Origin of the sequence: Pseudonocardia sp. N23 (assembly GCF_002583555.1) — a bacterium.
Classification (GTDB): Bacteria; Actinomycetota; Actinomycetes; order Mycobacteriales; family Pseudonocardiaceae; genus Pseudonocardia.
This window is the reverse complement of record NZ_BEGX01000128.1, coordinates 1-57,671: the sequence shown is the minus strand read 5'-3', so window position 1 is coordinate 57,671 and position 57,671 is coordinate 1. Positions and strand designations below refer to the sequence as shown.

Genomic DNA, 57,671 nt, shown 5'->3' with positions numbered 1-57,671 from the left:
CTTCCTGCTGCTGTTCGTCTATGTCTTCGGCGGTGCGATCTCCGGCAACACCACCGACTACCTGCAGTTCGCGCTGCCCGGCGTGCTGGTGCAGACCGTCGTGTTCGCCTCGGCGGGTACCGGCGTCGGCCTCGCGGAGGACCTGCACACCGGCATCTTCGACCGGTTCCGCAGCCTGCCGATCTCACGCTCGGCGCCGCTGGTCGGCGCGATCATGGCCGACCTGGTCCGCTACCTGACCTCCGGTGTGATCATGCTGGTGCTGGGCACGGTCCTCGGCTTCCGGATGCACACCAACCCGCTCAACGTGATCGCCGCGCTCGGCCTGGTCATGGTGTTCGCCTTCGCGCTCTGCTGGGTGTTCACCGCGCTGGCCATGCTCGTCCGCCAGCCCCGCTCGGTGCAGGGCATCGGCGCGATGATCATGCTGCCGCTCACCTTCGGCAGCAACGTGTTCGTCCCGTCGGACTCGATGCCCGGCTGGCTGCAGGCGTTCGTGAACGTCAACCCGGTCTCGAAGGTCGCCGACGCGGTCCGCGGCCTGCTCACCGGCGGTCCCATCGCGGGCCCGGCGACGACGTCGCTGATCGCCGCCGCCGTCATCGTCGTGGTGTTCGCGCCGATCGCGGTGACGCTCTACCGCAAGCGGGCCTGATCCCCGGATCGGACCGCGACATGGTCCCGGACGGCCGCGAGGCCCTCGGGACGGGGGAGGTCCCGGCCCCGCTGCACCGCCTCGGCGGCCGCGGCGGGGCCGAGGGCGTCCTCCACCCCGGCGACGGTGGCGACGACGTCGGGGTTGCCGTGGTCGAGCGTGCCCCGCTGCGCCAGCGCCACACCGAGCAGGAACCCGGCGCCCTCCGGATCGCCGTTCGCGAGCGCGAAGCCGGCGACGTGCTCGACCACGAGGGCCGAGACCGGGCCGTCGTGCCCGCGCTCGGCGGCGGCGAGTGCCTCTGTGAGGGCCTCGATGGCGGCGACCCGGTCACCGGCCGCGTCCTCCACGCCGTACCGGATCACGGCGACGAGGGCCTGGCGCTGCTCGAGGGCGAGGCCGTTGCCGAGATCCCGGTCGGCCATCGCGAGGTTGCGGCGCGCGGCGGGGAGGTTGCCGGACCGGCGCTCGATGTCGGCGAGGGTGCAGCGCACCATCGTCTGCACGCCGAACGGCCCGGAGGCGAGGTCGGCGGCGCTCTCGCACAGCTCCCGGGCCCGGCGGAGGTCGCCGCGACGGATCGCGAGGCGGGACTGCTGCAGCAGGAACTGCGGCAGGTCGTCGTCGTTGCCCAGCTCGGTGGCCAGCGCGACGGCCTCGTCGCAGGCCTTCGCGGCGGCGTCGGGGTTGCCCGCGAGGTCCTCCAGCTCGCCGAGCGACCCGAGCGTCATGCCGAGGCCGAACCGGTCGCCCGTCGCTGTGAACAGCTCGTGCGCCTGCCGGACGAGGGTGCGCTGCTCGTCGATGTGGCCGTCGTTCTCCGCGAGCTGGGCCAGGATCTGCGTTGCGAACGCGCGTACCCACGGGTCGGCCGAGGTCCGCGACAGCTCGACGAGCAGTGTCGGCTCGTCGCCGGAGAACGCCCGGCCGAGGGGCGCGATGAGCTGCAGCGCGGGATGGCGTGGCTCCGGCGCCGCCGCCGCGGCGTCGATCGCCGTTCCGAGCCGGGCCTGGGCGTCCTCGACCTCGCCGCGGGCGATGCAGCCCAGCACCTGGTAGGCGAGGTTGCGCGCGTCGACCGCCGGCACGCCAGACGGCGTCAGCGACGCGACCTGCTCCACCCACGTCACCGACTCCTCGTAGCGGCCGCGGATGAACCACGACCAGCCCATGGCGGCGACGATGCGGTGCGCGGTCGGGCCGTCCCGGCGCGTGGTGGCCCGGCGCAGCGCGACGGCGATGTTGTCGTTCTCGGCGCGTAGCTGCGCGAGCCAGCGCAGCTGGTCGGCGCCGCGCAGGTGCGGCTCGGCCTCCTCGGCGAGCTCGACGACCCACGCCGCGTGCGCGACGAGCACCGCGTCGGCCTCCCCGGCCTCGGCGAGGCGCTCGGTCGCGTAGTCACGGATCGTCTCCAGCAGCCGGTAGCGCGTCGGGCCCGAGTCGCCCGACGGGACCGCGACGACCAGGGACTTGTCGACGAGCGCCGCGAGCAGGTCGAACGCGTCGGCCCGGTCCGGCCCACCTGCGCCGGTGCACACCCGCTCGACCGTCGCCGCGGTCGCGCCGCCGGCGAACACACCCATGCGGCGCAACAGGATCCGCTCGGGCTCGCCGAGCAGGTCCCAGCTCCAGTCGACGACGGCGCGCAGCGTCTGGTGGCGAGGCAACGCCGTGCGGGCGCCGGAGGTCAGCAGCCGGAACCGGTCGTCGAGGCGGGTGGCGATCTCGGTGAGCGACAACGTCCGCAGCCGTGCCGCAGCCAGCTCCAGCGGCAACGGCTGGCCGTCGAGGCGGGTGCAGATCTCGGTGACGACCGGGGCGGTGCCCGCGTCGAGGACGAAACCCGGCGCGACGGCGGCGGCGCGGTCGGCGAACAGCCGCACGGCGGCCGCGGTGTCGAGCGGTTCGACCGGGTGCAGCACCTCGCCCGGGACGGCGAGCGGCTCGCGGCTGGTCGCGAGGACCCGCAGCCGCGACCCGGCCTCCAGGACGCGCTGGGTCAGCGCCGCCGCCTCGTCGACGAGGTGCTCGCAGTTGTCGAGGACGAGCACGATGTCGCGGTCCCCGAGCGCGGTCAGCAGCCGGGCGGTGGAGTCTGGCGCGCCGTCGTCGGACCTGCGGACCAGTAGTTCCGGCTCGCCGACGGCGGCGAGCACCGTGCCCGCGAGCTGTTCCGGGCCGGTCAGCGCCGCGAGCTCGGCGACGGGCGTCTCCGTGCGTCCGCCCAGTCCGGCGACGATCTCGCGTGCCAGCCGTGTCTTGCCCGCCCCGCCGGGGCCCAGCAGCGTCACCAGCCGGGCCGTGCCGAGCAGGCTGCGGACGCGCTCGACGTCGGCGTGGCGGCCCACGAAACTGGTCAGTGCGGCAGACCCGTTGCGGCGCACAGGTTCCGGTGTGGACAGTGGCGGCGGTGGCGCGGGGGCGGGCACCCCGCGCAGGACGTCGAGACGCGCCTTCGTCAGCTCCGGCCCGGGGTCGACGCCCAGCTCACCTGCCAGGCGCTCGCGGGTGCGGTCGAGGACGGCGAGCGCGTCGGCCTGCCGGCCCGTCGCGTGCAGCCCGCGGGCGAGCACGACCGCGGCGCTCTCCCGTAACGGCTGCGCCGCGAGCAGATCGGTGACGGCGTCGAGGCCCGCCGCGGGGTCGCCCATCGACAGGCCCAGCGTCGCCCGCGTCTCGATCGCCGCGGCCCGCTGCTCCTCCAGCCTGTTCACGACGGCGTCGGCGAACGGGAGCCGGCGCACGTCGGCCAGCGCGGGCCCACGCCACAGACCGAGCGCCTCGCCCATCGTCGACGCCGCGGCCGCGGGGTCGACCGCTGCCTTGGCGACGGTGAGCAGGCGCCCGAACCGGCCGGCGTCGACGGCGTCGGGGGCGATGTCCAGGAGGTACCCGCCGGAGACCGTCACGACGAGCTGCGACCCCAGTGCCCGGCGCAGCCGTGAGACGAGCGACTGCAGCGCGTTGCCCACCGTGTCCGGGGGCTCGTCGCCCCACAGGTCGTCGACGAGCGACTCGGTGGTGACGGGACGGCCCGCGTCCAGTGCGAGGCGGGCGAGCAGGCCGCGCAGCCGCAGCCCTGGCGGCGCCACGTCGGAGTGGTCGGACCCGGAGCCGTCGGTGGGCGCGGCGCCGTTCGCGGACGGCCATGCCGCCACGCTCCCGAGCACCCCGATCCGCACGGCGTCAGTCTGCCGTGTCGCGTCGGGCGGCTGCAGCGAACACCGCCCCTGGCTGGGCGTCACGGGTCGTGAGTGGCGAAAGTCGCCATGGCGACCATCGCCGCTCCCGGGTCACTCGGCGAGCGTCTGCAGGAAGTACGCCTCGGCGAGGACGCCGCGGGCGAACATGCCCAGGTGCAGGCTCTCGTCGATACCGTGCCAGCGGCTGGCGGGGTCGCCGACACCGGTCACCAGCACGGCCGCGCCGGGGAAGGTGCGGGCGAACTCGGCGATGAACGGGATCGAACCGCCGATGCCCATCTCGACGACGGAGTTGCCGTACGCGCGGGAGTACGCGGCGCGCGCGGCGTCGTAGGCCGACCCGGTGCTGCTCAACGCGAACGGCTCGGCGATGCCGGTGCCCGCCTCGACCGTGACGTGCGCGCCCCACGGGACGTGCGCGCGCAGGTGCTCGGCGAGCGCCTGCTGCGCGGCGAGCGCGTCCTCACCGGGCGCGAGCCGCATGCTCACCATCGCCCGCGCCCGCGGCAGCAGGACGTTCGACGCCTCCGCGACGCGGGGTGCGTCGATTCCGAGGACGGCGACGGCGGGCTTGAGGTTGGTGCGGTCCGGGATCGTGCCCGACCCGAGGAGCTCGACGCCGTCGAGCAGCCCGACGGTGGAGCGGAAGGTCTCCTCGTCCATGTCGGGGGCGTCGGACCCGGAGTGGACCAGCCCTGGGACCGCGACCTCGCCCTTGTCGTCGTGCAGCGAGCCCAGCGTCCGGCACAGCGCGGTCAGGGCGTCGCCGACGGGGCCGCCGAAGACACCGGAGTGCACCGGCTGGTCGAGCATGGACACCTCGACGACGACGTCGACCAGCCCGCGCAGCGTGGTCGTGAGCGCGGGGACGTCGACGGCCGGGTTGGCGGCGTCGGCGATGATGATCACATCGGCGGCCAGGAGGTCGCGGTGCTCGGCGAGCAGCGCGGTGAGCGTCGGCGAGCCCGACTCCTCCTCGCCCTCGACGAACAGCGTGACGCCGACGGGCGGCGTCCCGCCGAACGCGCGCAGCGCCGTCAGGTGTGTCATGACGCCGGCCTTGTCGTCGGCGGCGCCGCGCCCGTAGAGGCGGCCGGCGCGCTCGGTCGGCTCGAACGGCGGGCTCGTCCAGTGCTCGTCGCCACCGGTGGGCTGCACGTCGTGGTGGGCGTAGAGCAGCACGGTCGGGGTGCCGGGCGGGCCGGGGAACCGGGCGACGACGGCGGGCGCGCCACCTTCCGCCTGCAGGATCTGTACGTCGGCGGCACCGGCTCCGCGGGCGAGCTCGGCGACGACGTCGGCGCTGCGGCGGGTGTCGTCGGCATGGGCGGGGTCCGCCCAGATGCTCGGGATGCGGACGAGCCGTTCCAGGTCGGCGCGGGCTGCGGGGAGCTCGGCGTCGACGGCGGCGGCGAGCGCGGTGTCGCTGGACAGCTGATCGGCCACGGAGCCGGATGGTACGCGTAGGTCGTAGTCTCGGAGGCATGTCGCGGTTCCTCCAGATGTTGACGGACAGCGCGGGCCGGTCCGCCAAGGGAATGATCACCGGGGAACCCAAGGAGCCGGTGCGCACCACGTGGCGTGACGTGCACGAGAAGGCGCGCAGGCTGGCCGGGGCACTCGTCGCCGGCGACGGCGCGGTGCCCGGCGTCGAGCGCGGCGCCGCGGTCGCGGTCCTGGCCGCCGAGCCCGCCCAGATCGCGCCCGCCGCGCAGGCGGTGTGGCTGGCGGGAGGCAGCGTCACGATGCTGCACCAGCCGACGGCCCGCACCGACCTCGCCGTCTGGGCCGCCGACACCGTCACGGTCCTCGGGATGATCGACGCGAAGCTCGTCCTGCTGGGCGCCCCGTTCGACGCGCTCGCCCCGGTGCTCGACGAGAAGGGCATCGCCTACCGGCTGCTCACCGATCTCGACACCGCCGTGGCGACGCCGCTGCCGGTCGACGTGGACGTCGCCGACGAGGACGCCACCGCGCTGCTGCAGCTCACGAGCGGGTCGACGGCGGAGCCGAAGGCCGTCCGGATCACCCACCGCAACCTGTTCGCCAACATCGGCGGCATGGTCACCGCGGCGCAGCTCGACACCGAGCGCGACGTGATGGTGTCGTGGCTGCCGCTGTTCCACGACATGGGGATGGTCGGGTTCATGACCGTCCCCATGGTCACCGGCCTGGAGCTGGTCACGGTCACGCCCGTCGACTTCCTGACCCGGCCGCTGCTGTGGGCCGAGCTGATCTCGACGTACCGCGGCACCGTCACCGCCGCCCCGAACTTCGCCTACGCGGTACTGGCCCGCCAGCTCGCCCGGGCCGACGCCGACTCGCTCGACCTGTCGTCGATGCGGTTCGCGCTCAACGGTGCCGAGCCGATCGACCCCGACGCGGTACAGGCCCTCACCGATGCCGGTGCCCGGTTCGGGCTCGGCGCCGACTCGGTCGTCTGCGCGTACGGCATGGCCGAGACCGCGCTCGGGGTGTCGTTCGCGCCGTGCGACACCGGCATGGTGATCGACCACGTCGACGCCGAGTGGATCGAGGAGAAGCGCGTCGCCCGGCCCGCCCTCTACGGGCCGACGCGGCGCTTCCCCCGGCTCGGCCCGCCGCTGCCCGGCATCGAGGTGCGCGTCGTCGGCGACGACGGGACCGTCCTCGGCGAGCGGGAGGTCGGGGTGCTGCAGCTGCGCGGGGACTCCGTGACACCCGGTTACCTGACCGTCGACGGGCCGCGTCCGGCGCAGGACGCCGACGGCTGGCTCGACACCGGCGACGAGGGCTACCTCGCCGGGGTGGAGGTCGTCGTCTGCGGGCGGCGCAAGGACGTGATCATCATGGGTGGGCGCAACATCTACCCGACCGACATCGAGCGGGCCGCCGCGCTGGCCTCCGACGTTCGGGCGGGCAACGTCGTCGCCGTCCGGCTGGAGGCGGGGCAGGGCCGCCACCGTGAGTCGTTCATCGTGGCGGTGGAGTCGCGCAAGGCAGGGGACCCGGCCGCGGAGGACGTCATCCGCAAGGACGTCACGTCGAAGGTCGTCGCGGCCTGCGGGGTGCGGCCCGCCGACGTCGTGGTGCTCGGGCCGGGGACGCTGCCGAAGACGCCGTCGGGCAAGCTGCGCCGCTCGGCCACGGGCGACCTCATCGCCGCCCGCGCCTGAGCTCTGCTGCCCCGGGGCCTCCCGAACTGCAGGAACGGCACGTTCCCGCAACCCGGTTGCGGGAACGTGCCGTTCCTGCGCAAAGGGGGCCGCTCAGCCCGACAGCGCGTGGAACCGGTTCTGCGTCGGCTCCAGGCCGTCGGAGAGCAGGGCCTCGGCGGCGTCGGCGGCCAGGTCGACCGCGAACTCCAGCTCCTTGTGCTCGGCTCCGGAGAACCGTTTGAGCACGAAGTCGGCCGGGTCCTGCCGGCCGGGCGGGCGGCCGATGCCGAACCGCACCCGCAGGTAGTCGCGGGTGCCGGCCGACTGGCTGATCGAGCGCAGCCCGTTGTGCCCGCCCTCGCCACCGCCCTGCTTGAGCCGGATGACGCCGAACCCGAGGTCGAGGTCGTCGTGGACGACCACCAGCTCGGTGGCCGGGACCGAGAAGTAGCGCAGCAGCCCGGCGACCGGTCCGCCCGAGACGTTCATGTACGTCCGGGGCTTCGCGAGCACGACCTTGCGGCCGGCGAGCCGGCCCTCCAGCACGTCGGCGTTGCTCTTGTGCTTCGAGAACCGGCCACCGCCGGCCCGCGCCGCCAACAGCTCGACGACGCGGAAGCCGACGTTGTGCCGGGTCTCGGCGTACTCGGACCCGGGGTTGCCGAGCCCGACCACCAGGGCGGGGCCCGGCACGGCCGTCAGCCCTCGGTCGACTCGGCCTCGGCGGAGGCGTTGTCGGAGGACTCGGACTCGGGCTCGTCGCGGACGACGCCGGCACCCTCGGTGTCGATCTCGGCCTCGAGGTCGGCCTCGGTCGGCGCGGCGATGACGTTGACGACCAGCGCCTCGGGGTCGGTGCGCAGCTCGACGCCCTCGGGCAGGACGACCGAGGCGGCCAGGATCTGGGTGCCGATCTTCACGCCCTCGACCGACAGCTCGATCGACTCGGGGATGTTCAGGACGTCGGCCTCGACCTCGATGGTGTTGAGGTCCTGGGCGATCATGCTGCCCGGAGCGGCGTCGCCGGTGACGACGACCTGGACGTCGACGACGACCTTCTCGCCACGCTTGATGACCAGCAGGTCGACGTGCTCGATGTACGGGCGGATGGGGTGCACGACGACCGTCTTGGTCAGCGCCAGCTGCGGGGTGCCGCTGATGTTGATCTCGAGCACCGCGTTGCGGCCCTGGTCGCGGACGACGCGGGCGAACTCCAGCGACGGGAGCGCGAGGTGCTGCGGGTCGGTGCCGTGCCCGTAGAGGACGGCGGGGATCTTGCCGGCACGACGGGTGCGGCGGGCTGCGCCCTTGCCGAACTCGGTGCGGGTCTCGGCGTCGATGCGGGCCTGGGCCACGGGAATACTCCTCGATGCGAACGCGGTCAGTGTGTGAGCGCGCGGCGAGGAGCCGGGGCGAACCGGCCCTGCGTCGATCACGGCGGGCTCACTGACCGCCCGCCCTCGCCGCGGAACTGCCGAGAAGAGTACGCCCGGACCCCACGGCCTCCTCGCGCGGGTCGGCGCCCCGGGCGCACCCGGCGACGGGCGTGTCACCAGGGTGTGCGAGGCGCTCCCACGACACGCCGGGCGAGGAGCAGACTGCCTGCATGCGGTACGTCCGTGAGTTCTCCGAGATCGGCCGCGGCGACGTCGACGTCGCCGGCGGCAAGGGCGCCAACCTGGGCGAGCTGACGCGCGCCGGCTTCCCGGTCCCGCCCGGTTTCGTGCTGGGCACCGATGCGTACCGGGTGTTCGTCGACACCTCGGGGATCGGGTCACGGGTCCTCGATCTCGCCACCACGAGGGACGAGCAGGCCATCCGGGCCCTGTTCACCGGTGTCGACGTGCCCGCCGCGATGGCCGAGGAGGTCCGCGGGGCGTACCGGGGGATCGGTGGCGGTCCCGTCGCCGTCCGGTCGTCGGCCACCGCCGAGGACCTCGAGGGCGCGAGCTTCGCCGGCCAGCAGGACACCTACCTCGACGTCCGTGGCGACGACGCGCTGCTCGCCGCCGTCCGCGACTGCTGGGCGTCGCTGTGGACGGCCCGCGCCATGGCCTACCGGGAACGCCAGGGCATCGCCCCCGCCGACGTGGCGCTCGCCGTCGTCGTGCAGCAGATGGTCGTCGCCGACGCGGCCGGCGTCATGTTCACCGCGAACCCGACCACCGGCCGCCGCGACGAGACCGCCGTCTCCGCGGCGTGGGGGCTGGGGGAGTCCGTGGTCAGCGGCGCGGTCACCACCGACGACGTCGTCGTCTCCCGTGGGGCCGTCACCGCGCGGACCACGGCCGACAAGGCCGTCATGACCGTCCCCACCGGCGAGGACACGGTGGAGCGGCCGGTCGCCGGCGCGGACCGCCGCCGCGCCGTCCTCACCGACGCCGAGGCCGTCGCCCTCGCGGCGCTCGGCGCGCGCATCCAGGACCACTACGGCGCGCCGCAGGACATCGAGTGGGCCCGCGCCGCCGACGGGTTCGCGATCGTGCAGGCCCGCCCGGTCACCGCGCTCCCCGAGCCGGAGACGGCACCGCCGACGGACTGGACCGTCGCCAAGGGCGGGCTCTACGCCCGCGCGAGCATCGTCGAACAGCTCCCCGACCCGCTCACCCCACTGTTCGCGCAGCTCATCGACCCTGCCGTCACCCGCTCGCTGATCGCGCTCATGCGGGAGTACCTGGGCACCGACGTCCTCGCCGACGACGACATCGGCCTGCCGACCGTCAACGGCTACGCCTACTACCGCTACAGCCGCTCGGCGATGTGGCGGGTGAGCGCGCGCACGCCGGCGGCGTTGCGGATGCTCGGGGGGCGCGGCGAGAACGGCGCGCAGGCCCGCTGGCGCGACCGAGCCCACCCCGCCTATGTCGCCGCCGTCCAGGCCTGGCGGGGTCGCGACCTCGGGGCGCTCTCCACCGCCGAGCTGCTCGACGGCGTCGTCGCCCTCCTCGACGCCGGCGCCGTCTACTACACCTCGGTGCAGACGATCATCCCGATCGCAGCGTCCAGCGAGGTGCTCCTGACCCGCTTCTACGAGACGTTCGTCCGCCGCGCCGGCGACCCGCCCGCCGCGACCCTGCTTCTCGGTTTCGACAGCGAACCGATCCGGGCGGAACGGTCCCTGCACGACCTGGGCACCTGGGCCCGCGGGTACGACACCCTCGCAGCGACGCTGCTCAGCGCCCCCGCCGACGACCTGCTCGAGCCTTCCGCGCCGCCCGCGGGCGTCGGCGCAGACGTGTGGCGGGACTGGTGCACCCGCTTCCGCGGCCACCTCGACACCTACGGGCACACCGTCTACAACCTGGACTTCGTCCACGCCGTCCCGGCCGACGACCCCGCCCCGCTCGTCGACGCGCTGCGCTTCCACCTCCGCGGCGAGGGCGCCGACCCGGTCGAGCGGCAGCAGCGGTCGGCACGGCGTCGCGACGACCTCACCGCCACGGTCCGGGCCCGGCTCGACCCGGCCCGCCGCGCGGTGTTCGACCGGCTGCTGCGCTGGGCCCAGTCGGCGGCGCCGCTGCGCGAGGACGCCCTCGCCGACGTCGGCCTGGCGTGGCCGCAGCTGCGGCGGCTGCTGCACGAGATCGGTGACCGGCTCGTCGCCGCCGGGGCGGTCGATGTCCGCGACGACGTGTTCTGGCTGCTCCGCGAGGAGATCCTCGGACCGCCGCAGGACCGGTCGGCGGTCGTCGCCGGGCGGAAGGAGCTGTGGCGCGGCCGCCGCCGCGCGACCCCGCCGGGCCTGCTGCCGCAGGGGACGAGCTGGGACCTGATGGAACGGTTCATGCCGACGGCCACCACCGAGCAGACCGGCCCCGTCATCCGGGGTGTCGGGGCGAGCGCCGGGCAGGTGACCGCACCGGCACGGGTGCTGGCCGGGCCCGCCGACTTCGGCCGCATGCAGCCCGGCGACGTGCTCGTCGCGAGCATCACCACGCCCGCGTGGACGTCGCTGTTCGCGATGGCGGCGGCCGTGGTCACCGACGTCGGCGGGCCGCTGAGCCACAGCTCGATCGTCGCCCGCGAGTACGGCATCCCGGCGGTGCTGGGCACCGCCGTCGCGACGCGGCGGATCACCGACGGCGAGCGGCTGCTCGTGGACGGCGACGCGGGGACGGTCACGCTGCTCGACGCGCCGGACGCGCCCGAGGACGGCGTCACGGAGCCCGGGCGGAGCCCGGCGTGGCCGGGCCTCGCGATCGGCGGTGCGGCGGTCGCTGCCGTCACCGCAGCGGTCGTGGCCCTGCGCCGCCGACGGAACCGCAGGTGATCGCCACTCACCGGGGCTCGGGTGACGGGTTCAGGGGCGGCGGAGGCGCGCCGCCAGGATCGTCGCGCCCAGCAGGACCAGCGCGCCGAGGGCCTCGGCGACGAGCGTCGTCGGTACGAGCTCGGCCGAGATCTGCTCCCGCACACCCAGGAACCCGCCGGGCAGCACCAGCGACAGCACCAGCGCCAGCAGCGTGCCCGCCGTGAACAGCAGGCTCAGCAGGCTCGCGATCGTGAGCAGCCGGTCCGGGACCGCGATCATCGCCACGGCCAGCAGCAGCGCACCGATCGCATTGACGACGAACAGCGTGCCGACGAGCCCGTCGAACCCGCTGAACAGCACCAGGTAGAGATGGATCCCGCCCATCACCAGCAGCAGGATCGCCGATGCCCACCGCCAGGCGGGCAGCGACCGCGTCCTGCTGCTCGTGGTGGAGTCCCCGGTCCGCGATGACATGTCGACCTCCCCGGCACAGCCGGGCACCGGCCGATCCGGTGCCCCTGACCGTCAGACGGACCCCGGCGTCGAACGGTTCAACGCGGAACCAGACCGTTCGGGCGAACCGTACAGCCGGATCCCTCGGGGGAGAGCCGTTCAGGCGTTGCCGTCGAACAGGCTGGTGACCGAGCCGTCCTCGAAGACCTGGTGGATGGCCTCGGCGAGCAGCGGCGCGATCGACAGCACCGTCATCCCGGGGAAGCGCTTGTCCTCCGGGATCGGCAGCGTGTCGGTGAAGATCACCTCGGATGCCCCGCACGTCGACAGCCGGTCGACCGCCGGTCCCGACAGCACGCCGTGCGTCGCGGCGATGACGACGTCGCGGGCGCCGTCGCGCAGGAGGACCTCAGCCGTCTTCGCGACCGTGCCACCGGTGTCGATCATGTCGTCGATGACGACGCACGTGAGCCCCTCGACGTCACCGACGACGCGGTTGGCCACGGCCTCGTTGGGCTTGCGGGGGTCGCGGGTCTTGTGGATGAACGCGAGCGGCGTGCCACCCAGGGTCTCCGCCCACCGCTCGGCGAGGCGCACCCGGCCGGAGTCGGGGGAGACGACGGCGAGGTCGCGACCGGCGTACTTCTGCTTGATGTGCTCGGCCAGCACGGGCAGCGCGAACAGGTGGTCGACCGGGCCGTCGAAGAAGCCCTGGATCTGGGCGGTGTGCAGGTCGACCGTCATGATCCGGTCGGCGCCTGCGACGAGGAACATGTCGGCGATCAGGCGGGCCGAGATCGGCTCACGGCCGCGGTGCTTCTTGTCCTGGCGGGCGTAGCCCCAGAACGGCATGACCACGGTGATCCGCTTGGCCGAGGCGCGCTTGAGCGCGTCGACCATGATCAGCTGCTCCATGACGGCGTCGTTGATCGGCGCCGAGTGCGACTGCAGGACGAACGCGTCGCACCCGCGCACCGACTCCTCGAATCGGACGAAGATCTCGCCGTTCGCGAAGGTGTACGCCGACTGCGGCGTGATCGAGACGTCGAGCTCCTTGGCGACCTGATCGGCCAGTTCCGGGTGGGCGCGCCCGGAGAAGAGCATCAGGTTCTTCTTCGGGGTCGCGAAGATCGCGCTCACCGGCGTGTGCCTCCTCGGCCGGGGTGACCGGCGTCGTCCGTCGCGGGCGCGGCGGTGGCCGCTCCGTCGAGCTGGGCCGCGGCCGCCTCGGCGCGCTCCGCGGCGTCGGCCGCGGGCGTTCCGGGGCGCTTGCGCCGGACCCATCCGTCGATGGTGCGCTGTGACCCGGCCGACACGGCCAGCGCCCCCGGCGGGACGTCGTCGCGCAGGACCGTGCCCGCCCCGGTGTACGCACCGTCCCCGACCTGCACCGGAGCGATGAACATCGTGTCGGACCCGGTCCGCACGTGTGACCCGACGACGGTGCGCCGCTTGGTCACGCCGTCGTAGTTCACGAACACCGACGAGGCGCCGATGTTGCTCATCTCACCGATGGTTGCGTCGCCGACGTAGGTCAGGTGCGGGACCTTGCTGCCCGCGCCGATGTCGGCGTTCTTGACCTCGACGAACGTGCCGATCTTGCCGCGCTCACCCAGGTTGGCACCCGGGCGCAGGAACGCGAACGGCCCCACCGACGCACCCGCGCCGATCACCGCGCCGCTGCCGTGGGTGCGCACGACGCTCGCGCCCGCCCCGATCTCGACGTCGGTCAGGGTGGTGTCGGGGCCGACCTCGGCACCGCCGGCGACGGACGTCGTGCCGTGCAGCTGGGTGCCGGGGTGGACGGTGACGTCGGCCTCGAGGCGGACCTGGACGTCGATCCACGTCGTCGCCGGGTCGACGACGGTCACGCCGTCGAGCATCCAGCCGTGCACGACCCGGCGGTTGAGCTCCGCGCGGGCCTCGGCGAGCTGCGCCCGGTCGTTGACCCCACGGGCGGGCCACGCGTCGGCGGAGACGAGGGCCGCGACCCCCGTGCCGTCGGCGGCCGCGATCGCGAGCAGGTCCGTCAGGTACAGCTCGCCCTGCGCGTTGTCGGTGGTGAGCCGGCCGATCGCGGCGAGCAGGAACGCCGCGTCGAACGCGTACACGCCCGAGTTGACCTCGCCGATCGCCAGCTGGTCGGCCGTCGCGTCGCGCTGCTCGACGATCCCGGTGACCGTGCCGGCGGCGTCGCGCACGATGCGGCCGTAGCCGGTCGGGTCGGTGAGCACGGTGGTGAGGACGGTGACCGCAGCGCCGCGGGAGACGTGCTCGGCCTGCAGCGCGGACAGCGTGGCGGAGTCGAGGAGCGGGACGTCGCCGTAGGTGACCAGCACGGTGCCGGTGAGGCCGCCGGGCAGCACCGCGAGCCCCGATCGGACCGCGTCACCGGTGCCGTTCTGCTGCTCCTGTACCGCCGTCGCGACGGGACGGGCCAGCTCGTCGGCCATCGTGGCGACGGCCTCGGCGACCTGCTCGCGGGCGTGTCCGACGACGACCACCAGGTGCTCCGGCTCCAGCGCCGCCACCGCGTGGACGGCGTGCCCGAGCAGGCTCCGGCCGCCGATCGTGTGCAGGACCTTCGGCGTCGTCGACCGCATCCGGGTGCCTTCACCGGCCGCGAGGACGACGGCGGCCGTGGGCCGGGCGAGCGCTGTGGATGGGGCGTCCCCGTCGGGCCGGTCTGGCCCGTCGGAACGATCGGGCATGAGCCGCACTCCTCGGTCGTCGCTCTCGTCTGTCGCGTCGGCGGGGCCGGCGGTCCGGAGCGGTTGGTGCCGGCGTTCCCGCAGGGCCCACGCCCGGACCGCCGAATCGTACGGGGTGGCGGCGGGCACGCCCGGTGCGCATCGGCTCGTCCGGTTCCGTCACCGTGCGTCCCGTTCCGTCACCGTGGACCGGTTCGTAACCCTCGGGAGGAACGGTCGTTGCACCACTCGGTCGGGTGATGGGGGCCGAGGGCCCCTGCGGCCCCGGCCGGCGAGGCAGGAGTACGGGCGTGGGCAGGCACAGTGCGTCGTCGACCGCGGGTTCGAACCTCCTCGGCCGGAGGGCGCGGGCGGTCGTCGCCGCGGGCCTGACCGGGCTCGGCGCGCTCGGGGGCACAGGCGTCGCGCACGCCGAGCCGCTGCGCCCGGTCGAGGCACCGCTCGTCGACGGCACGCCCTGCACCGTCGCCGCCCGCGCGTGCGTGTCGATCGACGGCAAGCAGGCCTGGCTGATCGACGACGGCGCCGTCGTCCACGGGCCCGTCCCGATCAGCTCCGGCGGTGCCGGCAAGGAGACCCCGCGCGGCGCCTTCGGCGTCGAGTGGAAGAACCGCGACCACCGCAGCGCCGAGTTCAACAACGCGCCCATGCCGTTCGCGGTCTTCTTCGCGCCGGGGGGCATCGCGTTCCACGAGGGCAACGTGGAGACCACGTCGGCGGGATGCGTGCGGCTCACCCGGGCCGAGGCCGCGCACTTCTACGAGTATCTGCAGGTCGGCGACCGCGTCGAGATCGTCTGAGTGCACCGCGGCGGCACTGCGCGGCTGCTCCGCCGCCAGGATTCGAACCTGAACCATCGGAACCAAAATCCGAGGTGCTGCCATTACACCACGGCGGACAGGCCTCCATCCTGGCACGAGGCCTCCGGCCGCCCCGCCCGGGCGGACCCCGTTCACCGGGGCGTGTCGCGGCGGGCGAGGCGTCGTCGCCCGTTGGCGCCGGATTCACGGAGTTCGTTCCGTCTCGACGTCCGGTGGACGCAACGCATTCGTTACTCTCGGGCGCAACGGTCGTCGCCGACCGCTCCCGACCCGAGAGGTGACGCATGACCGCAGAGGCCGCCGACGCGCGTCCCACGGACGCTCCCCCCGCACCGCAGGAAGCGGCGGCCCCGGCGCGGCCGGGTGTCGCCCAGCCGATCACGGGCGTGACCCGCAGCGGCTGGCAGCAGATGCTGGTGTGGCTGTTCGTCGTGGGACCGATGCTCGCCCTGCTGGCCACCGTCCCGGTCGTCTGGGGCTGGGGCCTGGGCTGGCACGACGTCGTCATCGGGGCGGTGTTCTACACCGTCGGGATCCTGGGTGTGACCGTCGGCTACCACCGCCACTTCACCCACGGCTCGTTCAAGGCGAAGCCGTGGCTGCGGGTGGTGCTGGCCATCGGTGGTGGCCTGGCGGTGCAGGGCTCGGTGATGGCCTGGGTGGCCGACCACCGGCGTCACCACGCGTTCTCCGACAAGGAGGGCGACCCGCACTCGCCGTGGCGGTTCGGGACGTCGGTCGCGGCCGTGGCGCGCGGCTTCTTCTGGGCGCACACCGGCTGGCTGTTCGACCGGCGCAAGACCAACTACCAGCGCTTCATCCCCGACCTGCTGGCCGACCGCGCGATCCGCACCGTCAGCAAGCTGTTCGGCGTGTGGGTGCTGGTCAGCCTGGCGCTGCCGGCGCTGATCGGTGGCCTGGTCACGTGGTCGTGGACGGGCGCGCTGACCGGGTTCTTCTGGGGCGGGCTGGTGCGCATGGCCGTGTCGCACCACGTGACGTGGTCGATCAACTCGATCTGCCACATGTTCGGGGAACGGCCGTTCAGGTCGCGCGACAAGTCCCGCAACTTCTGGCCGCTGGCGATCCTGTCGATGGGCGAGTCGTGGCACAACCTGCACCACGCCGACCCGACGTGCGCGCGGCACGGCGTGCTGCCCGGCCAGATCGACATCTCGGCCCGGCTCATCTGGTTCTTCGAGAAGTTCGGCTGGGCCTCCGACGTGCGCTGGCCGACGCCTCGCCGCCTGGAGAAGCTGAAGGCCGGCTGACACCCGTGGTCGCGCCGTCGGCGCCACCTGACCGGGCGACGACGGCTCACCCGGACGCGACGCGCCGTGATCACGCCCTGTGCGCGGGTGCGGCGGAGTCGTCCGTGGAAGACTGATCGGGCGCTGGTCCTCCCGTCCCGAAGCTCGAGGTGGCCCGAGGTGTCCGCGCCGTTCCCGCGCCCCCGGGTCGGTGCGTGTCGCCCGGTCGGTCACCGGAGAGGTGGCCCCTCATGCTGAGCCTGCTCCCGGAGCGTCTGGACCGGATGCTGCTGCTCGGTGTCCACTGCAACGAGATCGCGATCGGGGCGGGCGGGGCGCTGCTCGAACTGTGCCGTGCCCACCCGGGCGTGCAGGTGAACGCGCTGGTCCTGACCGGTGGCGGGTCGCTGCGCGAGGAGGAGGAGCGGGCGGCGCTGGCCGCGTTCTGCCCGGGCGCGAAGCTGGAGGTCACGGTCCTGGACCTGCCCGACGGCCGGCTGACGACGCGGTGGGACCGCGCGAAGCAGGCCGTCGAGGACATGGGCGCGCACGGCGAACCGGACCTGGTCTTCGCGCCGTCGCCGCTCGACACCGATCCCGACCTGCGAACCCTCGCCGACATCGTGCCGACGGTGTTCCGCGATCACCTGACGTTCTGCTACGAGATCGTGAAGTGGGAGAACGACCTGACGGTGCCGTCGGTGTACCTGCCGCTTGCGGAGCCGGTACTGCGGGAGAAGGTCGCGAAGCTGCACGAGCACTACGGGTCGCAGCGCGACCGGGCCTGGTTCGACGCGGAGACGTTCGGCGGGCTCGCCCGCATCCGGGGTGTGCAGTGCCGGGCGCGCTACGCCGAGGCGTTCCACGTGCCGCGGATCGTGCTGGCCGTGGCCCCGCTGACCGGGGGCGACCCGGTTCTGCAGTGACCCCGGGAAGCTGCGTGACCCGGCGCGGTGGAGCGAGGATCATCGGCCGCATGTGCCGCAACATCCGGACCCTGCACAACTTCGAACCGCCCGCGACCTCCGACGAGGTGCACGACGCCGCACTGCAGTACGTGCGCAAGATCAGTGGCACGGCGAAGCCGTCGAAGGCCAACGAGGAGGCGTTCGCCGAGGCCGTCGCCGCCGTCGAGCACGCCACCCGGCACCTGCTCGACGCGCTGGTCACGACCGCGCCGCCGCGCGACCGCGAGGTCGAGGCGACCAAGGCCCGCGCCCGCGCGGCCGCCCGCTACGGGACCTGACGCGCTGACTACCGTCTGCGTGTGCCTCGCAGCTACCTCCGGTTTCCCCATCTGCACCGTGACACGCTGGTCTTCACGGCCGAGGACGACGTGTGGACGGCACCGCTCGCGGGCGGCCGGGCCTACCGGCTGACCGCCGACGACGTTCCCGTGTCGCGGCCCCGGCTCTAGCCGGACGGGAACCGGGTGGCGTGGACGTCGGCCCGCGAGGGCGCGTCCGAGGTGTTCGTGACCGACCTCGACGGCGGTGGCGCCAGCAGGCTCACGTGGCTGGGCGGGGCGCGCACCCTCGGCTGGCGCGGTACCGGCGAGGGCGCGGAGGTCCTCGCGGTGAGCGCGGCCGGCCAGGCGTCGGCCCGCCGGACCTGGGCGTATGCGGTCCCGGCCGCGGGCGGGGCGCCGCGGCGGCTCGACTACGGCCCGGTGTCGGACGTCGCGACCTCGCCCGACGGCCCCGCGGTCCTGCTGGGCACGACGATGTCGCGCGAGATGGCCTGGTGGAAGCGCTACCGCGGCGGCACGGCCGGGAAGCTGTGGTGGGACGCCACCGGCACGGGCGAGTTCGCCCGGCTCGCCGCCGAGCTCGACGGCCAGCTCGACTCGCCCATGCTCGTCGGCGACCGGATCGCGTTCCTGTCCGACCACGAGGGCTGGGGCAATGTCTACTCGCTGCCCCTCGACGGCGCCATCGGCGGGCTGCGCCGGCACACCGACCACGGCGCCGACGGCTCACCGGCGTTCTACGCCCGGCACGCCGCGACCGACGGCACCCGGGTGGTGTTCGAGTCGGCGGGGGAGCTGTTCCTGCTCGACGACCTGGCCGCCGACTCGCGACCCCGGCGCATCGACGTGGCCCTCGCCGGCCCCCGCACGGCCCGCGAGCCGTTCCGGGTGCACGCGGGCGGCTGGCTCGACGTCGTCTCGCCGGACCGGACGGGCCGGGCGAGCATCGCGCAGGTCCGTGGCACGGTGCACCGGCTCACCCACCGCGACGGTCCCGCGCGGACGTTGATGGCGGAGCCGGGGGTGCGGGCGCGGCTTGCACAGCCACTGGGCGACGACCGCGCCGTGTGGATCGACGACGCCGCGGGAGAGGACGCCGTCGTCGTCGCGCCGCTCGACCCACGGGCCGAGGGGGCCGGGGCACTGGTCCGGCACGGTGCAGGTGGGATCGGTCGGGTGCTGGAGCTGGAGGCGGCGCCCGACGCGTCGACCGTCGCGCTCGCCACCCACGACGGCCGGCTGCTCGTCATGGACACCGCGACCGGTGCGCTGCGCGAGCTGGCCCGGGGTGCCGACGGCGAGGTGTCGGGCGTGTCGTACTCGCCCGACAGCGCCTGGCTGACGTTCGCCGACCCCGTCGAGACGGGGCTGTCGCGCATCATGATCGCCCGCCTCGCCGACGACACCCTGGTCGAGGTGACCCCGCCGCGGTTCGTCGACCGGCACCCGGTGTTCACCACCGACGGCAAGTACCTGGCGTTCCTGTCGCTGCGCACCTTCGACCCGATCTACGACGAGCACTCGTTCGACCTGACGTTCCCGGCGTCGTGGCGGCCGTTCCTGGTGCCGCTGGCGGCGCGCACGCCGTCGCCGTTCGGGGCCTCGCCCGACGGCCGCCCGACGACCAGCGCCGACGAGGGCCCCGACGACCTGCCGGCCACCGACACCGAGGGCGGCGACGCGGAGGTCGAACCCGCGGACGGCACCGAGGACGCGGCGACCACCGACGGGGAGACCGGGACCGACGAGGCCGACGAGGACGCCGTCGTCGTCGACGTCGAGGGGCTGGCCGCGCGGGTGGTGCCGATCCCGGTCGCCGAGGGCCGCCTCGGCGGGCTCGGCGCCGCCAAGGACTGCCTGCTGTGGTTCCGCCGCCCCGTCTCGGGCGTGCTGGGCGAGGGCCGCGAGCTCACCGGTGACCGCGGCCCGCGCCCGGTGCTGGAGCGCTACGACCTGATCCGCCGCCGCGTCGACGTGATCGCCGACCCCGCCTCCTCCTACGCGGTGAGCGGCGACGGCAACCGGCTGGTCGTGCGCGACGGGCCGACCGTGCGGGTGCTGCGGTCGGACCGCTCGGGGTCGTCGGCACCGTCGGAGAACGACGCCGACGAGTTCGACATCGACCTCTCCCGGATCACGGTGACCGTCGACCCGGCCGCGGAGTGGCGGCAGATGTTCGACGAGGCGGGCCGGCTGATGCGCGACCACTTCTGGGTCGAGGACATGGCCGACGTCGACTGGGCGGGCGAGCTGGCCCGCTACCGGCCGCTGGTCGAGGCCGTCGGCAGCAAGAACGACCTGGTCGACCTGCTGTGGGAGCTGCAGGGCGAGCTGGGGTCGTCGCACGCGTACGTGATCGGGGGCGACGGCGGCGGCGACTGGACGGGCCGCCCCGGCCTGCTCGGTGCCGACCTGGAGCGCACCGGCGACGGCTGGCGCGTCGCCCGGGTGCTGCCGCCGGAGACGTCGGCGACGCGGGCACGCAGCCCGCTGGCCGACCCGGGTGTCGACGTCCGCGAGGGCGACGTGCTGCTGGAGGTCGCCGGCCGGCCGGTCGACCTCGAGCTGGGCCCGGCACCGCTGCTCGTCGGGACCGGCGACCAGCTCGTCGAGCTCACCGTCCGTACCGGCGCGGGCGAGGTGCGCCGCGTCGTCGTCCGGCCGCTGGAGGACGACCTGCCGCTGCGCTACCAGGACTGGGTCGCCACGAAGCGGGCGTTCGTCGCCGAGCGGTCGGGCGGGCGGCTGGGGTACCTGCACGTCCCGGACATGGTGGCCAACGGCTGGGCGCAGCTGCACCGCGACCTCGGCCGGGAGACCAGCCGCGACGGGCTCGTCGTCGACGTGCGCGGCAACAGCGGCGGGCACACGTCGCAGCTGGTGATCGAGAAGCTGGCGCGCAAGGTGATCGGCTGGGACGTGGTGCGGCACCGCCAGCCCCAGACCTACCCGGGCGACGCACCCCGGGGCCCGCTGGTCGCGCTGGCCGACGAGCACTCCGGCTCCGACGGCGACATCGTGACGGCGGCGTTCAAGCGGCTGCAGCTGGGCCCGGTCGTCGGGACCCGGACGTGGGGCGGGGTGATCGGCATCGACAGCCGCTACGGGCTCGTCGACCGCACCAGGGTGACGCAGCCGCGGTACTCGTTCTGGTTCGACGACGTGGCGTGGGACGTGGAGAACCACGGGGTCGAGCCGGACGTCGAGGTGGTGATCACGCCGCAGGACTGGGCCGCGGGCCGCGACCCGCAGCTGGAGACGGCCGTGCGGCTCGCCCTGGAGGCGCTGGAGCGGACCCCGGCGGTGCGCCCGCCGGACCCGGCGACGCGCCCGTCCCGGCGCCGCCCGGAGCTGCCGCCGCGCTGAGCCGCCGTCAGGCCGTGTCGTCGTCGGCGGTGGTCCAGCCCATCGACCAGACGGCACGGGCGAACCCGTCCCCGGCGGCGCCGCTGAGGGCCTCCAGTGCGGGGGCGAGCCCGGCCCGCGCGGTGGGCGCCATCCGCGACAGCAGCCGGTCGATGGTGGTCCGCCGGGTGCGCATGACCTCGTCGACGAGCTGGGTGCCGGCGTCGGTGAGCCGCAGGACGAGCTGGCGGCGGTCGGCGGGGTCGTCGGTGCGGCCGAGCAGCCCGGCGACGACGAGCCGGTCGACGGCACGGCTCGCGTTGGAGGGATGGACGCCGAGCCCGTCGGCCACCGCGGCCAGCCGCAGCGGACCGCGGCTGGCCACCATCACCAGCACCCGCAGCTGGGGCAGGGTCACCCGGTCCTCGACGACGGCGAACGACTGCGCAGAGACTCCGACGAGCACCCGGGCCGCCCGCATGACGGACTCGATCTCGGCCTCGGTCGGGCCGGTCGCCGCTGCGTCGCTCACGAGGGCATCGTCGCGCGTCGTCCGAGCAGGCGCATCGGCCGCTCCCGGTGGTGTTCCTCGGTGAGGTCGCGCAGCCGCCCGTCCAGGAGCTGTTCGACCGTCACGATCCCGGCGAGACGGGACGGGTCGTCGCGGTCGACGACGGGCGCGGCACCGACGGCCGTCTCCGCGAACCGGGACGCGACCGCACGCAGCGTGTCGTCGGCGCGGACGACGAGCGGATCGGCGACGAGCAGGTCGGCGACGGTCCGGGCGCTGCCGGGCGGGTCGGTCAGGGCGCGCCGGGGCACGACGCCCGCGAGGGCGCCGTCGCCGTCGACGACCGGGAACAGCCGCTGCCGGGGTGGGTCGTCGCAGGGACGGCCCCGCCGTGGGACGCCGGCGGTCAGCACCGCCGCGGGAACGGGCAGCGGGTCCGTGGTCCGCAGGGTCGCCGGGTCGGCGTGCATGACCTCGTCGACCATGAGCACCTCCAACGGGTCCACCTCGTACTCACGGGTGAGGTGGTAGCCGCGCCTGGCGATCTTCTCCGTCAGCACGGATCGGCGCAGCACGAGGGCCGAGGTGCCGTAGGCGGCGGTGGCCGCGATCATCAGCGGGAACAGCGCGGCCCAGGCGTGGGTCAGCTCGAGGGTGAACACGATACCGGTGATCGGTGACCGCATCACCCCACCGACGACCGCGGCCAGGCCGACGACGGCCCAGAACCCGGGGGCGGTGTGCGGGAACACCATGCCCTCGAGGGCTCCGAGTGCGGCACCGATCATGAACACGGGCGCGAGTACCCCGCCCGAGGTGCCGGAGCCGAGCGACAGGCCCCAGATCAGGCTCTTCACCACGAGGATCCCGACGATCAGCGACATCGTGGCGCGCCCGGTGAGCAGCTCGTCGATCACGTCGTAGCCGACGCCGAGCGCCCGCGGCTCGACGAGGCCACCCAGGCCGATGACGAGGCCGCCGATGGCGGGCCACCACATCCAGTGCAGCGGGAGCCGGGCGAACGTGTCCTCGGAGACGTACACGAGTGCGGTGACGGCGACGGCGAGCAGCCCGCCGATGACGCCGGCGGCGACGCACAGGACGTCGACGGGTGCGGACGGGGTGAAGGTGCCGAGGTCGACGGGGAAGATCGGGGCGGCGCCGAGCAGCGGGACCCGCGCGATCGTCGCGACGGAGACGGCGGCGACGACGGGCAGGAAGCTGCGTGGGCGCCACTCGAACAGCAGCAGCTCGACGGCCAGCAGCACCGACGCGAAGGGTGAGTTGAACGTCGCGGCCATGCCGGCCGCGGCGCCGGAGACCATGAGCGCCTTGCGTTCGTCGGCCGACAGGTGCAGGTGCTGGGCGAGGATGGAGCCGATCGCGCCGCCGGTCATGATGATCGGTCCCTCGGCGCCGAACGGGCCGCCGGTACCGATGCTCACCGCGGCCGAGATCGGTTTGAGGACGGCCACCCGCGGCTCGACGGTGCTGCGCCGCATCAGGATCGCCTCGATGGCCTCGGGCATGCCGTGGCCGCGGATCTTCTCGGACCCGAAGCGTGCCATCAGGCCGATCACGAGCCCGCCCGCGACGGGCGCGAGCATGACCAGCCAGGCCGGGTGCGGCTCGGCGCCGGGCGCGATCAGCGTGGTGTCGACCCGTCCGTCGAAGACGAGGTTGGTGATCAGGCCGATCAGCCGCAGCAGCGCCCAGGCGGCGACGGCGCCGAGCGCCCCGATGGGCAGCGCCCAGCCGATGGTGACGAGCACCCGCGGGGTGAGCGTGAAGTCGCCGAGGTGGCGGCCGCGGTCGCGGACGGGCGGGGAGGGGCGCTGGGGCACGACCGGGATGATGCACGGCGCGCAACGATTGCGCACCTGCACAGAGTGAATCGGCCGGGGTCGGCCCTGACCCGACCCAGGGATGACCCGGTGTTCCCACCGGCGGATCCGCGATGGAATGGTGCGAACCGACCAGGAGGACGTCCATGATCGAGGTGAGAGGTCTCACCAAGCGCTACCGCACCACGCTCGCGGTCGACGACCTGAGCTTCCAGGTGCGGCCCGGGGTCGTCACCGGTTTCCTGGGGCCGAACGGCGCCGGCAAGTCGACGACGATGCGGATGATCCTCGACCTGGACCGCCCCGACGCGGGCGAGGTCCGGATCGGCGGTCGCCGCTACCGCGACATCGCGCGTCCGATGTGCACGGTCGGGGCGTTGCTCGACGCCAAGTGGGTGCACCCCAACCGGTCCGCGCGCCGGCACCTGCAGTGGATGGCCGCGGCGAGTGGCCTGCCCGCGACGCGCGCCGACGAGGTGCTCGAGCTGGTCGGCCTGACCGCGGTCGCGGGCAAGCGGGCGGGCACGTTCTCGCTCGGCATGTCGCAGCGGCTCGGCATCGCGGGCGCGCTGCTCGGCGACCCGCCGGTGCTGATGTTCGACGAACCCGTCAACGGCCTCGACCCCGAGGGCATCCACTGGATCCGCACCCTCATGCAGGGGCTCGCCGCCGAGGGTCGCACCGTCTTCGTGTCCAGCCATCTGTTGTCGGAGATGGCGTTGACGGCGACGGAGCTCGTCGTCATCGGGCGCGGCCGGCTGATCTCGCACGGCCGGACGTCGGCGTTCGTCGACGGCGCGTCCGGGGCGTCGGTGCTGGTGCGCAGCCCCGCGATCGGTGACCTCGTCCCGGCCATGCAGGCCGCCGGCTACGGCGTCGCGACCGACCCGTCGGGCGGGGCGCGCGTCACCGGGGCCACGACCGAACAGATCGGCGAGCTGGCCGCGGCCGCCGGGTTCGTGCTGCACGAGCTGACGCAGGTCCGCGGCTCGCTGGAGGAGGCGTTCATGCAGATCACCGGCCGCGACGTCGAGTTCACGGCAGGCGGTCCGCCGGTTCCGGCCGGTCCGGTGGGCAAGCACCGGTCGGAGGTCCAGTCGTGAGCGCCGTCGCCGCCGAGCGCATCAAGCTGATGTCCACCCGCTCGCCGTGGTGGACCAGTGCGGTCGCGGTCGTGATCGTCATCGGGATGACCGCGGTCGTCGTGGCCACCTGGGACACCGCCGACGGCCCGCTCCCCTTCGCCGTCAGCGGCTACTTCGCGACGTTCGGCATGGTCGTCGTCATGGTGATGGCGGCCGTCGCGGTGACGTCGGAGTACCGCTTCGGGACGATCCGCACCACCTTCCAGGCCGTCCCGCACCGGACGACGGCGCTGCTGGCCAAGGCCGCCGTCGTGGTGCCGCTGGCGGTGGTCGTCGGGCTGGTCGCGGGCTTCGGCGCCTGGGCCGTGGCGTGGCTGATCTCCCCCGCCGGCATGAGTCTGTCGACGGACGCGGAGTGGCGGGTCGTCGCGGGCACCGCGCTGGTGTGGGCGGTCGGCGCGGTGATCGCGCTGGCCGTCGGGATCCTGGTCCGCCAGACCGCGGGCGCGGTGACGCTGCTGCTGGTGTGGGTCCTGCTGGTCGAGAACCTGATCGGGCTGATCCCGCGGGTCGGCGCCGACATCCAGGGCTGGCTGCCGTTCGTGAACGCGACGAACTTCCTCACCGGCGGGGGCGGCGACGCGGGCGGTCCGCCGTCCACATCGGCGATGGCCTTCGGCCCGTGGGGCTCGCTCGCCTGGTTCGCGGCGATCGCGGTCGTGCTGATGGGGATCGCGCTGGCGGTCGTGAACCGCCGCGACGCCTGACCCGCACAGGGTCCGACCGCTGCGACGTGCGAGGGAGCGGCGCGTAGGCTGGTGCCAGGCCCCGACCCGGGCGCACGACACGGGGAGGGGTCTGTCTCGCGTGCTCTGATGCCCTCTTCGAGGAGTTGCCCGACGTGTTCGCGGCCCCACTGTCCGGCCTGCTCACCGCCACCGTCCCCGCACTGGCCGGAGTCCTCGACTCCGCCGCCGCGATCGACCTCCGCACCGCCGCCACCCCGGCCCTGAGGGTCGAGGGCCCGGCAGCGCTGCGCCCGTTCCTCGCCTCGGCCGTCGCCGTGGGCGGGCGGACCGTACTCGCGGTGACCGCCACCGACCGGGAGGCCGAGGACCTCGCGGCCGCAGCGTCGGACCTCCTGGGCGCCGACGCCGTCGCGGTGCTGCCGTCGTGGGAGACGTTGCCCCACGAGCGGCTCTCGCCGCGCCCCGACACCGTCGGGCGGCGGCTGACGATCTTCCGGGCGCTGGCCGACGGTGACTCCCCGGTACGGCTGGTCGCGGCGGCAGCCCGCAGCCTGATCCAGCCGATCGCGCCCGGGCTGGGCACGCTCGACCCGGTCCGGCTGCGCGTCGGCACCGAGTACGGGTTCGACGACCTGCTGGAGCGGCTCGTCGAGCTGGCCTACACCCGCGTGGAGATGGTCACCGAGCGCGGCGAGTTCGCGGTGCGCGGCGGCATCGTCGACCTCTTCGTGCCGACGGCCGAGCACCCCGTGCGCATCGAGTTCTGGGGCGACGAGGTCAGCGAGATCCGGGCGTTCGCCGTCGCCGACCAGCGTTCGGTCGGTGGTGACGCGGAGGTCCGTGAGGTCGTCGCGCCGTCCTGCCGGGAGCTGCTGCTCACCGCGCCGGTGCGCGAGCGCGCGGCGGCACTGGCCCACGTGCACGAGAACACCCCGCAGCTGCGTGAGCTGCTGGAGAAGCTGGCCGAGGGCATCCCGGCCGAGGGCATGGAGTCGCTGATCCCGGCCCTGGTGGGCGACGAGATGCAGCTGCTCACCGACCTGCTGCCGGCGGGCTCGCTGGTGCTCGTCGCCGACCCGGAGCGCATCCGCACCCGCGCCCACGACCTCGTCCGCACCGGCCAGGAGTTCCTGGAGGCGTCGTGGCTCGCGGCGTCGCTGGGCACCGACGACGTCGCCGCGGGCGCCGCCGCGCCCATCGACCTCGGGGCGTCGGCCTACCGCGACCTCGCCGAGGTGCTGGCGCACTCGACGACGTCGGGGCGGCCCGTCGTCACGCTGTCGCCGCTGCTCTCGGGCACCGACGACGCGCTGGTGCCGGGCGTGCACGAGGTCGAGTCCTACCGAGGTGACACCGACCGGGCGCTGGTCGACCTGCGCGCCCACGTCGCCACCGGCGGTGCCGCGGTGCTCGTCGTCCCCGGGCAGGGCACCGCGCAGCGCTCGCTGGAGCAGCTGCGCGAGGCGGAGGTCCCGGCGTCGCTGGTCGAGGAGCTCACCGACGAGCCGGAGAAGGGCCTGGTCACGGTCACGTGCGGGCGCGTCGCCGACGGCTTCATCGCCGCGGCGATCGGGCTCGTCGTGCTCTCCGAGGCCGACCTCACCGGCAGCCGCGCCGGTCTGGAGGCCACGGCTCGCAAGATGCCCGCGCGGCGGCGCAACGCCGTCGACCTCGCGGTGCTGCAGCCGGGCGACTTCGTCGTGCACAACCAGCACGGCATCGGGAAGTTCGTCGAGATGCGTGAGCGGACCGTGCAGGGCGCCACCCGCGAGTACCTGGTGCTGGAGTACGCGTCGTCCAAGCGCGGGCAGCCCGCCGACCGCCTGTTCGTGCCGACCGACGCACTCGACGAGATCAGCCGCTACGTCGGCGGTGAGCAGCCGACGCTGAACAAGCTCGGCGGCGCCGACTGGTCGAAGACGAAGAGCCGGGCCCGCAAGGCCGTCCGCGACATCGCGGCCGGGCTGGTGCAGCTCTACGCCGCCCGCCAGGCGTCGCCGGGGCACGCGTTCGCCAAGGACAGCCCGTGGCAGCGCGAGCTCGAGGACGCGTTCCCGTTCACCGAGACCCCCGATCAGCTCGCCGCGATCGACGAGGTCAAGTCCGACATGGAGCGGGCGGTCCCGATGGACCGCGTCATCTCCGGCGACGTCGGCTTCGGCAAGACCGAGATCGCGGTCCGGGCGGCGTTCAAGGCGGTGCAGGACGGCAAGCAGGTCGCCGTCCTCGTCCCGACGACGCTGCTCGCCACCCAGCACCTGTCGACGTTCGCCGACCGCATGCGCGCCTTCCCCGTCACGGTGAAGGGGCTGTCGCGGTTCACCGACAACGCCGAGGCCAAGGAGACGATCACCGGGCTCGCCGAGGGCACCGTCGACGTCGTCGTCGGCACGCACCGGCTGCTGCAGAACGGCGTCCGCTGGAAGGACCTCGGGCTGGTGATCGTCGACGAGGAGCAGCGCTTCGGCGTCGAGCACAAGGAGCACATCACCGCGCTGCGGGCGCACGTCGACGTCCTGACGCTGTCGGCGACGCCGATCCCGCGCACCCTGGAGATGAGCCTCGCCGGCATCCGTGAGATGTCGACGATCACCACCCCGCCGGAGTCGCGGCACCCCACGCTGACCTACGTCGGCGCCTACGACCCCAAGCAGGTCGGCGCCGCGATCCGCCGCGAGCTGCTGCGCGACGGGCAGGTCTTCTACGTCCACAACCGGGTGTCGACGATCGACCGGGCGGCCAGGACGATCCAGGACCTCGTGCCCGAGGCGCGCATCGCCGTCGCGCACGGCCAGATGAACGAGGAGGTGCTGGAGCGCACCGTCAACGGCTTCTGGCACCGCGAGTACGACGTCCTGGTGTGCACGACGATCGTCGAGAACGGCCTGGACATCTCCAACGCCAACACCCTGATCGTCGAGCGTTCCGACACCCTCGGGCTGTCGCAGCTGCACCAGCTGCGCGGCCGGGTAGGGCGTGGCCGCGAGCGCGGCTACGCCTACTTCCTCTACCCGCCGGAGAACCCGCTCACCGAGACCGCGCACGACCGGCTGGCGACGATCGCCCAGCACTCGGGCCTCGGCTCGGGCGCGGCCGTCGCGATGAAGGACCTGGAGATCCGCGGCGCCGGCAACATCCTGGGCGCGGAGCAGTCCGGCCACATCGCGGGCGTCGGCTTCGACCTCTACATCCGGCTCGTCGGGGAGGCCGTCGCAGCCTTCCGCAAGCAGGCCGGGTCCGGCGGCGCGGACGAGCCGGAGGCGCTGGCCGAGGTGCGCGTCGACCTGCCGATCGACGCCCACGTCCCGCACGACTACGTGACGGGCGAGCGGCTGCGCCTGGAGGTGTACCGCAAGATCGCGGAGTCGGCCGACCGGGCGGCGCTCGACGCGATCGTCGACGAGCTGACCGACCGCTACGGGGAGCCGCCGGAGGCGGTGCGCAACCTGCTGGCCGTCGCGGCGTTCCGGCAGACCTGCCGCGAGCACGGGATCGGCGAGGTCGCGGGGGCGGGCAACGTGCTGCGGGTCGGCCCGGTCGACCTGGCCGACTCGGCGCAGATGCGGCTGCGGCGGCTGTACCCGAAGGCCGTCTACAAGCCGGCGGCCCGGCTGGTGACGGTGCCGCGGCCCGTCGAGGGCGACCGGATCGGTGCGGCCCCGCTGCGCGACGTCGCGCTGCTGGAGTGGGCGACACGGCTGCTCACCGACCTGACGGGGACCCCGGCGCCGGTGGGTTGAGCAGCCGGGTCCGGTGTCACGACAGCGGGGTCTGCGACACGGTGGTCGTCCGCGCCGAGCAGCGGTCGGGGCTCCTCACGTGTGGCCCTCGGCGGGGTGTCGAGGGCCACGTGAGAGGGTGGGCCCGTGCGTAGCAGGGTGATCCGGGCCATCGCCGTCACGTCGATCCTCGGCGCGGTCGTCGCGGGATGCGGTAGCGGACCGAGCCAGGTCGGGTCGGCGGTCATCGTCGGCGACTCGTCGGTGGGGCTGTCGAGCGTCGAGTCGCAGCTCGGCACGCTGTTGGCCGCCCCGAGGCTCAAGGACCTGATGACGCAGTCGGGGGTCACCCCCGATCTCGTCGCCCGCGAGCTGGTGAGCCGCTCGGTCCTGCACGACCTGATCCGCGCCGAGGCGGCCGAGACGGGCCTGACGGTCACCGACGCGGAGATCGACGAGGTCATCGCCGCCGACGACCGCACCACCGACGACAACCAGCCCGCCGCCCCGGCCCTGGAGTCGCCGATCGCGCAGTACGGCGACCCGGCGCTGCGCCGCGAGGCCGTCCGCGACGACCTGCTGATGGTCAAGCTGGCCCAGCGCGAGATCGACACGCTCGACGTCGCCGTGCAGGTCGGCCAGACCTCGTCGGAGGCCGACGCGCAGGCCAAGGCCAGGATCGCACTCGCGGGCGGTCCGGCGGCCGACCAGTTCTTCGGCGGCCCCGCGCGCGCGGTCCCCGCGTCGCAGATCGTCCCCGGTTTCGCCCAGGCCCCGCCGTACGCGTGGTCGCTGCTGGGCACCCCGCAGGGCGGGGTGATCATCGTGAAGCCGCAGCAGGGCGACACCACCTGGACCGTCGCCAAGGTGCAGTCGCGCACCACGGTCACGCCCCCGCCGCCCGCGCGCGGCCAGGACGCCGAGCAGCCGGCCGACCAGGTCGACCGCGCCCTGCTGCTGACGTTCGGCACGCACCTGCTGCAGCCGCGTGCGATGCGCACCGACATCCGCGTCAACCCGCGCTACGGCGTGTGGGACCCGCTGTCGATGGGGGTCCTCCTGGCCGACCAGGTGCCGGGCAGCGTTCTCGCGCCGCCCACGCCCTGACCGGCGACCTGGCCGTGACGACCGTCGTCCTGCTGTCCGCCCGCCTCGGCGCCGTCCTGCCCGCCGCGGCCCTGGGTCCGCTGCGCGCGGCGAGCGCGGTCGTCGCCACGCCTGACGTCGCCGACCCCGCGGCGTGGGGTGCCGAGCCGCTCGACGGTGAACCGCCCGCGGGTGCCGTCGTGCTCACCACCGATCCCGCGCATCCCGTCGTCGCGGCGGCGGGCACCGTGATCTCGACGCCCGAGCCCCCCGGCGCGGCCCTGCTCGACGCGGTCGCCGTCATGGACCGGCTGCGCTCGCCGGGTGGCTGCCCGTGGGACGCCGAGCAGACCCACGACTCGCTGCTGCAGTACCTCGTCGAGGAGGCCTACGAGCTCTACGAGGCCATCGAGGACGGCGACCGCGCCGCGATGCGCGAGGAGCTCGGCGACGTGCTCCTGCAGGTGCTCTTCCACGCCCGGGTCGCCACCGAGGACGCCGACCCGTTCGACGTCGACGCCGTCGCCGGCGATCTCGTCGCCAAGCTGGTGGGGCGGCACCCCCACGTCTTCGCGGGCTCCGAGACGGTCGACACCGCGGAGCGCCAGGAGCACCGCTGGGACGAGCTCAAGCGCGCCGAGAAGCAGCGTGAGTCCAGTGTGGACGGGGTGCCGATGGGGCAGCCCGCGGTCGCGCTGGCGGCCAAGCTGACCAGCCGCACCGCCCGCGCGGGCTTCCCGGCCGAGCTGCTGCCGTCCGGACCCGGGGTGGGGGAGGAGCTCTTCGCCCTCGCCGCCCGCGCCAAGCTCGCCGGGGTCGACCCGGAGGCCGAGCTGCGCACCGCGGCGCGCCGGTTCGCCGACCGGGTGCGCAGCGCCCAGCGCGCGGCTGCGGCTGCGGGTGCGGACGCACACGCCCTCGACGACGACGCCTGGCGCGAGGCCTGGGAGAACGCCGACAGGGCGAGCGCCGGTCAGGCGAACAGCGCGCTGCCCCAGTAGTCGGAGCCGGCCAGCCCGGGCGGGCAGGCGAACATGGCCGACCCGGTGTGCTGCAGGTACTCCATCATCGGGTCCTGCTGGGCGAGCACGCGCTGCATCGGCACGAACTGCTTCTGCGGGTCGCGCACGAACGCGATGAAGAACAGCCCGGCGTCGAGGCGGCCGCGGCCGTCGGTGCCGTCGACGAAGTTGTAGCCGCGGCGCAGGATCCGCACCCCGTTCAGCTCGTCGGCCGAGGCGAGCCGGATGTGGGCGTCCTGGGCGATCAGCGGCTTGCCGTCGGGTCCGCGCGCGGCGAGGTCGGCGAGGTCGAACTCGCCCGCCTTCCCGAACGCGTTGCCCTCGCCCTTGGTGCGCCCGACGATCTGCTCCTGCTCCTGCAGCGACGTCCGGTCCCAGGTCTCGATGTGCATCCGGATGCGCCGGGCGACGAGGTAGGTGCCGCCGGTCATCCAGTCCGGGCCGTCGCCGGGCTGGACCCAGACGTGCTCGTCGAGCTGGGCGGGCTCCTCGGCCTTGACGTTGTTGGTGCCGTCCTTGAAGCCGAACAGGTTGCGCGGGGTCGCCTGCGCGGTCGACGTCGACGAGGTGCGTCCGAACCCGAGCTGCGACCACCGCACCGACACCGTGCCGAAGCCCGTGCGGGCCAGGTTGCGCACGGCGTGCACCGCGACCTGGGGGTCGTCGGAGCAGGCCTGGACGCAGATGTCGCCGCCGGAGCGGGCCGGGTCGAGGGCGTCACCGCGGAAGGGTGGCAGGTCGGCGAGCGCGAGCGGGCGGCGGTCGGGGATGCCGAGCTTGTCGAAGAACGAGCCGCCGAACCCGACCGTGATCGTCAGCGACGCGGCGGGCAGCCCGAGGGCCTCGCCGGTGTCGGCGGGCGGGGCGAGCGGGTTGCCGCCGACGGCACCGTTCGCGGCGGTCTCGTCACCGGCCGTCATCCGCTCGGCGGCGGTGGCCCAGCGGGCGAGCAGCCGGGCCACGGCGACGCGGTCGGTCGTCGTCAGGTCGAACGAGGCGAAGTGCAGCCGGTCCTGCGCCGGGGTGGCGACCCCGGCCTGGTGGACGTCGCGGAACGGCACGACCCCGGGCCGCGCGGTCTCCCCGGCCGACCTGCCGACCGCCCATCCGGCGGCGGCCCCGCCGCCGGCGAGGGCCACCCCGGCACCGGCCAGACCGAACAGTGTCCGGCGGGAGAGCCCGCCCGCGTCGCTGGGCGCCTCGTCGTCGGGGCCCCTCGTGGGCGGCGGTGCGACGGGGCGTTCGGTCCGGCTGGTGTCGGTCACGTGTCTCCGCTCAGCTGGTCACGACGACGGCGACCTGGCTGATCGGCTCGGCCAGGGCGTTGACGACGTCGGACATCTTCTTCGTGTCCTCGGGGGTCAGCTCGGTGTAGAGCTTGTACCCGTCACCGACGCGGTACTGCTCGAGCAGGGTGTCGACGGCGGCGAAGCGCTGGTCGAGCAGCGGGCCGAGGGCCTTGTCCTTCTCGTCGATCACCGGGCGCAGCGCGGCGACGGCGGCCTGCGAGCCCTCGACGTTGGCCTTGAAGTCCCACAGGTCGGTGTGCGAGTAGCGGTCCTCCTCACCGGTGATCTTGCCGGTGGCGACCTCGTCGAGCAGCTCCTTGGCGCCGTTCGCGAGCTGGACCGGGGTCAGCTCCAGGGTCGCGACGCGGGTCTGCAGGTCCTTCATGTCGGCGACGAGCGCGTCGGCCATCGCGGGCGAGTCGGACTGCAGGCCGGTCTCCCAGAGGTCCTTCTCCAGGCGGTGGTAGCCGGTGAACGCCACGCCGGGCTCGCCGTCGTCACGGCCGTCGACCTTGGGGTCGATGTCGCTGAACGACTCCGCGACGGGCTCGATGCGCTCCCAGTAGGTGCGCGACACCGGGAACAGGGCCTTGGCCCTGGCGACGTCGCCTGCCTTGACGGCGGCGGCGAACTCCTCGGTCTTGGGGACGAGGGCCTCGATCTGGGAGTTGACGTAGCGCTTGTAGCCGGCGGTGGCCTCGGCGAGGCGGGTGTTCTGGTCGACCGAGCGGGCGGCGTTGCCGGTGACGGTGAACGCGGCACGGATGCCGTCGCCGACCATGCCGGGCTTGCAGGCGGTGGTGTAGGTACCGCCGTCGGGGACCTCGACGATCAGGTCGCGCGTCAGGCCGGGCCCGATGTTCTCGACCTCGCCCATGATCCGGTCACCGGTGGCGTAGAGGTAGAACTCGGTGACCTTGCTGCCGGTGTTGGTGACGGTGAAGGAGATCGTGCCCGCGGGGGCCTCCTTGGTCGTCACGTCGCACGACGAGTCGGCGGCCGCGACCTTGATCGGCCCGCCTGCGCCGCCGGAGACATTCTCCGCCGGCGGGGCGGTGCTGGTGCATCCGGCGAGCACGGCGGCCGCCGCGGCTGCGGCGAGCACGGTTGCCGCGGTCCTGCGTGGCATGGTTCTCCTCGAGTTTCAGCGCGGTGATTCTCAGGTGGTGGCGACAGCGGCGCGGCGTCGGCTGGGGAGCAGGAAGAGCGTGAGGACCACGGCGACATAGGCGACCCAGACGGTCGCCTCGAGCACGGTGGTCTGCGGGGAGAAGTTGAAGATCCCCTTGAGCAAGGTGCCGTACCAGGAGTCGGCCGGGATTGCGGCGCTGACGTCGAACGCGAGGTTGTCCAGGCCCGGGAGGATCGCCGCCTCCTGGAGGTCGTGCACGCCGTAGGCGAGGATCCCGGCGGCGACGAAGACCAGCAGCAGGCCGGTGACGGTGAAGAACCTGCCGAGGTTGATCGTCACGGCGCCGCGGTAGATCAGGTAGGCGAGCGCGATCGCGATCGCGATGCCGATGAGGAACCCGACCAGCGGCTGCAGCGTCTGCCCGGCGGCCTGCGCGGCGGAGAAGAAGAACACCGCGGTCTCGAGGCCCTCGCGGCCGACGGCGAGTGCGGCCACGACGACGACGGCGACCGGCCCGATGTGCAGGGCGTCCTCGAGCTTGCCCTGCAGCTCACTGGACAGCGCCCGCGCATTGCGCCGCATCCAGAAGATCATCCAGGTGACGAATGCGACGGCGACGATCGACAACGTGCCGCCGAGCGTCTCCTGGGCCTGGAACGTCAGGGCCTGCTCGGTGAGGGTCAGGGCGAGGGTGACCCCGACCGAGACGGTGACCGCGATGCCGACGCCGAGCCAGACCTTGGGCAGCTCCGAGCGACGGTCGGTGCGCACGAGGAAGGCCACCAGGATGCTCACGACGAGCGCGGCCTCCAGGCCTTCCCGTAGTCCGATCAGAGAGTTGCCGAGCACGTTCGGAGGTCTCCAGTCCGGTTCGTCCCGCGTCATTAGGTGAGGCTGCACAGATGCGCTGCGAGGCTAGCCTCTGTCCCGCCCGGGGCGGTAGTGCCGTTTCGTCGTCGGGTGCCGGTAGATCCTCCCCGAGGCGTCCGTCACCTTCGCGAATCGGATGTATCGGGCACGAGGTGCAGATGATCGGACGTGTCGTCCGCGACGGACGAAAAGCGTTCGAACAGGATCGACCGCCCATTCGGGGGCTCATCACGGACGAGCGTGTCGACAATTCCCGAAATGGATTACGGGTGCAATTCGCGTCGGTTATCCGAGCCTATTGACAGGCAATCGCAGCAATACCTAACTTCGATTCGCCCGGTCGCGCGAAGGCAGCGGAGCCGGTGTCACGGAAGGAAGGTTCCGGGTGCTCGCCACCTTCATCATCGGACTGCGCGAGGGACTCGAGGCCTCGTTGATCGTCGGCATCATCGCGAGTTTCCTCGTCGCCCGCGCCCGTCGCGACGCACTCCGCTCGGTCTGGATCGGCGTGGGCGTCGGCATCGCGATATGCGTCGCCGTCGGTGTCGCCCTCGAAATCGTCACCGTCGACCTCCCGCAGGCCGCACAGGAGGGTCTCGAGACCGTCATCGGACTGCTCGCCGTGGCGATGGTCACCTACATGGTCGTCTGGATGCGCACCCATGCCCGCGACATGCGCGCGTCGCTGGAGACGTCCGCGGGCGCCGCGCTGGCCGCCGGGTCCACCACGGCGCTCGTCGCCATGGCCTTCCTCGCCGTGCTCCGGGAGGGCTTCGAGACCGCGGTGTTCCTGCTCGCCGCGTTCCAGGCCTCGACCTCCCCACTGCTCGCCGGACTCGGCGCGCTGCTCGGCGTGCTCGTCGCCGTCGCGCTCGGCTACGGCATCTACCGCGGCGGCGTGAAGCTCGACATTGCGCGGCTCTTCCGGATCACCGGCGTCGTGCTCGTCATCGTGGCCGGAGGACTGCTGACGACGGCCGCGCACACCGCCCACGAGGCCGGCTGGATCAACGTCGGGCAGGCCCGCGCGCTGGACCTGTCCTGGCTGGTCCTGCCCGGAACCCCCGTGTCGTCGCTGCTCACCGGCGTCCTCGGCGTCCAGCCCTACCCGGTGGTCCTCGAGGTCGTCGTCTGGCTGGTCTACGTCGTCCCGCTCCTGGTCTACGTGCTCGCTCCCGCCACGAAGCGGCGCAACCCGGCGCCCGCGCCGGCCGCCTGAGCCATCCCGTTCCGGCACACCGTTCGGAGAACCGAGGAGTGCGACCTGTGACCCCCACCCGATTCCGCCTCGCCTGCGGCGCCGCCGCCCTGGTGTCGGCAGGACTGCTCGCCGCGGGCTGTTCGGACAGCTCCCAGCAGGCCTCGCCAGGCGATCCGGCCCCCGCCGCCGTGACGATCGAGATCAGCGACTCGGGGTGCGGCCCGAGGCCGGCCATCGTCCCGAGCGGGCCCGTGAACTTCGCGGTCACCAACGCCGCGTCGGTCAAGGTCACCGAGGCCGAGATCCAGAGCGGCGGGAAGATCTTGGGCGAGAAGGAGAACATCACCGCCGGCCTCGACGGCGCGTTCTCGCTGCGCATGGAGCCCGGCACCTACAGCGTGTACTGCCCTGGCGCGGCCAAGGACACGTGGACGTTCACCGTCGACGGCACCGGCGGCGCAGCCCCCACCGCCACCGCCGAGACCTCGCTGACCGCCGCGACCCAGGGCTACCACGACTACGTCGTCTCCGAGGTCGCCCAGCTGCAGACGGCCACCAGGACGTTCACCGACGCCGTCCGCGCCGGGAACGCCGACGCCGCGAAGAAGGCGTTCGCACCCGCCCGCGTCCACTACGAGAGCATCGAGCCCGTCGCCGAGAGCTTCGGCGACCTCGACCCGGCCATCGACGCCCGCATCGACGACGTCGCCGACCCGGCGCAGTGGACCGGCTTCCACCGCATCGAGAAGGCGCTCTGGGCCGACAACTCGCTGGCGGGCATGGTGCCGATCGCCGACAAGCTCGACGCCGACGTCGCGACGGTCAAGGACAAGGCCGGGACCGACACCTACCAGCCCGCCGAGCTCGCCAACGGCGCGTCCGACCTGCTCACCGAGGTCTCCACCAGCAAGGTCACCGGCGAGGAGGACCGCTACTCCCACACCGACCTCTGGGACTTCGCCGCCAACATCGACGGCGCCCGCAAGGCCTTCGAGCTGCTCCGGCCCGCGCTCGCCGCCAAGGACCCCGACCTCGCCCAGCAGCTCGAGGCCCGGTTCACCGACGTCACCCAGGGTCTCGCGAAGTACCGGACCACCGACGGCGGCTACCAGGACTACAGCGCCGTGACCGACACCGACAAGCGCTCGCTCGCCGACTCCGTCAACGCGCTCGCCGAGCCGCTGTCCCAGATCGCCGGAAAGGTGGTCTGACGCACCCATGGAACTGTCCCGGCGCCGGCTCCTGCAGGGCATCGCGGGAGCCGGCGCCGCCGGCGCGGGACTGGCCCTCGCCGGCTGTGCCCCGTCGGCGGCCGCAGCGAGCGACATCGTCGACTTCCACGGCCCGCACCAGGCCGGCATCGCCACCCCGGTGCAGGACCGGCTGGCGTTCACCGCCTTCGACGTCGCCTCGACCGCGCGGCGCGAGGACCTCGTCGCCATGCTCACGACCTGGACCGCCGCCGCCGAGGCCATGACCCGCGGCGCGCCCGTCCCCGGGGCCACCCCGTCGGACGCGCTGCCGCCCGCCGACACCGGCGAGGCCGACGGCCTTCCTGCCGGCCGGCTCACCATCACCGTCGGGTTCGGGCCCGGCCTGTTCACCGCTGCCGACGGCACCGACCGATTCGGCCTCGCCTCCCGCCGCCCCGCCGCCTTCGCGCCGCTGCCCGCCCTGCCCGGCGAACTGCTCGATGACGCCCGCAGCGGCGGTGACATCGCCGTCCAGGCCTGCTCCGACGACCCCACCGTCGCGTTCCACGCTGTCCGCAACCTCACCCGGCTGGGCCGCGGCACCGTCGTCGCCCGGTGGGCGGAGCTGGGGTTCGGCAAGACGTCGTCGACCGGGAGCGCCGGCGGCACCCCGCGCAACCTGATGGGGTTCAAGGACGGCACCCGCAACATCCAGGGCACCGACGACGCCGCCCTCGGACAGCACGTCTGGGTCGCCGACGGCGACGGGGCGGGGTGGCTCGGCGGCGGCAGCTACCTCGTCGCCCGGCGTATCCGCATGTTCATCGAGCCCTGGGACCGCGACCGGCTGTCCGACCAGGAAGCCGTCTTCGGCCGGTTCAAGGCCTCCGGGGCGCCGCTGACCGGCAAGGACGAGTTCGACACGCCCGACTTCACCGCAGTCGACGCGAGCGGCCCCGTCATCGCCGACCACGCCCACGTCCGGCTCGCGGCGGCGGAGAACAACGGTGGTCTGCGGATCCTGCGCCGCGGCTATTCCTACACCGACGGCATCGACGCCCGCACCGGCACGCTCGACGCCGGGCTGTTCTTCCTGGCCTACATGCGCGACCCGGCCCAGTTCGTGACGTTGCAGCGCAAGCTCGGCAGCGGCGACGCGCTCAACGAGTACATCCGCCACGTCGGGTCGGGGCTCTACGCCTGCCCGCCGGGCACCGCGGGACCCGACGACTGGTGGGGCCGGACCCTCTTCCTGTGAGTGAGGTCGCCGGTGACACGCTCGGCCCACGGCCGGCGGGGCACACGGGCGGGACTACGCGGGCTCGGCGCGGTGCAGGGCGACGCGGGCCCGCAGCTCGCCGAGAGCTTCCTGGTACTGCGGCCGCGGGTCCATCGCGGCGGCCATCTTCAGCTGCGCCAGAGCCTCCGACAGCCGCGTCTGGCGCTGCAACGTCTTGCCGAGCGCGAAGCGCGCGTAGTGGTCGGAGGGATCGAGCTCCACGACCCGGGTGAACGCCGCCTCCGCGCGGGACAGCTGCGCCGAGTCGAAGTAGGCGCGCCCCGCGAGCAGCTGCACGGAGGCGTCGTCGGGCGCGCACTCCAGGACCGGGGCCAGGGCCGCCAGGGAGTCCAGCGGCCGGTTCTCGCCCAGGAGCAGCTCGGCACGCCGGAACGCCCCGACCACGTCAGGACCACCCTCGGGGCGATCGTCGGGGGGCTCCTCTGCGTGTGATCCCTGGGGTGCACTCATGGTCGTTCCACGGTAGGGGCCCGGCGGCGGAATCGCGAGGCTTGACAGCACGCACGGACAGGGGGCCGATGCGGGTGACGGCTGCGACACCTGACGGCGCGGTGCACGGCTGGGGGAGCGGCGGCGGATAGGCTGGCTCACCGGGTCCAGTACTCGAATCCGGAACAGGAGCTGTGGTGGCGGTCATCGAGCAGGTCGGCGCACGCGAGATCCTCGACTCGCGAGGGAACCCGACGGTCGAGGTGGAGGTCGCCCTCGACGACGGGACGCTGGCCAGGGCCGCGGTCCCGTCCGGCGCCTCCACCGGCGAGCACGAGGCGGTCGAGCTGCGCGACGGCGACGCGAAGCGCTACGGCGGCAAGGGCGTCGAGAAGGCCGTCATGGCGGTGCTCGACGAGATCGGCCCCGAGCTGACCGGCATGGAGGCCGTCGACCAGCGTCTGGTCGACCAGCGCCTCGTCGACCTCGACGGCACCAACGACAAGTCCCGGCTCGGCGCCAACGCGCTGCTCGGGGTGTCGCTGGCCGTCGCCAAGGCCGCGGCCGAGTCGTCGGGCCTGGAGCTGTTCCGCTACATCGGTGGCCCCAACGCGCACGTGCTGCCGGTGCCGATGATGAACATCCTCAACGGCGGCGCCCACGCCGACACGTCGGTCGACGTGCAGGAGTTCATGATCGCCCCGATCGGCGCCGAGTCGTTCCGCGAGGCCCTGCGCTGGGGCACCGAGGTCTACCACGCGCTCAAGTCCGTCCTGAAGAAGAACGGCCTGGCCACCGGCCTGGGCGACGAGGGCGGCTTCGCCCCTGACGTCGCGGGCGGCACCCGCGGCGCCCTCGAGCTCATCGCGAGCGCTGTCGAGACCACCGGCTTCACGCTCGGCACCGACGTCGTCCTCGCGCTCGACGTCGCGGCCACCGAGTTCCACGACAAGGGCGACTACAGCTACGAGGGCAAGAAGCTGTCCTCGGCCGACCTGTCCGCCGTCTGGGCCTCGCTCGTCGACGACTTCCCGCTGGTGTCCATCGAGGACCCGCTCTCGGAGGACGACTGGGACGGCTGGGTGGCGCTCACCTCGGCCATCGGCGACAAGGTCCAGATCGTCGGCGACGACCTGTTCGTCACCAACCCCGAGCGGCTCGAGGACGGCATCCTGCGCGGCGCCGCCAATGCGCTGCTGGTCAAGGTCAACCAGATCGGCACGCTGTCGGAGACTCTCGACGCGGTGACGCTCGCGCACTCGTCGGGCTACCGCTGCATGATGAGCCACCGCTCGGGCGAGACCGAGGACACCACGATCGCCGACCTCGCCGTCGCCACCGGCTGCGGCCAGATCAAGACCGGCGCCCCCGCCCGCTCCGAGCGGGTCGCGAAGTACAACCAGCTGCTGCGCATCGAGGAGGCTCTGGGCGACGCCGCGCGCTACGCCGGAGAGCTGGCCTTCCCGCGGTACGCGGTGCCGCAGGGCTGACGTGCCCGCCGCGGCCGACGAGCGCGCGCGGACCCGGGGTGACCGGGGCCGCGGCGCTTCGGCGGCCCGGCCGAACGCGGCAGGCAGGCGGACGCGCACCCGCGAGCCGCAGCTGACCCGCAGCAGGTCCCGGGCGGCCGGCGTCGTCGCCGCGACGACCGGGTTCCTCGGCGTCTCCTCGACGCGGCGCGCCGCCGTGCTCGCCGTCGTCGTGTGCGCGCTGGCGTTGACGGTGGCGGTGCCGCTGCGCAACTACGTCGCCCAGCGTCAGCAGCTGTCCGACCTCACCCACCAGCAGCAGCAGATCGCCGCCGAGGTCGACCGGCTCAACCAGGAACGGGCCCGGCTGTCCGACCCCGGCCAGGTCGAGGCCGAGGCCCGCACCCGGCTCGGATACGTCAAGCCCGGCGAGGTGCCCTACATCGTCGAGCTGCCCGTCCCGCCGCCGAGCCCCGAGGAGCTCGCCGCAGGACAGCCATGGTTCCAGCGCCTCTGGAACGTCGTCTCGGAAGGTTCGCCCGCCCCGTGAGCACCCCCGCTCCCGCCCCCACCATCTCGGACGCCGACCGCGCCGCCGTCACCGCCCAGCTCGGGCGCGTGCCGCGGGCGGTCCGGGAGGTCGCGCACCGCTGCGCCTGCGGCCTGCCGACCGTCGTCGCCACCGCGCCCAGGCTCGAGGACGGCACCCCGTTCCCGACGCTCTACTACCTGACGTGCCCGCGGCTCGCGTCGCGGCTGGGGACGCTCGAGGCCGACGGCCGGATGCGGGAGATGACCGACCGGCTCGCCGAGGATCCCGAGCTGGCGGCCGCCTACCTGCGGGCCCACGAGTCGTACCTGGCCGAACGCGACGCGATCGAATCCCTCGGTACCGGCGTCAGCGCGGGCGGCATGCCCGACAGGGTCAAGTGCCTGCACGTCCACGCCGGGCACGCGCTCGCCCGCGGCCGGGGCGTCAACCCGTTCGGCGACGAGGCACTCGACGAGGTCGGCGAGTGGTGGACGGCCGGGCCGTGCGTGTGCGCTCCTAGCGAGGGCTGACCCGCTCCAGCAGCGCCTCGGTGTGCGCCGATGCCGGCAGCGTCCCCGCGGTGCGCCACGGTCCGTCGGGAAGGAACCGCGACGCGACGAACGCCGTCGCCACCTCCTCCGGGGCGTGCCGCAGCAGCAGCGACCCCTGCAGGCACAGCGCGACCAGCTCGGCCAGCCGGCGGGCGGTGCGCTGCTCACGGGCCTTGAGCTCGGTGCGCAGCTCCTTCGCGGCCCGGTCGAACCACGGGTCGAGGCCCGTCGCGGCGTCGATCTCCGCCAGGACGGCCTGCACCGAGTCGGGCTCGCGGGTGACGGCACGCAGCACGTCGAGGGCCGTGACGTTGCCCGAGCCCTCCCAGATCGAGTTCAGCGGCGCCTCCCGGTAGAGCCGCGGCAGCCCCGACTCCTCGACGTACCCGTTGCCGCCCAGGCACTCCAGCGCCTCGGCGACCACCGTCGGGGCTCGCTTGCACACCAGGTACTTCGACGCGGGCAGCGCGAGGCGCAGCAGCTCGGTCTCGCCGCGGTCGACCGCGCCTGCCAGCCGCAGCGCCAGCGCCGTCGCCGCCTCGGACTCCAGTGCCAGGTCGGCGATGACCGACTGCATCAGCGGCTGCGCGGCCAGCCGCTCGCCGAACGCGGTGCGGTGCGCGACGTGGTGGGCGGCCTCCGACAGTGCCGCGCGGATCGTCCCGGCCGAGCCGAGCACGCAGTCCAGCCGCGTCATCGACACCATCTCGATGATCGTGGCGACGCCACGCCCCTCCTCACCGAGCCGCCAGCCGAGGGCGTCGTCGTACTCCAGCTCGGCCGAGGCGTTGGAACGGTTGCCCAGCTTGTCCTTGAGCCGCTGCAACCGGATCGCGTTGCGCGACCCGTCGGGCAGCACCCGGGGCAGCACGAAGCAGGTCAGCCCGCCCGGGGCCTGCGCCAACGTCAGGAACAGGTCGTTCATCGGGGCGGAGGTGAACCACTTGTGGCCGGTGAGCCGGTAGGTGCCGTCGACCGACGGGGCGGCGACGGTCGTGCCCGTCCGCACGTCGGAGCCGCCCTGCTTCTCGGTCATCGACATGCCCGCGAGCAGCCCCGTCTTGCTGCCCGGCCGCGCGAGCCCCGGCTGGTAGATCCGCGCGGTCAGTCCCGGCTCGAACGACGCCGACAACGCCGCGTCGTGACGCAGCGCCGGCACCGACGCGTACGTCATCGAGATCGGGCAGCAGTGCCCCTGCTCCAGCTGGCTGACCAGGTAGAACCCGGCCGCGCGGGCGACGTGCGCCCCTGTGCCCGGCGGCGCCTGCCACGGCGCGGCGTGCAGCCCCCACCCGACCGACAGCTCCATCAGCGCGTGCCACGACGGATGGAACTCGACCTCGTCGATCCGGCGGCCGTAGCGGTCGTGCGTGCGCAGGACGGGGGAGTTCTCGTTGGCCAGCCGGGCGTGCTCGCGGAACTCCGCGGACGCGACCTTCTCCCCGAGCAGCCGCAACGTCGGCAGCGCGCCGGCCGCGCCCTCGCGCTCGACGGCGCCGACCAGTGCCGGGTCGCACGCCAGCGGGTCGAAGCCCGCGAGCGGTGGCGGCTGGTTGGTCACCTCGTGGGTGCCGAGGTCGGTCGCGGGGTGGGCCGGGACCGGCGTGGCGGGGCGGGCCGGACCAGCGGGTCGGGGCCGGACGACGGCGGGGCCGCTGATCGCCTCGCCGGTCTCGTTGTCGCCGGTCTCGTTCTTGCCGGTCTCGTCGGCCGCGGAGGCCGTGTCCGGGGTGGGCGCGGTCGCGGGTACCGACGCCGGAGTGTCGGGCGGGCGTGGCGACGGGACCGTCGCGCGCTCGTCGTCGCGGTCCTGCGCGGCGCCGCCGGGCCGGGTGCTCTCGGCCGGGTCCACGGCACCGCGCGTGCCCGTGGCCCGCCGCGTCGTCGGTCCGCCCCCGTGCGACTCTCCGCTGACCACGGTCCGAGGGTAACCGCGCGGACGCACCGACGGGGCCGTCCGCGGACGATCCGCCGCCGCGTGCCGCGTACGGTGACCGCGACCGGTCCATGATCCGTGAGGAGACCCGATGCCCCGCGTGGCCGCCATCGACTGCGGGACGAACTCGATCCGGCTGCTCGTCGCCGACGTCACCACCGGATCCGGCGGGTTCGACCTGCGCGACGTGCACCGTGAGATGCGGATCGTGCGCCTCGGCAAGGGCGTCGACGCCACCGGCCGGCTCGACCCCGAGGCCATCGAGCGCACCCGCGCCGCGCTCGTCGACTACACCGCGGTCCTGCGCCGCAAGGGAACCGAGCGCGTCCGCATGGTCGCCACCTCCGCCACCCGCGACGCGTCCAACCGCGAGGACTTCTTCGGCATGGTCCGCGAGGTGCTCGGCTCCGACGCCGAGGTCATCACCGGGGACGAGGAGGCCACGCTGTCGTTCGTCGGCGCCGTCGGCGACCTCGACCCCGCCGACGGGCCGTTCGTCGTCGTCGACGTCGGCGGCGGGTCCACCGAGCTCGTCATCGGTGACCTCGCCGACGACGGCACCGCCACCGTCCGCGCGGCCCGCTCCGTCGACGTCGGCAGTGTCCGGCTCACCGAGCGCTCCCTGCCCGGCGACCCGCCGTCGGCCGGCGATGTCGCCGCCGCCCGCGAGGTCGCCGCCGGCATCCTCGCCGACGCCTTCGCCGCCGTCCCCCTCGACGGCGCGAAGACCTGGGTCGGTGTCGCCGGCACCATCACGACGCTGTCGGGCATCGCCCAGGACCTGCCCGCCTACGACCCCGACGCCGTGCACCTGTCCCGGCTCTCGCGGGCCGACCTGCACGCGCTCTCGCAGCGCCTCGTCACCTCGACGCGCCCCGAGCGCGAGGCCATGGGCGCGCTGCACGCCGGGCGGGTCGACGTCATCGCCGCCGGCTCGATCATCGTCTCCGTGCTCGCCGACGAGCTGCACGCGCGTACCGGGATCGAGGAGATCGTCGTGTCCGAGCACGACATCCTCGACGGGATCGCCCGCTCCATCTCCTGATGTCCACGCCCCTCGCCGTCCTGGACGCCCGGGTGGCCGACTGCCGTGCGTGCCCGCGGCTCGTCGCCTGGCGGGAGAAGGTCGCCACCGAGAAGCGCGCGGCGTTCCGCGACCAGACCTACTGGGGCCGGCCCGTCCCCGGCTTCGGGCCCGCCGACGCCGCGCTGCTGATCGTCGGCCTCGCCCCCGCCGCGCACGGCGCCAACCGCACCGGCCGCATGTTCACCGGCGACCGCTCCGGTGACTTCCTCTACGCCGCCCTGCACGCCGTCGGGCTCGCCAACCAGCCCACCTCCGTCTCCGCCGACGACGGGCTCACCCTGTACGGCACCAGGATCACCGCGCCCGTGCACTGCGCGCCGCCCGACAACAGACCCACCCCCACCGAACGCGACACGTGCGGCAGGTGGCTCGCCGCCGAGCTGGCGCTGCTCACGCCGACGTTGCGGGCCGTCGTCGTGCTCGGCGGGTTCGGCTGGCAGTCGCTGCTGCCGGTTCTGGCGGCCAACGGCTGGCCCGTCCCGCGGCCGCGGCCGAAGTTCGGCCACGGCGCGTCGGTGACGCTGCCCGGGGCGACGGGTCCGCTGCACGTCTTCGGCAGCTACCACGTCAGCCAGCAGAACACCTTCACCGGGAAACTGACCCCGCCCATGCTCGAGGACGTGCTGGGGGCGGCCGGACGGGCCGCGGGGCTGATCGTCGGATGACCGAAGGTCGTGTTACCGACGTGTATCACCCGATCGGGCGTCTTGACCATCACAAGGGTGTGCCGTAACACGATCGGCTCTCCTGGCTTCGTCCTGAGCGCGATGAGTGGGAGCATTTCGGTATGGCCCGGACAACGAGGATCGTCATCGTCGGCGGCGGATACGTCGGCATGTACACCGCGCTGCGCCTGCAGAAGAAACTGCGCCGCGGCGAGGCCGACATCACGGTGATCGACCCGCAGTCCCACATGACCTACCAGCCGTTCCTCCCCGAGGCGGCCGCCGGCTCCATCGAGCCGCGCCACGTCGTCGTGCCGCTGCGCCGGGTGCTGCGCAAGTGCCACCACGTCAACGGCCGCGTCACCTCGATCAGCCACGAGAAGCGCGAGGTCACCATCGACCTCATCAGCGGCACCTCGACGACGCTGGGCTATGACGTCCTCGTCGTCGCCCCCGGCTCGGTCGCACGCACCCTGCCCGTCCCCGGGCTCGCCGAGCGCGGCATCGCCTTCAAGACCGTCGGCGAAGCCATCTACCTGCGCAACCACGTCCTGTCGCGGCTCGACGCCGCCTCGACCACCACCGACCCGCGGATGCGGCGGAAACTGCTCACGTTCCTCGTCGTCGGCGGCGGCTACGCCGGTATCGAGGCGCTCGCCGAGCTGGCCGACATGGCCCGCCACGCCAGCAAGTACTACGAGAACGTCAACCGCGAGGACATCCGCTGGGTCCTCGTCGAGGCCGCCAACCGGATCATGCCCGAGGTCGGCCCCACCCTCGGCCGTTACACCGTCGAACGCCTCCTCGACGCCGACATCGAGGTCAACCTCGACACGCGCGTCAACTCGATGGTCGACGGCCACGTCGAGCTCGACGACGGCCAGTCCTTCGACGCCGACACGATCATCTGGACCGCCGGAGTCAAGCCCAGCCCGATGCTCGAGCACACCGACCTGCCCCGCGACGCCCGCGGCCGCGTCGACTGCACCGCGATGCTGCAGGTCGTCGGCATGCCCGACGTCTTCAGTGCCGGCGACTGCGCCTCGGTCCCGGACCTGTCCAAGGACGACCCCGAGGCCCGCACCAGCCCGTCGGCCCAGCACGCCGTCCGGCAGGCCAAGGTCCTCGCCGACAACCTCGTCGCCCACGTCCGCGGCCGCAAGCTCGCCGAGTACCGGCACTCCTACGCCGGTTCGGTCGCGAGCCTCGGGCTCTACAAGGGCGTCGCCGAGATCTACGGCATCAAGCTCCGCGGCATCGTCGCCTGGTTCATGCACCGGACCTACCACGTCAGCCGGATGCCGACATGGAACCGGCGGATCCGGATCGTCTTCGACTGGACCGGCGCCCTGGTCCTCGGTCGCGAGGTCGTCGCGCTGGGCCAGATCCACGAGCCGCGCGCCGAGTTCAGCCGCGTCGCGGGCCCGGCCCAGCCCCGGCCCCTGCCGGCGGTGGAGGCCGACGAGTCCGACCTGCCCGAGCAGCAGACGGTCACCAGCGGGGCCTGAGCACGTCCGGTGGCGCGGGGTGCCGCCCGTAGGCTGCATCCCGCGCCCCCGTAGCCCAACCGGCAGAGGCAGGCCCCTTAAAAGGGTCACAGTGTGGGTTCGAATCCCACCGGGGGCACCGGGCCACACCAGGGTGCTCATGCCTCTGAGCTGCGAAGACGCTCACTCGTCCGCTCCGGTGCTGTCCGGCTGTGTCCGGTCGGATCCGGCGTTCTCCGACTGCTCACGCCCAATACGCGCCAAAGTTTGACCGCCCAGAGCGGTCGCGATGCGCTGGCGGGCGGCGTCCTCCTGACCGGCCATGGACTTGGCGTAGATCTGCAGCAGGACGGCGACGCTGTGCCCGGCCCACTCGGCGACCTGGGTGGCCGGAACCCCCGCGTTGAGCCACGTCGAGACTGCCGCGTGCCGGAGGTCGTAGGGCCGCCGGGCGAGCGGTGTCTTGGCCTCGTCCTTGCCCAGGGCGTCCACACGCGCCTTCCGCCAGACGCGGCAGTAGGTGCTCTCCGAGAGCTGACCGCCACGCAGGCCACGAAACAGCAGCCCGTCCGGGCCGTTGCCGAACGCGTCGAGGTGCTCCCGGAGGAGCGCCACCAGCTCAGGCGCGCACGGGACGACGCGGGTCTCGCCGCGAGCACGGTGCTTGAGCTGACGTTCCTCGCGGCGCTGACCCGAGTCGGTCCAGGAGGCGCCGGCCGACGGTGTGGAGGCCTCCAACAGCAGCTCACCCCAGCCCTCCGCGGGGAGGGACAGGTTCGATGTCCGCAGCGTTGCGGCCTCGGCCGGGCGCAGGCCGGCGAAGTAGAGCGCCCCGAAGAAGGCCACCAGCCGCTTCCCGCTGGGCTTCTGTGTGCGAACGGCGTCGAGGAGGCCGCGCGCCTGGTCAGGGTTGACGACCACGCGCTTGTCGACGCTCTTGACCGTCCGGGGCGCCTTCCAGGCCAGGGCAGTCACCGGATTGCGGGAGAGGAGACCCCGCTCGACTGCGTACTCGCCGACGTTGACCAGCACACCACGTTGCCGCTGGATCGTGGCCGGCGCTGCAGTCGTCTTGTCAGCCTTGCGCGTGAGGGCGTCGAGGGCGGTACGGACCACGGTCGGCTGGCCGAGGTCACCGACGTTCCGCGTGCTGCGCGAGAGCCACGTGAGGGCGCTCTGCACCTCGTCGGTTGCCTCCGCAGGATCGGCACGGTGGTTGAACGCCCAGGCCGTGAGCGTCTTCCGCAGGACCTGGTCGTCCGGCCGACCCCGGTCGGTGGTGAGCAGCGCGAGCGTCACGTTCGTGAGAGCGCGGGCCGTGTTGCGACGCGAGTTCGGCGCCAGGTGCGGCCACTTCATCGCCGAGTACTCCCGAGCGAAGTCGAACCACGAGACCTTGCGATCGTTGCGGATCACCGAGACCGGTTGGCCGGACTCCACGTCGAACGCCTCACCACGACGGGCGGCGGTGACCAGGTCGGATCGGACCGAGTCGGCGAGCGCAGAGGTGCTGTAGGACTCCTTGAACGGGTGGCCACCGACCGTCCACCGGACGCGATAGGTGGTCTTCCGCGTGCCCGTGTAGACCTCTGTCTTCCAGATCTTGACGTCGTACGAGGTGTCCATCAGGCGGCCTCCTCGCGGTCGTCGAGCCAGCGCTCCAGCTCGACCCGTCGCACGCGGAGATCGCCGTTCGGGAGCTTGATGCAGCGGGGCGCGCGGCCCTTGGCTCGCCACTCGTAGAAGGTCGATCGCGAGACCCGCAGCTCGGCGCACAGCTCGGCGACCGTCAGCCGCTCGTTGGCCCGGCTCATGCTGCCTCGCTCTCGGTTGCCGAACAGTCGGGTTCGGGTTCGGTGGCGGCCAGGACGGCGGCGTCGTAGTCGGCGCGCCAGCGTTGGCGTTGGTGGATCGCGTGGAGCAGCAGGACGGGGCGGGGTGGGACGTCGGGGTCGCCGGCCTTGGTGGTCTCCCACTCGAACGGCCCGTCATCGACGGCGTAGGCGGGCTGCACGCCGGCCTTCGCGAGGAGTTGCCGAACGAACGACGATCGCTCGGCCCGGTGGTCGGCGAGGCTCTTGTTGGACCACTTCCGGGAGACGAGGACCCGGCGGCCGGCGATGCCGAGGTGTTCGGGCCGGTGGGCCTTGCCCTTGCAGACCCCGGGCACCATCGAGGACCGGGAGCCCTTGGGCTGGACGCCGAACAGGAGCCAGATCGGGCACCGCGGCGAGCACGGGGTGACCGCGAGCTCGGCGGCGAGACGGCGGGCGTGCGCGCGCTGGCGGATGGTGGCGTGCTCGTCGAGGCCGGCGGCCTGGCCCACGGACTTGGTGAGGTACTTGGTCAGGTAGCCGATGTGGCGCCCGGCATCTTCGGTGCCGCCGAGGATGCCCTTCACGTGGACCTGCTCGCCGAACGTCACCGTGTGCGCGGGCGCGTCGAGGGCGGCGGGGTCGGTGGCCTCGTCCCAGGTCGGGAGCGGTTCCCGCGTGTCGGGGTCGACCCACGAGGAGGCGAGGGCGTCCCATCGCGGGACGTGATCGCCGTTGTAGGTCGGGTCGTCGTGGGGCGGCCACCACACCTGGTGATACGTCGCGGCGGCGATCATGCGGAGTTCGGCGCGGGAGATCGTGCCCCGGATCGCGGCGTGGAAGTGCGGCGCTCCACGGCGCTGTGGTTCGACGGTGCCGAAGTACTGGACGTCCCAGCCGACGCAGCGGCGGGTGTTCTGCCAGAACCGGTCGAGCAGCTTCGGGAAGTGGATGGCGTCGCGTGCGGCGCGGCGGTAGTCGTAGCGGTCCGGATCCAGCGCGGCGCCGTTCTTGTCCACCCGCCCGTACGAGTCCAGCGTCAGCGTCAGGAACGTCGAGGGCCGGTAGCGCCCGCCGTAGACCGTCCCAACGGTGCGGTTCTCCACCGGCCGACGCGGCAGGTTCGGAGCGTCCTGACGACGGCGGGTCGAACGCTTGACCGGGAGCCGGTCCGGGCCGACGAGCGGGGCCAGGCGCCCCCGAACCCCGAGGGCGCGCAACTCCGCGTCGATCTCGGCGACGGCGTCGGCGATGTTCTCGCACTCGGTCTCATCACCGGCCTCCCGGGCGAGCGCGTGGGCGGCGTGCAGGTCGGCACGGACCGCCATCAGCTCCTTCTGCGCCTCCGTCGGATCAGCAGGAGCGGTGACCGGCTCGTCCTCGAGGTGCCAGCCCTGACGGCACTGGACCATCCGAAGCCGCCGAGCCTTCTCCGCGCACGGGCGGCACTTGTCCTCCCGCGTCGACCCGCACGGCACAGGCACGACGTCGACCCGGCCAGTGGACAGCTCGATCCGGCGCAGCGCGATCGGACGGACACAGACGCCGTGATCTTCGGCGAGCTGCGCGGCGACGTCGTCGGACAGCGCGAGGAGGGCCTTCTGCGCCCGGCTCAGGCTGCTCTGGTCGATCGGCCCATCGGGCAGGGTGGCGGGCCCTGTGGTGGTCATGCGGCCTCCCCGAGGGCGGGCGGGTCGAAGGACTCAGCGGGGCCGGTCGGGCCAACGGAGGGGGCGAGGGTGAGCGGGGTCGGCCGTGCGGTGCGCATGAACGCGTTCAGCTCGGCGAGGTGGGAGTCGGTGAGGTGGAACGCGCGGGCGCGCTGGATGTCCTTGCGGCCGTCGGTGATGGTCCAGGCGACGCCGGGGGTGTCCTCGCTGATCTCGTGAGCAGCGGCGCCGCGGGTGCGGGCGTTCTCCCCAAGCGCCAGGTCGACCTGGTCGGGCTCGTCCAACCGAAGGGCGATCTTGGTGGGGAAGAGGTGGCGGAAGTCGACGACGGACTTGCGCGGGTCCTGGACCTGTCCGAGGACGCAGACGCCGGGGGCGCGGCCCTGCGAGGCGATGGTCTGCAACGCGTTGTTCGCACGCGTCTTCAAGGCGCGGTCGGTCTGGTAGGCGACGACGTCGGCGAGCTCGTCGACGACCAGGAGCACGAACGGCGACCGGGCGGCCGGGGTCCATGCGGAGGCGCCGGCCTGCCGCAGCTGATCTGCCCGCGACCGGCCGAGGGCGGCGACGTGTTCGAGGAGGTCGACCGCGTTGGGCCCGTTGTCGAAGACGAGGCGTTCGAACAGGTGCGGTGCCCGGCCGAGTTCCATGCCGCCCTTCGGGTCGATCCCGAACACCTGGACGAGGCCGGCGCCGATGGCCGGCGCGAGGTGCCACAGCAGCGACCACATGATCGAGGACTTCCCAGCCCCGGTGGAGCCGACGACGAGGACATGGTTGCCCTGCAGCCGGACGTTCCACGGCCGTCCGGTCTCGACCACTCCGACCGGGACCTTGCGCAGATCGATGCCCGCACCGAGTCCGACGAGGGCGGGCGGTGCGATCGGGTCGCGCAGCGGATCGGAGTGGATGAAGTCGAGCCAGATGCGGCGGGGTTTGTCCTGACGGACCCGGCACGACACCGCCCCGAAGGAGTGCGCGAGGGAGTCGGCCCGAGCGGTGAACTCGTCCGGGCTCTGCCCGTGCAGCAGCCGCACACCGACGCGGTCACGCCAGCCGTCGGCGCGGACCATGCGGACGCGGGGGTAGTAGTGGGTCGACCCCGCCTTGCGGACCAGGTTCGCGAACCGGGTCGTGCGCCGCCACACCCGGCCGTAGACCCACGCGCGGCGCCACTCCGACGCGATCTGCCGGCGCACGATCCGGTCGAAGGAGTCGGGCCAGCGCCACCGCCACACCCCGCCGACGACCGCGACCAGGGCGACGGCACCAGCGACCCACCACCACGAGGCCGTGAGGCCGAACCACATCGCAGCCGCCACGGCGACGAGGGTGACCGGGTAGCGCCAGACCCGGCGGGCGGTGAAGTCGAGGACCCGGACGAGCACGTAGGCGGCGATCACGGGTGCCGCGACGAACAGGGCCTTGCCGGGCAGCATGAGCCACCAGGGCAGGCGGGGGCGTTCGACTTCCAGCGGTGCGGGAGCTGTCCAGTCCTTGCGGCTCATCGGGAACCTCCGGTGCGGCGGCGGCCGGGGACGGCCGAGAGCGGGAACAGCGGGTGTTGGTCGAGGTGGTCGGCGCAGCGGCGCCGGCGCGGGTCCGGGCGTTCGACCAGGAGCGTGCGGCAGACCTCGCAGCGGACTGGCGTGGGCTTGGCGGTCATGCGGCGGCACCGCCCCGGACGGTCGGGCGGAGCACGGCGACGGTCGCCGAGCGGGTGGCGAGGGCGGTGCGCTCGTCGGGGGTGAACCCGGCGACGACACCCCAGCGGCGGGCGGGTTCCTCCCAGTCCATGACGTCGTCGAAGCACAGCGCCCGGACCGGGCAGCCCGCGCAGACCTGCCGTGCGGTGGCGACGGCGGGGGAGCTGGGGTCGAGGTCGAGCGGGAAGAACAGCTCAGGGTCCACACCCCGGGCGCAGGCGGCCGAGCCGCGCCATCCACGGCCGGTCATGACGCGATCCCGAGGTCGTGGTGGTTCGACATCGCGCCGGCCACGTCCGAGGTGGGGCGGCGCTCGGCGCGGGCACGCCAGTCAGCGGCGGCGTCGCGCCAGAACCGGGCGCGGTCCTGCTCCTGCCCAGCGGCATGGATGACCGCACGGAGGAACAGCCGGGACATCCCGTCGCGGTGCGGGCGGGCCAGCAGGAGGTTCCACCAGGCGGCGCGACGGGCACAGATAATCGCCAAGCGATCCGCGCGCACCGCGTGGGCGGCGTTCGAGTCGGGCGCCTCGGCGGCGACCGGGGAGAACTCGTCGGTCAGCCCGTCGAGCGCGGCCAACACCCGCTCGGTGACCGGCGGCCGGTTGTAGTGCTGATGGGCGGTGTAGGTGCTCATCTAGGGTTCGTGTCCTTCCGGAATTTGTTGCCTGCCAGGGCATCCGCGGATCGAGGGAGAACGGGGACGAGCTGGTCCTTGGCCGGCTCGTCCCCACCAACAGCGCTGGTCAGGCCGCGTCCTGGTTGGCCTTATGTGGCACTGGCTTCGCACCGTGATTGCCAGGAGCACGCATCCCGGAAGCGCGGAAGCTGTACGCGACCCGGGGCCGTCCGCCGTTCTCCGCGACGTACGGGGTGACGGTCAGGCCGTCGAACTCGACCGGACGGAACGGAAGGCCGGCGGCCGCCTCCGGGGGCACCGGCTGATGCGTGGCGGCGATCTTCACGACCACCGTCTTGTCCGCCCGGCGGGCCTCCGGGTCGGCGTCGAGGACCGAGACCGACCACACCGGAAGGCCGGAATCCTTGTCGGTCTGCTGCACCGGACGCCCGGCGCTGGACTTGTCGAAGTCACGCACCGGCTCGACCTCAGACACCACGTAGGCGCCATGGGGGAAGACGTCGCCCATCGTGACCGCGAACCTGTTCTTGATCGCCATGTCGGCTCCTCTGCTCCGGCTTAGCCAGCTTGGCTAGCCAGGCTGAGATTAGGCCAACATGGCTAGCCAGGCAAGGAGTTGGCTAGGCCGGTTAGCTGAGCTGGGCAGATTCGCCGTAGCATCTGCAAATGGCCCTCGACCCGGACGACCCGCGACCGCCGTATCAGCAGGTAGCGAACGCCCTGCGGGCGTCGATCCTCACGCGCAAGCTCGCGCCGGGGGAGAAGCTGCCATCCGGCCCGCAGCTCTCAGAGCACTACGGCGTTGCTCGCATGACCGTGCAGCAGGCGATCCGCGTGCTCCGTGACGAGGGCTTGGTCGTCTCGCGACAGGGCAGCGGGGTGTTCGTCCGCGAGCGCACCGAGCGCCCCGTCGGACTCCGTCCACATCTCGAACGGGCCTTCGAGCAGGCGCGAGTGTCGGTCGACTTCGCCGGGTTCTCGGGTGAGACCCTGCACGGCGCGATCGCGGAGCCGCTCGACAAGATTCGGGCTGGTCGTCTCCGTCCGGCGTCGATCTCGGTCCGGCTGCTCGTGCCGGACCCGTCTGTGCCGTGGGCTCTGCCGGCACAGGTCGACGACCTCGCAGACAGCCCGGCGTTCCGCGCGCGGGCGGCGCAGATAGTGCATCGCCATACGGGAGCGGTCGTCGAGGCCGTGAACGAGCTGGGCGAGCTGGGTCTTGTCGAGGAGGCCCGCGCCGAGGTGCGAGCGAGTCCCGCCGTCCCGATGTTCAAGCTCTACGTGATCAACAACGACGAGGTGTTCTTCGGCTACTACCCGGTCGAGCGCCACGACGTCACGCTCGACGGCGAGAAGACGCCCATGTGGGACCTGATGGGGAAGGACGCCGTCCTGTTCCAGCACAACGCCGACGCGGATCCCGAGTCCATGGCGTCGCAGTACGTCCGTCAGTCCCGGCTGTGGTTCGAGAGCTTGTGGGACAACGTCGCACGCTCGTTCTCGTCGTGACGCTCGCAGAGGTCCTGCGTGGAGTGCGGCACGTCCTCCTCGATTTCGATGGTCCCGTCTGTGCGTTATATGGGGGCAGCTCAGACACCGAGGTGGCCACGAAGCTCCGCAATCTCCTATCCGGCGGACCGCTGAATATACCTGCACCCATTGCTCACACGAGCGATCCGCTGGAGGTGCTGCGTTATGCCGCCGTGCGGAGCTACCGAGAGCTATCTCTGATTGAAGCCGAATTTGTCGCCCAAGAAGTGCATGCGAGCACCACAGCGACTCCGACTCAACGCGCGCGTGAGGCCATTACTGCCCTCGCCAGTTCGGGTCGGACGATCACAATCGTCAGCAACAACTCATCGGACGCCGTCATCGCCTACCTGAGTCGGATCGGCCTCGCTCACATCGTGGATGGTGTCGTCGGGCGTGTCCCAAGACATCCCGAACTAATGAAGCCACGACCCGACCTGCTTCAGGCGGCTATTGAACAGCGCTCCGCCAACGCGAAGGAGTGCGTCATGATTGGTGACTCCGCTTCTGATATTGCCGCCGCAAGGGCGGCGGGGACGCTAGCGATTGCCTTCGTGAACCGCCCCGCCAAGACAAAGCAACTTAAGCAGGAGCAACCTGACGTGATGATCGAATCGATGGGTGAGATTGAATTGGTCAGCCAGTTGCCCATTGCTTAGGAGGGTGGTACTTGGCCTGGCGGTTGCCGAAGGCTGGCCACGTCCCTTCGAGGACATCGACGACATGCTGATTCATCGCGGTGCTCTCGATTGATCCGGAACGATAATTGAAGCGTCCATCGATCATCTCTGCGGCAATAATCTGATCGGCATCGGCAACAACGGCAACATTTGCGTTGTGGGTAACAATGATGACTTGACGCCGAGTCGACGCCTCCTTGATGGCGGGAGCCAGAAGATTCTTAATAGTCTCGTTGTCGAGATTCTCGTCTGGCTGATCCAAAATGAGAGGCTGCTCGCTTGGGTCGATCAGCAGATGGAACATTAAGAGGAGCGTACCCTTCTCGCCAGGAGACAGGCGTTCCAAGGGGAGGCCGTGATACTGCAAGTAATGGAACGGCTCCACGTAGGACAATCCAAAGATAAGGTCGAGAAGCTCTTCGAGGGTTCTCCCCTTGCGAAGAGTCCGCTCTGGATTCGGGCTACCGTTAGGGTTCTTGGCAACAGACGTCGCAAGATCGGAGGTAAAGCGGACGACGTCATCGCTGTTCGCGAAGTCAGTCTCGTCGACAAGTTCGCGAAGCCGTTCCGAACCTTCAATTTGCCCGGCGAACGGGCCAGAGACATTTCGCCCGACCAGATCCCAGAAGCGGTCCTCAAAACCCAACTCGCCGAGGGATGCGGCGAATTCCAGACCGCTTCTTATCGCAAGATCATGCTGAGCAATGAAATCGCGCGCAGGCCTGTATAGATCGTTCAGGATCTCGATCTTGGCGAGGAGCGACTGATGGATTTTGCGGACCTTCGTTGCGCGAACCTGGGTCAGGTTTACAATCTTTTGAGGTACCTCTTGGAGTGCCTGAATCTCGCGCTCAATTGAGGACTTGCCTTGTTGGCCGGGGCTTCCGTCGACTAAATCGGCAAGTGTTTGTTTCCAGGTCTCCACGGCCTTCTGGGCTTCTGCAAATTTGCGGCTTGGCTCGTCAAGTTCTGCTTCCAGATCCGAGATGGAGCTGTCGAGGGCTTTGACCTGTGTAGGCAGCGACGATCCGGCGGTCGGATGAAGGAGGCTAGCAACGACTGAACGATCAGCTGCAACCGCGTCCTTAACGGCCAGCAGCGAGGTTCTGTCAATCGTCAAGGTCACTATCGAGGCGAGATCAATCTCGGCGTTGATGGCTCGTTGCGAGTTGGCTACGACGAACGACTCATATTGCGACCGCAGGGTGTCGGTCGCAGTAACGATCTGGTCGATGGCATCTGCCTTGATGGTCAGAGCTGACTCAGTCGCTCGCTGGCGGCGGATATCGTCCGTGAGCTGGTCGCGTTTACTGCGAAGCTCCCGAAGCGTGCCGCCAGACGCCGGGTCCTCTCCTGGTATCGGGGGCGCGACCGGCTCTGGTGGCTGTTGACGCTTTAGGTCAGCAATACGCTGATCAACATCTCGAAGTTGCGACCTGAGTAGACCAATGTTTTCGGGTCGGCTATCGCGGATCAGTTGTGAAATCTCGGAATTTATGGACCCCAGCTCCGTGCGAAGAGACGCGATTTGCTCGTCGATGGCGCTTGTTCGAGTCCGCACAAGTGCATCAAAATTCGTTGTACCGAGCCGTCGCTCCTCAGGGACATGAGCAAATAGCACCGACGAGAGTCGTTCAGAAAATTTGTCGTTTGCCGCTCCTGGATCTGAGCTGCATATCTCGTCCAGAAGGTGCTGCGGAAGGTATGTTGCCCGTTCAGCTGAATCTAGGTCCGTCCGCGCTGAGAACCGCTTCTTAGACTGAGTCCAGTTCGTCCAGGTCAATTTTACGTCGTAGTGATCGCCGTAACCCGTCTTGGGGTTCAGGAACCGATCCTTGTTTAGGAACGAAAAGTGGCTCTGCTCGTGACTGTTTGTTGCCAGTCCGAGCGCATCAAGGAGCGCACTTTTTCCTTGGCCCTTTCGGCCAACTATGGCGACAAACCCCGGATTCAATGCAACGTCAACGGAAAAGAAAGTTGCCGCGTTTGCAGGCCTAGTCGGCGATGGGGCAATTTCGATACGCTCAATGTGGTCGGCTGCACGCAGTCGTTGAGATGTGAGCTTCGGTGGTTCGGTCCCGATGTAGATGCGGGTGTCGAACTCAACGAGTGCTCGTTTGAGCCCTGCCAGGGTTGGGTCGGCATTGATCCAAGTCAGACTCTCACCGATTCGATTCGGGTCATCTGAGGTGCTGAAGTGGTGAGCGTCACTGCAGTCCAGGAGTCGGTCGTTCAGGCCGGCATCTTGCAGCGCTTTTCTGCTCTTCTGATACAAATCTCCCGACTGTGTGGCGGTAAAGACGACGTCCGAACTATTGATTAGGTGCTTCTTGGTTGCGATTGACTGATCATTCCATTTCAGCGAGTTCCATTCTGTTTTGCCAACCGCGGTAAGAGCTCTTCCAAACAGAAGAGGCGAGTCCAGAAGGTTCGCTACCGCCGATAGCTCTACATTGAAGTTGTTGAAGCCGAGTTGGAGGTCGGATTCGGTGTACCGGTGTTGCTGGTCTTCGGGTACCCCACGGCGAATTTGCGCGCCGAAGTTTTTTAAGCTCTCAACGTTAAGGAATCCACTCCATTGTGGTGGATCGACCAGGCCGTCACCTGGCTCTAGTCGATACTGAGCGCTGAGACCATTGATGAACTGAGCCTCAATAACATCCGGATCCATACCTGGCTCGAAGATGACATGCCAGTTGATTCTCCGGATGTTTCCGTCGGTTCCGGTGAAGCTCGCAAGGCGCAATTCAATGACGGGTAAGATGGCTTCGATATTGGGTAGATTTCCTGCGTTGAATTCTCGGAGAACTCGCCGGTATCCGTCGACAAAGAGGTAGTCATTTATGCCAATTACGCTAAGCTCTGTGGGCAAGTTGCGGAGATCGTTGAAATATTTGTCCCAATTATCGGAACCGTACGAATTAACAATCGAGGCGGGCGTGTGTACATGGAGGTCCCATTTCCGCCACAGTGAGCCCCGTGCCAGCTCGTTGGCGGGGCCGTTGTCATGCGGACCCACGGACGCTGTCGTTGTTGCAGACACGTGTGATCTTCGTCCAGGGTCTGCAGGCTGTTACAGCGAGCGACACCTCTGTCACAGCTGATTCGTGTGGGCTGCTGTGGGGCCCTCGCAGGCAGTTGACTCATTCTGAGGCGTCGCTGCGGACGCTGTCGCCACGACGGGTGCTGTATACGACAGCGCGAGTTGCGGGGCGGCTGCCTAGACGGCGCCCTTCCGACCGGCCGGCGGTCTAACAACTGCGTCCCAACTGCCTTTGTCTGGTCTCACCTGACGCTTGACGTTCCTGTCCCGGGTGATGGTTGACGTCCGGGCTAGGAAACTGAGCGGTTCTGGGCTTTGAGATTACGGATCGCTCCGGTCGTGGTGCGGGTGAAGAC

The 57,671-nt window shown here is 72.1% G+C and carries 47 protein-coding genes and 2 tRNA genes (1 of these 49 running past the window's edge); 26 read left to right on the top strand and 23 right to left on the bottom strand.

The window, feature by feature from the left end; translation table 11 throughout:
- On the top strand, nucleotides 1-655 hold the 3' portion of the coding sequence (locus tag TOK_RS28340) for an ABC transporter permease (protein WP_098961060.1). 182 nt of this gene lie to the left of the window's left edge; the window shows 655 of its 837 coding nt (coding positions 183-837); its start codon lies off the left edge, out of view; it ends in the stop codon at nucleotides 653-655.
- On the opposite strand, the gene TOK_RS28335 is transcribed toward TOK_RS28340, so the two are convergent.
- Both TOK_RS28335 and TOK_RS28330 read right to left on the bottom strand, forming a co-directional pair.
- Complete coding sequence (locus TOK_RS28335) at nucleotides 637-3,837, bottom strand: BTAD domain-containing putative transcriptional regulator (protein WP_172457836.1); 3,201 nt, start codon at nucleotides 3,835-3,837, stop codon at nucleotides 637-639. The genes TOK_RS28340 and TOK_RS28335 overlap by 19 nt on opposite strands.
- Nucleotides 3,838-3,948: 111 nt before the next feature.
- The gene (locus tag TOK_RS28330) at nucleotides 3,949-5,304 is read right to left on the bottom strand and encodes a dipeptidase (protein WP_098961058.1); all 1,356 of its coding nucleotides are present in this window, start codon (nucleotides 5,302-5,304) and stop codon (nucleotides 3,949-3,951) included.
- 38 nt (nucleotides 5,305-5,342) lie between these two features.
- Here TOK_RS28330 and TOK_RS28325 point away from each other — a divergent pair, with 38 nt between their 5' ends.
- Nucleotides 5,343-7,013, top strand: a complete 1,671-nt coding sequence (locus TOK_RS28325) for a fatty acyl-AMP ligase (protein ID WP_098961057.1) — start codon at nucleotides 5,343-5,345, stop codon at nucleotides 7,011-7,013.
- Between the two features lie 93 nt (nucleotides 7,014-7,106).
- Here TOK_RS28325 and pth read toward each other — a convergent pair whose 3' ends face one another.
- Nucleotides 7,107-7,697 (bottom strand): aminoacyl-tRNA hydrolase, encoded by a 591-nt coding sequence (gene pth / locus TOK_RS28320; RefSeq protein ID WP_172457853.1) that lies wholly within the window; start codon nucleotides 7,695-7,697, stop codon nucleotides 7,107-7,109.
- Complete coding sequence (locus tag TOK_RS28315; protein ID WP_098961055.1) at nucleotides 7,694-8,350, bottom strand: 50S ribosomal protein L25/general stress protein Ctc; 657 nt, start codon at nucleotides 8,348-8,350, stop codon at nucleotides 7,694-7,696. Before TOK_RS28315 ends, pth begins: the two co-directional genes overlap by 4 nt.
- A gap of 251 nt (nucleotides 8,351-8,601) precedes the next feature.
- Here TOK_RS28315 and TOK_RS28310 point away from each other — a divergent pair, with 251 nt between their 5' ends.
- Complete coding sequence (locus TOK_RS28310; RefSeq protein ID WP_098961054.1) at nucleotides 8,602-11,265, top strand: PEP/pyruvate-binding domain-containing protein; 2,664 nt, start codon at nucleotides 8,602-8,604, stop codon at nucleotides 11,263-11,265.
- Nucleotides 11,266-11,295: 30 nt separating this feature from the next.
- On the opposite strand, the gene TOK_RS28305 is transcribed toward TOK_RS28310, so the two are convergent.
- The 3 genes from TOK_RS28305 to glmU form a co-directional block, all read right to left on the bottom strand.
- Nucleotides 11,296-11,721, bottom strand: coding sequence for a hypothetical protein (locus TOK_RS28305; protein WP_141566592.1), 426 nt, complete (start codon nucleotides 11,719-11,721; stop codon nucleotides 11,296-11,298).
- Between the two features lie 138 nt (nucleotides 11,722-11,859).
- A complete protein-coding gene (locus TOK_RS28300) occupies nucleotides 11,860-12,840 on the bottom strand; it encodes a ribose-phosphate diphosphokinase (RefSeq protein ID WP_098961052.1) in 981 nt (326 codons plus the stop codon).
- Entirely contained in the window at nucleotides 12,837-14,411 is a 1,575-nt protein-coding gene (glmU, locus tag TOK_RS28295; RefSeq protein WP_098961247.1) for a bifunctional UDP-N-acetylglucosamine diphosphorylase/glucosamine-1-phosphate N-acetyltransferase GlmU, read from the bottom strand. The genes TOK_RS28300 and glmU overlap by 4 nt, the downstream gene beginning before the upstream one ends.
- A gap of 290 nt (nucleotides 14,412-14,701) precedes the next feature.
- On the opposite strand from glmU, the gene TOK_RS28290 reads away from it, so the two are divergent.
- Nucleotides 14,702-15,211: a L,D-transpeptidase gene (locus TOK_RS28290; RefSeq protein ID WP_253258697.1), complete on the top strand. Its 510-nt coding sequence runs from the start codon at nucleotides 14,702-14,704 to the stop codon at nucleotides 15,209-15,211.
- A 27-nt stretch (nucleotides 15,212-15,238) separates the two neighbouring features.
- Here TOK_RS28290 and TOK_RS28285 read toward each other — a convergent pair.
- A tRNA-Gln gene (locus tag TOK_RS28285) sits at nucleotides 15,239-15,309 on the bottom strand.
- A gap of 207 nt (nucleotides 15,310-15,516) precedes the next feature.
- Between TOK_RS28285 and TOK_RS28280 the strand changes: the two genes are divergently transcribed.
- From TOK_RS28280 to TOK_RS28265, 5 genes are all read left to right on the top strand, one after another.
- Complete coding sequence (locus TOK_RS28280) at nucleotides 15,517-16,503, top strand: acyl-CoA desaturase (RefSeq protein ID WP_098961050.1); 987 nt, start codon at nucleotides 15,517-15,519, stop codon at nucleotides 16,501-16,503.
- 230 nt (nucleotides 16,504-16,733) lie between these two features.
- Nucleotides 16,734-17,408 (top strand): PIG-L deacetylase family protein, encoded by a 675-nt coding sequence (locus TOK_RS28275; RefSeq protein ID WP_098961049.1) that lies wholly within the window; start codon nucleotides 16,734-16,736, stop codon nucleotides 17,406-17,408.
- Between the two features lie 50 nt (nucleotides 17,409-17,458).
- Nucleotides 17,459-17,728: a DUF2277 domain-containing protein gene (locus TOK_RS28270; RefSeq protein WP_098961048.1), complete on the top strand. Its 270-nt coding sequence runs from the start codon at nucleotides 17,459-17,461 to the stop codon at nucleotides 17,726-17,728.
- Nucleotides 17,729-17,749: 21 nt separating this feature from the next.
- Entirely contained in the window at nucleotides 17,750-17,899 is a 150-nt protein-coding gene (locus TOK_RS34535; RefSeq protein ID WP_253258696.1) for a hypothetical protein, read from the top strand.
- Between the two features lie 15 nt (nucleotides 17,900-17,914).
- Nucleotides 17,915-21,097 carry a S41 family peptidase gene (locus tag TOK_RS28265; RefSeq protein ID WP_253258695.1) on the top strand — a complete coding sequence of 1,061 codons (3,183 nt, stop codon included), beginning with the start codon at nucleotides 17,915-17,917 and terminating at the stop codon, nucleotides 21,095-21,097.
- Between the two features lie 7 nt (nucleotides 21,098-21,104).
- On the opposite strand, the gene TOK_RS28260 is transcribed toward TOK_RS28265, so the two are convergent.
- A complete protein-coding gene (locus TOK_RS28260; protein ID WP_253258694.1) occupies nucleotides 21,105-21,608 on the bottom strand; it encodes a MarR family winged helix-turn-helix transcriptional regulator in 504 nt (167 codons plus the stop codon).
- The gene (locus TOK_RS28255; protein WP_172457835.1) at nucleotides 21,605-23,431 is read right to left on the bottom strand and encodes a chloride channel protein; all 1,827 of its coding nucleotides are present in this window, start codon (nucleotides 23,429-23,431) and stop codon (nucleotides 21,605-21,607) included. Before TOK_RS28255 ends, TOK_RS28260 begins: the two co-directional genes overlap by 4 nt.
- 146 nt (nucleotides 23,432-23,577) lie before the next feature.
- Here TOK_RS28255 and TOK_RS28250 point away from each other — a divergent pair, with 146 nt between their 5' ends.
- The 5 genes from TOK_RS28250 to TOK_RS28230 all read left to right on the top strand — a co-directional run bounded on the left by TOK_RS28250 (nucleotide 23,578) and on the right by TOK_RS28230 (nucleotide 31,071).
- Entirely contained in the window at nucleotides 23,578-24,534 is a 957-nt protein-coding gene (locus tag TOK_RS28250) for an ABC transporter ATP-binding protein (RefSeq protein ID WP_098961047.1), read from the top strand.
- A complete protein-coding gene (locus tag TOK_RS28245; RefSeq protein WP_098961046.1) occupies nucleotides 24,531-25,283 on the top strand; it encodes a hypothetical protein in 753 nt (250 codons plus the stop codon). Before TOK_RS28250 ends, TOK_RS28245 begins: the two co-directional genes overlap by 4 nt.
- A gap of 134 nt (nucleotides 25,284-25,417) precedes the next feature.
- A complete protein-coding gene (mfd, locus tag TOK_RS28240; protein WP_098961045.1) occupies nucleotides 25,418-29,005 on the top strand; it encodes a transcription-repair coupling factor in 3,588 nt (1,195 codons plus the stop codon).
- Nucleotides 29,006-29,131: 126 nt separating this feature from the next.
- The gene (locus TOK_RS28235) at nucleotides 29,132-30,091 is read left to right on the top strand and encodes a hypothetical protein (protein WP_141566591.1); all 960 of its coding nucleotides are present in this window, start codon (nucleotides 29,132-29,134) and stop codon (nucleotides 30,089-30,091) included.
- Nucleotides 30,092-30,105: 14 nt separating this feature from the next.
- Nucleotides 30,106-31,071 carry a MazG family protein gene (locus TOK_RS28230; protein WP_098961043.1) on the top strand — a complete coding sequence of 322 codons (966 nt, stop codon included), beginning with the start codon at nucleotides 30,106-30,108 and terminating at the stop codon, nucleotides 31,069-31,071.
- Here TOK_RS28230 and efeB (TOK_RS28225) read toward each other — a convergent pair.
- The 3 genes from efeB (TOK_RS28225) to efeU (TOK_RS28215) form a co-directional block, all read right to left on the bottom strand.
- Entirely contained in the window at nucleotides 31,044-32,255 is a 1,212-nt protein-coding gene (gene efeB, locus TOK_RS28225) for an iron uptake transporter deferrochelatase/peroxidase subunit (protein ID WP_253258720.1), read from the bottom strand. The two genes, TOK_RS28230 and efeB (TOK_RS28225), sit on opposite strands and share 28 nt — an antisense overlap.
- 112 nt (nucleotides 32,256-32,367) lie before the next feature.
- Entirely contained in the window at nucleotides 32,368-33,510 is a 1,143-nt protein-coding gene (efeO, locus tag TOK_RS28220) for an iron uptake system protein EfeO (RefSeq protein WP_098961041.1), read from the bottom strand.
- A gap of 30 nt (nucleotides 33,511-33,540) precedes the next feature.
- Nucleotides 33,541-34,398: an iron uptake transporter permease EfeU gene (gene efeU / locus TOK_RS28215; protein WP_172457834.1), complete on the bottom strand. Its 858-nt coding sequence runs from the start codon at nucleotides 34,396-34,398 to the stop codon at nucleotides 33,541-33,543.
- Nucleotides 34,399-34,768: 370 nt separating this feature from the next.
- Here efeU (TOK_RS28215) and efeU (TOK_RS28210) point away from each other — a divergent pair, with 370 nt between their 5' ends.
- Genes efeU (TOK_RS28210) through efeB (TOK_RS28200) form a run of 3 tightly spaced genes read left to right on the top strand, consistent with a single transcriptional unit; the run spans nucleotide 34,769 to nucleotide 38,035 of the window.
- A complete protein-coding gene (gene efeU, locus TOK_RS28210) occupies nucleotides 34,769-35,602 on the top strand; it encodes an iron uptake transporter permease EfeU (RefSeq protein WP_098961039.1) in 834 nt (277 codons plus the stop codon).
- Between the two features lie 47 nt (nucleotides 35,603-35,649).
- The gene (gene efeO / locus TOK_RS28205; protein ID WP_098961038.1) at nucleotides 35,650-36,795 is read left to right on the top strand and encodes an iron uptake system protein EfeO; all 1,146 of its coding nucleotides are present in this window, start codon (nucleotides 35,650-35,652) and stop codon (nucleotides 36,793-36,795) included.
- A gap of 7 nt (nucleotides 36,796-36,802) precedes the next feature.
- A complete protein-coding gene (gene efeB / locus TOK_RS28200) occupies nucleotides 36,803-38,035 on the top strand; it encodes an iron uptake transporter deferrochelatase/peroxidase subunit (RefSeq protein WP_098961037.1) in 1,233 nt (410 codons plus the stop codon).
- A gap of 54 nt (nucleotides 38,036-38,089) precedes the next feature.
- Here the strand turns inward: efeB (TOK_RS28200) and TOK_RS28195 are convergent, their stop codons facing one another.
- Nucleotides 38,090-38,527 (bottom strand): tetratricopeptide repeat protein, encoded by a 438-nt coding sequence (locus tag TOK_RS28195; RefSeq protein WP_141566590.1) that lies wholly within the window; start codon nucleotides 38,525-38,527, stop codon nucleotides 38,090-38,092.
- Between the two features lie 176 nt (nucleotides 38,528-38,703).
- Here TOK_RS28195 and eno point away from each other — a divergent pair, with 176 nt between their 5' ends.
- The 3 genes from eno to TOK_RS28180 are packed head-to-tail and all read left to right on the top strand — an operon-like array spanning nucleotide 38,704 to nucleotide 41,037.
- On the top strand, nucleotides 38,704-39,996 hold the full coding sequence (gene eno, locus TOK_RS28190; RefSeq protein ID WP_098961035.1) for a phosphopyruvate hydratase: 1,293 nt from the start codon (nucleotides 38,704-38,706) through the stop codon (nucleotides 39,994-39,996).
- A 1-nt stretch (nucleotide 39,997) separates the two neighbouring features.
- Nucleotides 39,998-40,525 carry a septum formation initiator family protein gene (locus TOK_RS28185; RefSeq protein ID WP_098961034.1) on the top strand — a complete coding sequence of 176 codons (528 nt, stop codon included), beginning with the start codon at nucleotides 39,998-40,000 and terminating at the stop codon, nucleotides 40,523-40,525.
- Entirely contained in the window at nucleotides 40,522-41,037 is a 516-nt protein-coding gene (locus TOK_RS28180) for a DUF501 domain-containing protein (RefSeq protein ID WP_374754940.1), read from the top strand. Before TOK_RS28185 ends, TOK_RS28180 begins: the two co-directional genes overlap by 4 nt.
- Here TOK_RS28180 and TOK_RS28175 read toward each other — a convergent pair.
- Entirely contained in the window at nucleotides 41,024-42,619 is a 1,596-nt protein-coding gene (locus tag TOK_RS28175; RefSeq protein WP_253258718.1) for an acyl-CoA dehydrogenase family protein, read from the bottom strand. The two genes, TOK_RS28180 and TOK_RS28175, sit on opposite strands and share 14 nt — an antisense overlap.
- A gap of 466 nt (nucleotides 42,620-43,085) precedes the next feature.
- Here TOK_RS28175 and TOK_RS28170 point away from each other — a divergent pair, with 466 nt between their 5' ends.
- From TOK_RS28170 to TOK_RS28155, 4 genes are all read left to right on the top strand, one after another.
- Nucleotides 43,086-44,039, top strand: a complete 954-nt coding sequence (locus TOK_RS28170) for a Ppx/GppA phosphatase family protein (RefSeq protein WP_098961032.1) — start codon at nucleotides 43,086-43,088, stop codon at nucleotides 44,037-44,039.
- Nucleotides 44,039-44,746: a uracil-DNA glycosylase gene (locus TOK_RS28165; protein WP_098961031.1), complete on the top strand. Its 708-nt coding sequence runs from the start codon at nucleotides 44,039-44,041 to the stop codon at nucleotides 44,744-44,746. Before TOK_RS28170 ends, TOK_RS28165 begins: the two co-directional genes overlap by 1 nt.
- 122 nt (nucleotides 44,747-44,868) lie before the next feature.
- On the top strand, nucleotides 44,869-46,254 hold the full coding sequence (locus TOK_RS28160) for an NAD(P)/FAD-dependent oxidoreductase (RefSeq protein WP_098961030.1): 1,386 nt from the start codon (nucleotides 44,869-44,871) through the stop codon (nucleotides 46,252-46,254).
- A gap of 44 nt (nucleotides 46,255-46,298) precedes the next feature.
- Nucleotides 46,299-46,372, top strand: a tRNA-Leu gene (locus TOK_RS28155).
- Between the two features lie 44 nt (nucleotides 46,373-46,416).
- Here the strand turns inward: TOK_RS28155 and TOK_RS28150 are convergent.
- The 7 genes from TOK_RS28150 to TOK_RS28120 all read right to left on the bottom strand — a co-directional run bounded on the left by TOK_RS28150 (nucleotide 46,417) and on the right by TOK_RS28120 (nucleotide 52,600).
- Nucleotides 46,417-47,859 carry a tyrosine-type recombinase/integrase gene (locus TOK_RS28150; protein ID WP_098961029.1) on the bottom strand — a complete coding sequence of 481 codons (1,443 nt, stop codon included), beginning with the start codon at nucleotides 47,857-47,859 and terminating at the stop codon, nucleotides 46,417-46,419.
- Nucleotides 47,859-48,047: an AlpA family transcriptional regulator gene (locus TOK_RS28145; protein WP_098961028.1), complete on the bottom strand. Its 189-nt coding sequence runs from the start codon at nucleotides 48,045-48,047 to the stop codon at nucleotides 47,859-47,861. Before TOK_RS28145 ends, TOK_RS28150 begins: the two co-directional genes overlap by 1 nt.
- Entirely contained in the window at nucleotides 48,044-49,717 is a 1,674-nt protein-coding gene (locus TOK_RS28140; RefSeq protein WP_098961027.1) for a replication initiator, read from the bottom strand. The genes TOK_RS28145 and TOK_RS28140 overlap by 4 nt, the downstream gene beginning before the upstream one ends.
- A complete protein-coding gene (locus TOK_RS28135; protein ID WP_098961026.1) occupies nucleotides 49,714-51,225 on the bottom strand; it encodes an FtsK/SpoIIIE domain-containing protein in 1,512 nt (503 codons plus the stop codon). Before TOK_RS28135 ends, TOK_RS28140 begins: the two co-directional genes overlap by 4 nt.
- A gap of 154 nt (nucleotides 51,226-51,379) precedes the next feature.
- Complete coding sequence (locus TOK_RS28130; protein WP_098961025.1) at nucleotides 51,380-51,673, bottom strand: WhiB family transcriptional regulator; 294 nt, start codon at nucleotides 51,671-51,673, stop codon at nucleotides 51,380-51,382.
- Entirely contained in the window at nucleotides 51,670-52,059 is a 390-nt protein-coding gene (locus TOK_RS28125; protein ID WP_098961024.1) for a hypothetical protein, read from the bottom strand. The genes TOK_RS28130 and TOK_RS28125 overlap by 4 nt, the downstream gene beginning before the upstream one ends.
- 109 nt (nucleotides 52,060-52,168) lie before the next feature.
- Nucleotides 52,169-52,600, bottom strand: a complete 432-nt coding sequence (locus TOK_RS28120) for a plasmid replication, integration and excision activator (protein WP_098961023.1) — start codon at nucleotides 52,598-52,600, stop codon at nucleotides 52,169-52,171.
- Between the two features lie 128 nt (nucleotides 52,601-52,728).
- Here TOK_RS28120 and TOK_RS28115 point away from each other — a divergent pair, with 128 nt between their 5' ends.
- Nucleotides 52,729-53,571: a GntR family transcriptional regulator gene (locus TOK_RS28115; RefSeq protein WP_098961022.1), complete on the top strand. Its 843-nt coding sequence runs from the start codon at nucleotides 52,729-52,731 to the stop codon at nucleotides 53,569-53,571.
- Nucleotides 53,568-54,251, top strand: coding sequence for an HAD family hydrolase (locus TOK_RS28110; protein ID WP_172457833.1), 684 nt, complete (start codon nucleotides 53,568-53,570; stop codon nucleotides 54,249-54,251). The genes TOK_RS28115 and TOK_RS28110 overlap by 4 nt, the downstream gene beginning before the upstream one ends.
- On the opposite strand, the gene TOK_RS32110 is transcribed toward TOK_RS28110, so the two are convergent.
- A complete protein-coding gene (locus TOK_RS32110; RefSeq protein WP_374754939.1) occupies nucleotides 54,229-57,291 on the bottom strand; it encodes a TrlF family AAA-like ATPase in 3,063 nt (1,020 codons plus the stop codon). The genes TOK_RS28110 and TOK_RS32110 overlap by 23 nt on opposite strands.
- Between the last annotated feature and the right edge of the window lie 380 nt (nucleotides 57,292-57,671).

Bases quoted from the DNA above. Each gene is read 5' to 3' on its own strand.
- TOK_RS28150 (WP_098961029.1), bottom strand. From the start codon at position 47,859: ATGGACACCTCGTACGACGTCAAGATCTGGAAGACAGAGGTCTACACG.
- TOK_RS28305 (WP_141566592.1), bottom strand. From the start codon at position 11,721: ATGTCATCGCGGACCGGGGACTCCACCACGAGCAGCAGGACGCGGTCG.
- TOK_RS28125 (WP_098961024.1), bottom strand. From the start codon at position 52,059: ATGAGCACCTACACCGCCCATCAGCACTACAACCGGCCGCCGGTCACC.
- TOK_RS28310 (WP_098961054.1), top strand. From the start codon at position 8,602: ATGCGGTACGTCCGTGAGTTCTCCGAGATCGGCCGCGGCGACGTCGAC.
- TOK_RS28275 (WP_098961049.1), top strand. From the start codon at position 16,734: ATGCTGAGCCTGCTCCCGGAGCGTCTGGACCGGATGCTGCTGCTCGGT.
- TOK_RS28120 (WP_098961023.1), bottom strand. From the start codon at position 52,600: ATGGCGATCAAGAACAGGTTCGCGGTCACGATGGGCGACGTCTTCCCC.
- TOK_RS28160 (WP_098961030.1), top strand. From the start codon at position 44,869: ATGGCCCGGACAACGAGGATCGTCATCGTCGGCGGCGGATACGTCGGC.
- TOK_RS28170 (WP_098961032.1), top strand. From the start codon at position 43,086: ATGCCCCGCGTGGCCGCCATCGACTGCGGGACGAACTCGATCCGGCTG.
- glmU (WP_098961247.1), bottom strand. From the start codon at position 14,411: ATGCCCGATCGTTCCGACGGGCCAGACCGGCCCGACGGGGACGCCCCA.
- efeO (WP_098961041.1), bottom strand. From the start codon at position 33,510: ATGCCACGCAGGACCGCGGCAACCGTGCTCGCCGCAGCCGCGGCGGCC.
- TOK_RS28195 (WP_141566590.1), bottom strand. From the start codon at position 38,527: ATGAGTGCACCCCAGGGATCACACGCAGAGGAGCCCCCCGACGATCGC.
- TOK_RS28325 (WP_098961057.1), top strand. From the start codon at position 5,343: ATGTCGCGGTTCCTCCAGATGTTGACGGACAGCGCGGGCCGGTCCGCC.
- TOK_RS28165 (WP_098961031.1), top strand. From the start codon at position 44,039: ATGTCCACGCCCCTCGCCGTCCTGGACGCCCGGGTGGCCGACTGCCGT.
- TOK_RS28270 (WP_098961048.1), top strand. From the start codon at position 17,459: ATGTGCCGCAACATCCGGACCCTGCACAACTTCGAACCGCCCGCGACC.
- TOK_RS28280 (WP_098961050.1), top strand. From the start codon at position 15,517: ATGACCGCAGAGGCCGCCGACGCGCGTCCCACGGACGCTCCCCCCGCA.
- TOK_RS28145 (WP_098961028.1), bottom strand. From the start codon at position 48,047: ATGAGCCGGGCCAACGAGCGGCTGACGGTCGCCGAGCTGTGCGCCGAG.
- TOK_RS28130 (WP_098961025.1), bottom strand. From the start codon at position 51,673: ATGACCGGCCGTGGATGGCGCGGCTCGGCCGCCTGCGCCCGGGGTGTG.
- efeU (WP_172457834.1), bottom strand. From the start codon at position 34,398: ATGACGCGGGACGAACCGGACTGGAGACCTCCGAACGTGCTCGGCAAC.
- efeB (WP_098961037.1), top strand. From the start codon at position 36,803: ATGGAACTGTCCCGGCGCCGGCTCCTGCAGGGCATCGCGGGAGCCGGC.
- TOK_RS28135 (WP_098961026.1), bottom strand. From the start codon at position 51,225: ATGAGCCGCAAGGACTGGACAGCTCCCGCACCGCTGGAAGTCGAACGC.
- TOK_RS28140 (WP_098961027.1), bottom strand. From the start codon at position 49,717: ATGACCACCACAGGGCCCGCCACCCTGCCCGATGGGCCGATCGACCAG.
- TOK_RS28250 (WP_098961047.1), top strand. From the start codon at position 23,578: ATGATCGAGGTGAGAGGTCTCACCAAGCGCTACCGCACCACGCTCGCG.
- TOK_RS28115 (WP_098961022.1), top strand. From the start codon at position 52,729: ATGGCCCTCGACCCGGACGACCCGCGACCGCCGTATCAGCAGGTAGCG.